The following is a 57671-nucleotide window of genomic DNA, read 5'->3' on the forward strand; positions in this document are numbered from 1 at the left end:
AGGGTAACTTCCACTTTAAGAGGATAAGGGGTGGAACTTAATTTGATAATTGAGTCGGGACTTAAATTTCCCTTATTGAGGCAAAGTTAAAGTTTTATTCTATTAGATATGCTATAATAGTAGTTATAAAATACTACCGGAAGGATGCTAATATGGTATTTGAAGATATTGTGGGACAAAATAATATCATAAAATATTTAAAAAATACAATAGCAAATAAGAGGGTTTTTCACGCATATCTGTTCTGCGGACCTGATGGGATAGGAAAGAGTATTGTGGCATCTGTATTTGCCAGGACTCTAAATTGCGCAAATAAGGGGCTGAACCCATGTGGAACGTGTCCTTCATGCATTAAAGCGAGGGATGGGAATCATCCCGATATTACAGATTTAAGGCCGGCATCTAAGTCGATATCGGTAAATGATATAAGAGAATTGCAGATAAATATGCAAAAAAAGCCGTATGAAGATGGCGTGAAAGTATATATAATACATGAAGCCGAAAAGATGACCGAGCAGGCTCAAAATGCGCTTCTTAAGATACTTGAGGAACCTCCTGAGCATGTTATTATAATACTTCTTACATTTAACCAGTATTTGCTCTTAAATACAATAAGATCAAGATGCCAGATATTAAAATTCAGCAGGGCACCTGAAAAAGCCATAGAGGATTATTTGATTTTCAGAAAACAAGTTCCCGAAAGGGAGGCAAGGTTTGCCTCAGCTTTTTCCGGAGGTATCTTTCAAAAGGCTGTTGAATTTATAGCCGATGACAAGCTTAAAGCGGATAGAAATGATGTAATCAAACTTTCACTAAATATTTATAAAAAGGACAAGATAGATGTCCTTTCGTATGTTGATTACTTTACTGAGAACAAGGATAATATTATGAGTATACTCGATATAATGGTATCCTTATTCAGGGATATTTTGATTTATAAGGAAAGCGGCAGCAAAAGATATATTATTAATTTGGATAAAAGCGAGCTTATAGAATCGGAATGTAAAAGATATACGTATGGGGTCCTGAATAAAATTATAACTTACATTAAAGAGGCATATAGAAATATAAGTTTAAATGTCAATTATCAGCTTTCCATTGAAAATATGCTTCTTAAAATACAGGAGGGATAGGATTGATAACGGTTGTAGGTGTAAGATTTAAAAAAGCTGGGAAAATATATTATTTTGACCCTGCTAATATAGCTGTAAAGGTCGGAGATCCTGTAATAGTCGAAACTGCAAGAGGTATAGAATACGGCGAGGCTGTTTTAGGTCCAAAGCAGATAGGTGAGGATGAAATAATTGCACCGCTCAAGAAAGTTTTAAGGGTGGCCGATGATAGAGATAAAGCAAAAAATGAAGAAAATAAAGTTAAGGAAAAGCAGGCCTTTGAAATATGTTTAAAAAAAATAGAAGAGCACGGGCTGTCAATGAAACTTATAGATGTTGAATATACATTTGATAATAATAAGGTAATATTTTATTTTACAGCCGATGGAAGAGTGGATTTCAGAGAATTGGTAAAAGATCTTGCCTCTGTATTCAAAACGAGGATCGAGCTCAGGCAGATAGGGGTGAGGGATGAAGCTAAAATGGTCGGCGGCCTCGGGCCATGTGGCAGGCCTCTATGCTGTCGAACATTTCTCGGAGAGTTTGAACCTGTATCTATAAAGATGGCAAAGGAGCAGAATTTGTCTTTGAATCCAACAAAAATATCGGGAATCTGCGGGAGATTGATGTGCTGCTTAAAATACGAACAAGAGACTTACGAATGCATAAGGAAGGTTTTGCCAAAGGTTGGGAGCATTGTAAATACTCCGGCCGGGAAGGGTGAAGTAATAGAAAACAGCGTCGTAAAGGAATGTGTAAAGGTCAAGGTAAAAATGAACAACGATGAGGAAGTAAAGACTTTTCCGATCTGCGCAATATCTATGGTGAAGGGTGAAACTGAAGGCGAAGTTTCCGATGAGAATATCAAAATTGAACAGGGCGATGAAGTAACTCCCGAAGAGATTAAAAATCTTTTTAAAGAATAATTTCATTTGAAAGATGTAAAAAATACTCTAATATTCTCAAAATATAAAAAATGTGTCTGATGCAAATTAATTATCTTTTAATATTGCATGGTTGGTGATAAAATAAAATGTGGACATGTTATGTTCTTGTGATTATTGGAGGTGAAATTATATGGCATATAAAATTACCGATGCTTGTGTAAGCTGTGGAACATGTGAATCGGAGTGCCCGGTAAATGCAATTTCTCAGGGTGATACGAAATATGTAATAGATCCGGATAAATGCATAAGCTGTGGCAATTGTGCTAATGTTTGCCCGGTTGGAGCACCTGAAGAGGAATAAAATAATATTAAAGAAGGCCTTTATTTCAAAGGCTTTTTTTAATATTATTTCAATTTCACTAGAGCATTATGAAAGTTTTGTTAAATCGTATGGAGGAATCATGGAGATTAAGATAAAAGAAAATGAAAGGATAGATGATCTGGAATGCAAGGGCCTTAAGATAATACAGGCTAAAGATGGGTTTTGCTTTGGCATAGATGCGGTACTTCTTGCAAATTTTGCAGTTGTGAAAAGGGGACAGAGAATAATCGACCTGGGCACAGGTACCGGTGTAATACCGATATTGCTCTCAGGTAAAACCGAAGCTTCAGAAATTGTGGGAATTGAGATACAGGAAGATATGGCAGAGATGGCGCAAAGAAGCGTAATGTTAAACGGATTAGCCGATAAAGTGAAAATAATAAACGAAGATCTTAAGAATGCCGTGAATATTTTTGGAAAGGAAAGCTTTAGTATCGTCATCACCAATCCGCCGTATAAACATTTCGGTTCGGGTATTATTAACCCCTTTGATAAGCTTGCGATTTCGAGGCATGAAATAAAGTGCACGCTGGAGGATGTAATATCCGTATCAGCTATGCTTCTTAAGAACAACGGGCACTTTTATATGGTGCATAGACCCGAAAGAATTGTAGATATAATATATTTAATGAGAAATAATAAAATAGAGCCTAAGTCCATAAGGTTCGTGCAGCCTTATGATGATAAAAAGCCCAACCTTATGCTTATAGATGGATTGAAAAATGGTAAGCCGTTTTTAAAATTTTTAGATCCGTTAATAATATATGATAAAAATAAAAATTATACCCGGGAAATAATCGACATATACGGGAGAGATAAATAATGACAGGAAAATTGTTCTTATGCGGTACACCGATTGGAAATCTGGAAGATATAACTGAGAGAGCAAAGCGTATATTAAGTGAAGTGGATTTAATAGCTGCAGAAGATACCAGGCAAACTCTGAAGCTGTTAAATCATTTCGATATAAAGAAGGAACTGGTGAGTTACCATGAACATAACAAGATTGAAAGGGGACCGAAGCTGATTGAAAGTTTAAAAGCAGGGCTTAATATTGCATTAGTTACCGACGCCGGCATGCCGGGAATATCGGATCCGGGAGAGGACATTGTAAGGCTTTGTATCGATGAGGGTATAGGGGTGGAAGTTATACCTGGTCCCACGGCATCCATAACCGCTCTTGTGATATCAGGATTCCCTACAAGAAGATTTATATTTGAAGGTTTTCTTCCTAAAGGCGGCAAGGAGAGAAGGAAAATAATCGAAGAACTTAAAAATGAAACGAGGACGGTTATAGTATATGAAGCACCTCACAGGATAAAGGCAACATTAAAAGAACTTTATGAATGCCTGGGTGATAGGGAAATTGCAATATGCCGCGAATTGACTAAAAAATTCGAAGAGGTAATAAGAACGGGCTTGAAGGATGCATCAAGAATATATGACGACAGGGAGCCAAAGGGGGAGTTTGTTATAGTAATAAAGGGAAAAAGCGTCGAGGATATAGAAAAACAGAACCAAAAAGTATGGGAAAATATATCCGTTGACGATCATATAAATATGTATATTAAAAGGGGTATGAACAAAAAAGATGCCATGAAAAAAGTCGCAAAAGATAGGGGAGTTTCAAAACGCGATATATATAAACAACAATTGACAAGCCGTGACAATTAAAAAAATGGGTCAACCCGATTTATGGATTAACCCATTTTTGATTATCACTCTTCAATTTTTTTCGTCTTTATATCTTCCAGACATTTTCTGCAGATATTCTTGCCCTTATATTGAAGAACATCTCTAGCCTGTCCACAAAATATGCATGCTGGTTCGTATTTCTTTAAAATTATCTGTTCGCCATCTACATATATTTCCAAGGCATCCTTTTCAGCAATGTCCAGAGTTCTCCTTAATTCGATAGGGATAACGACTCTTCCAAGCTCGTCTACCCTTCTTACAATACCTGTTGATTTCATTCTATCTCCTCCTTTTCAGCATATATCGACATCACTACATAAAAATAGTAACAGAACTGCCAATAAAAGTCAATATGTTTTGAAGAAATTTTACATTATTGTATATATTTTTTGTAGTTTAGCAAAAGATGACTGAAAAATAAGAATTTATGGTATGTGATGCATCCAAAGGTACTTCAATTCGCAATTTGAAATCAGGCCTTAGAACTTACAAAACTTGAATCTGGCGAATGAGTGTTCAAAATAACATAAGTTCATATTACGAATCGAAGATCCAAAGGTAAATTGTGTAAGCCTGGATAAAATATATATGATATACTATAATTATATGGGAAACAGTTTTAATTTCAAGCTTAAAGATTATAGAGCATTTTTAATAAGTATTGGAGGATAAAAGATGGATAGGTATCATGAACAATTAACTTCTGCCTATAAAAGTGGGCTTCACGGTTTTTACAGCATTCTTTCTATTTTTCTTGCTTTTTTGTGTTTAGTTACAATATTTAATGTTCCGGTAGCAGGTATAATATTTGGCGGATTGGCGGTACTTTGTTATTTTCTGAAACGCCGTGAGTTTGTAGAATTTGAATATTCTTTTACAAGCGGCGAAATAGATATCGATAAAATAATAGAAGCCAAAAGGAGAAAAAAGGTTATCAATTTTGATATAAATGAAATCATTATGATGGCACCTGTTGGGAGCACTTTTCTGGATGGCACGCCAAAGGGAAAGAAGATTATAGCATATCCTAAAAATACAAAAGAAAGGATATTTGAAATTGTTTTAAACAAAAACGGAGAGGTCAAGGATATTTATTTCATTCCTGATGATGAGTTTGTCACGCTGTGCTTCAGGAGCAATCCTAGAAGTGTTAAGAAAAAGGATTTTGTATAAAAGGGCTTGCGTTTAATATATACCAGTATATACCCGGAACAGCAAAATATTATGTTGGCTGATCGATATTAGCATTTTTACTATGGCAGCATATTATATTACTGTTAATAAATTTCTGGAGGTATATATGTATCCATTTGAATATTACTGCCCATACTTGTGCGGAGAGTGCATGTATGCTGATGACGGCATGTACAGAACTGATGATGACGTATCGGAAAATGCCGAACAAAATGTGAAGGCTGATGCGGAAAATGCTGAAGAGAATAAAGACAGGCAATTTCCGGGAGCTTCACCGCAGGGGGCACCTGGCAAAACGGATGATGCTGCCAGGATATTGAGAATGATCGAAAAAAATAATCCTGCCTTGATAAGGACAATGATGGCATACAATATTCCATATTGGGATGTCAGGAGAATTATAGGCAGAATAATAAGTTTGACATTGAAATATCGTCATGAATAACTTATATGCCGGATGATATCCGGCATATACATATTTGCCGGCTAAAATGAGTTTTACCTAACTTAAAATTCAGCCGGCATATTTTGATAAAAGCGGTATAATTTTTTTAAGATGGCTTGAAGTACATTAATTAAAGTCCATAATAGGAAGGCGGAATATATGAAGATATGCATATTGACGACGGGGCACAGCGCTATGGACGACAGGATATTCTATAAAGAAGCATTGTCCCTTAAAAAAGTATACGATGATGTAACAATAATAGCGCCGGATGAAAGGGATAGCTACATTAAAGATGGAATTAACATAATAGGCGTCAAGAAGCCCAACTCACTCTATGAAAGATTTCGTCTGGTGGATACTGTGGTAAATGAGGCTATAAAAAATAGGGCGGACATATATCATTTCCACGATTTCGAAATCATCTATAAGGTATTAAAAATAAAGAAGTATTTGCCGGATTCAAAAATAATTTATGATGTACATGAATATTTTCCCGACATGGTGAGAATGTCAAAGAAAATACCGAAACTGATAAAGCCATTCATGACTTTTTTTGTTGATAAGACGGAATTAATAAAGGCAAGAAAGTTTGATTATATAATTACGGCTGATGATGCGGTTAAGGAAAGATTTTGCCATGTAAATAAGAAAGTCGATGTTATATATAATTTTTCCGAATTCAAGACACTGAAGGAAGATAAATTTAAAAAAAAGTATGATGTGATTTATCAGGGTGGAATAACTATGGAAAGAGGAGTATTCAATGCAGTTAGGGCAATTGAGATTGTAAAAAAGAAAAAGCCGGATATTAAAATGATATTCGTAGGGCCTTTTGACGATAAGGAAGACAGGAAAAAAGTATATGATTACATAGAAGAAAAATGTCTATCAAAAAATATTATATTTATCGGAAAGGTGCCGCATACCGATGTGGAAAGTTATATAAGAAGTTCTAAAATCGGAATTGTAACACTGCTTCCGTTTCCGAAATACTTTAAAAATATACCTATCAAACAGTTTGAATATATGAGCTGCGGCATACCGGTAGTGGGGAGCGATCTGCCGCCGATCAAGAAATTTGTTAAAAGCTATAACAGCGGAATAATTGTTGATCCGACGAAGCCCCAGGAAATTGCCGATGCTATAGATAAGCTGCTCGATGACCGGGAGTTATGCAAGAAACTTGGGGAAAATGGAATAAAAGCAGTATCTGAATCTTATAACTGGAACAATATGGAGATTAAACTCCTCAATATATACAAAAGCTTACAGTCAGATATGAAGTGCTGATTATTGGGACGAATATAAAAAGCCGATATAAAAGTTTGAGCTTGGAGAGTGGTATATATGGCGGAAAATATCGATGTTTCCATTATAATAGTAAACTGGAATGCTAAAAACCTCTTAAAAAAATGCATAGATTCGATAATTATGAAAGAAAATAGAATGAAATATGAGATTATTGTTATTGACAATAATTCAAATGATGGAAGTCGGGATCTTTGCGAACATAATTACGCAAACTCTGTCAGACTAATAAAAAACAGGCAGAACAGAGGTTTCGCAGCAGCAAATAATCAAGGAATTAAAGAGTCTAAGGGTAAATTCATACTCCTTTTAAACAGTGACACGGAAGTTCTGGATAATGCCCTGGATAAATGTTTTGAATATATATCATCCCATAAAGATATAGGCTTGATTGGCTGCAGGCTTTTAAACAGCGATGGCACGCTGCAGTACTCATGTTATAATTTTAATTCCATATTAAGGTCAATTATATTTAAGATTGGCGCTGCAAAGATTATCAGGTCTGATAAAAGGTATAAATATGAGGGATTGATCACTAGTGCCGACTATGATTCCCTGATGGACGTCGACTATGTATGCGGGGCGTTTATGATGTTCAGAAGAGAAATAATAGATAAAATAGGTCTTCTCGATGAAAGGTTCTTTATGTATGCTGAGGAAGCAGATTATTGTGCAAGGATAAAGAATGCCGGCTACAGGATTGCTTATTTTCCCGAAGCATCGGTTATACATCATGGCGGAGGGAGCAGCAAATCCATAAGCGTGCTTTCGGAGAACAGGAGAATTATCAGCCGCCTTCTTTTCATAAAAAAACATAAGGGAAATTTATACTTCAATGTATATAGATTTTTTTCGATTTTAGTTGCCGCAGCCAATATTATATCGGGAGATGAAGATAGAAGATCGAGAGGCAGGTCGAAGTTAAAGGCCATACTGAAATTAAAATATGAATAAGGTCACAGTACATACAGCAATTGGAATAATACTCTTCCTTTGATTCGTAATCTGAAATCAGGCATAAATAGGCTTATGTTATTTTGAGCGACGAATGAGTGTTCAAAATAACATAAGCTAGCTCATATTACGAATCGAAGATATTCTTCAAATACAATTGATTTTTGTAATTCTATTTGTTAGAATGTATCTAATAGATGAATATCGGGTCAATGAAAAGGAGCAGTAAGATCGGATGCCGGAAAGAGAGCTGCTGGTTGGTGGAAAGCAGTGCGGTGGAAGGTCCGAACTCGCCTTGGAGGTGCTGGGGTGAATTTATTAGCCGCAGCCGGAGTTATTTCCGTTAGCAAATTTAAAGTGGCAGTTATAATGCTGCAAGTAGAGTGGTACCGCGAAAGCCTTTCGTCTCTTTAGAGATGAAGGGCATTTTTAATTTAAGGAGGAGTTTTTCTTGAACGAAAATGATTATGATCCTAAGAAGATTGAGAAAAAGTGGCAGGATATATGGGATAAGGAGGAAGCATTCAAGGCTAAGGATGACAGATCAAAGCCTAAATATTATGCTCTTGTAGAGTTCCCGTATCCATCAGGTAAGGGATTGCATGTTGGACATCCGAGACCATATACCGCCCTTGATATCATAGCAAGGAAAAGAAGGATGGAAGGGTATAATGTACTTTTTCCGATGGGATGGGATGCGTTTGGGCTTCCTACGGAAAATTATGCCATTAAAAATAAGATACATCCTAAAATAGTAACTGAAAATAATGTGAGAAGATTTAAGAAACAGTTAAAATCACTAGGATACTCGTTTGATTGGTCAAGGGAGATAAACACAACGGATCCTTCATATTATAAATGGACCCAGTGGATATTCTTAAAACTTTTTGAGCATGGTCTTGCCTATAAAGCCGAAATGCCTATAAACTGGTGCACGCAATGTAAGGTTGGGCTTGCAAATGAGGAGGTTGTAAACGGTGTCTGTGAGCGTTGCGGCGGAGAGGTAGTAAGAAAGGTCAAAAAGCAGTGGATGCTCAAAATCACGGATTACGCGCAGAAACTTTTAGATGACCTTGATAAAGTCGATTATATCGATAAAGTAAAGGCACAGCAGAGAAACTGGATAGGACGATCAGAGGGAGCAGAGGTAGATTTCAAAATAGCCGGGAAGGACGATGCTTTAACAGTATTTACAACCCGTCCCGATACGCTGTTTGGAGCGACATATATGGTTTTATCCCCTGAACATCCAATCATCGATAAGTATAAAAAAGAGATTAAAAATTGGGAAGATATACAAAGTTACAGGGAGAATGCAAACAGAAAGTCGGATTTTGAAAGGACACAGATTGTGAAAGACAAAACAGGTGTTCCGTTAATGGGTATAAACGCAATAAACCCCGTTACTCAAAAGGAGATACCGATATGGATATCCGATTATGTGCTTATGACCTATGGGACAGGTGCAATCATGGCGGTGCCTGCCCATGATGAGAGGGATTTTGAATTTGCGAAAAAATTCGGATTGCCTATCATAGAGGTAGTAAAAGGCGGAAATATCAGCGACGCAGCTTATACGGACACAGAATCAGGCGTCCTGGTTAATTCCGGGTTTTTAAATGGCCTTGAGGTCAATGATGCAAAGAAAAAGATGATTTCATACCTTGAAAAAAATGGAATAGGGAAAAGGAAAGTAAATTATAAATTGAGAGATTGGGTATTTTCACGCCAGAGGTACTGGGGAGAGCCTATTCCATTGATACACTGTGAAAAATGCGGATGGGTTCCTGTGCCGGAGGAAGAACTCCCCGTGACTCTTCCTGAAGTAAAAAACTATATGCCCACGGACAACGGGGAGTCGCCGCTTTCAACCATCAGAGATTGGGTGGAGACAAAATGCCCTAAATGCGGGGGTTATGCTGAAAGAGAGACGGATACGATGCCTCAATGGGCAGGCTCGTCATGGTATTACTTAAGATATACCGACCCGCATAATGATAAGGCTTTTGCATCAAAGGAAAATATGGACTATTGGCTTCCTGTCGACTGGTATAACGGAGGAATGGAGCATACGACTCTTCACCTTCTCTATTCAAGATTCTGGCATAAATTCCTATATGATATAGGATATGTTCCAACACCCGAACCATATATAAAGAGAACATCTCATGGGATGATACTTGGCGAGAACAATGAAAAGATGTCAAAGTCGAGAGGCAATGTGATCAATCCGGATGATATCGTAAATGAATTCGGTGCGGATACCCTGAGAACCTATGAGATGTTCATAGGTGCATTTGACCAGAGCGTTCCATGGTCCAACCAGGGTGTAAAAGGATGCCGGAGATTTTTAGACAGGGTATGGAAGTTAAAATATATGTTGGTCGAAGGAGATTCTTATTCAAAAAAGCTTGAAACAAAGGTCAATAGAACTATTAAGAAAGTAAGCTTGGATTTTGAACAGATGAAGTATAATACGGCTATTGCAGCGATGATGGCGCTTGTAAATGATTTTTATGCTGCAGGGAAAGTCACGAGAGGAGAAATGAAGACTCTTTTGATATTATTGAACCCGGTTGCTCCCCATATAACCGAAGAATTGTGGCAACAGCTTGATTTCGGAGGCAGGCTTTATTCCCAGAAGTGGGTTACATGGGACGAATCAAAAACAGTAGAGGATTCGGTGGAAATAGCCGTGCAGATTAACGGCAAGCTTAAAGGTAGAGTCGTTATTTCGCTTGGCGACAGCAACGATGATGTAAAGAAAAAAGTCTTTGCAGATGACGATATTAAAAAGTTTGTAGACGGGAAGAAAATTATAAAAGAGATTTACGTCCCAGGCAGAATTTATAATATTGTTGCAAAATAAAATACATTGGATTATATGTTATGTATTCTGATGAGGGAGGCTGCACAATGAGCTATAACATCTTAAAATGGCGGTAAAAATGAAAACAAATAGCTGATGCAGTCAGATAGTCTCTGCCCTATAGAATTATGAATCCTTGATTAAAGTCATTATTGCAATAAAAAGCAGGTAGCATAATATTTTTGCTTATGCCCTGCTTTTTTATGTGGAAATATTTTGGGTTACCTGTTAGAATTAAATATATGCTGTATAAATTCCCAAAATATTATTAAAAAATATAAATATAAAGGGTTATGTTTGATATAATAGGTACAGACAGCTTCCTTAAGTATTTACTGTTTCTGTACAAGAAGGGATGTTATTATATGAACAACAGTAAAATAAAAAGCTCGATAAAAATATTGCTGTGGGCCGTATTTGCCTTGTACTTATATAATCTTATAAATATTCAACTTATGCGAGGATATACTGTTTCGGAAGTTTTTGAGACTCTGAGGAGCCTTAATTTAACAAATTTTGAAGTGTATGCAAAACATTCCATAAGCATAATTCCCTTAAAGACAATTTATGAATATGTAACAAACAGTTCGAAGAATGGTTACTGGTATGTATTGAACAATATAGGTGGGAAAATATTAATTTTTATGCCTCTTACTTTTATCCTGCCGTTTCTTTTTAAAAAGTTAAGGGATTGCCGGAGGATATTGCTGCTTTCGTTCTGTATAAGTTTGTTCTTTCAGATAATGGCGCTTATTTTAAGGACAGGCCTGTTTGCTACAGATAATATAATATTGAATGTACTCGGTGGATTCTTTGGATATTTATGTTTTCATGCATTTTTGATGTATACGGAAAAAATACTATAATATATATACATCCATATGAATATATTGTTATGGAAGTTCTATATTAGCTGTCAAAGTAATAGCCGCGTGATGCGGCTATTACTGCAGGTTGCAGCCTCCGACTATTTCAACTGACGACGATGATGGGATATTTAAAGGGGGCAAAAATATCTGGCTCTCATGTGCAGGCAGCAATTGCATAAGAGTGCCTGTTATTTTAGCAGGGGATTTAAATGCTGAGGTTGATACTACCACGAACTCGATAGGCAGTCGTACTCCTCCGCCAGATGGTATAGGCAAATCTTCATGCGATATATTAACTACGCTATTAGTAATATTCATGTTAAGTGAAACCCTGTTTCCGTTTTCAAAAGTAGCAGTACAACCGCAGAAATCCGTAAATTGGATTAGAACATCCCCGGGTATAAAGATTCTATCAAGTATCTTTACGGAAGTGTCAGGCGAAGTACCGGTATTCGCAACAGTTATATGATGTATTATTTTATTGTTTTCAGTAACCTTAATTGAACTTTCCCCTTTTAACCTTACAACATTTACAGTATTTGTACAGGTATCTGACGATGAAATAGTGCCGCACGATACTGTGGTTATATTTGTAAAAATATATGCACCGGGCTGCATAAACGAGTCTATCGGAACATCATATTTAAAGTTTATTGATTGACCGGCAATAATGCTGTTTATTTTTCCAAAGATCATGACTGTATTTTTAGATACTGTTGTGATTTCAAACTTTAAATCTACGGGAAGCAATAAGGGGGCAAGAGCAACATTGGCTCCATCGTAGCTGAGTATATCCTGAAATTTAATGTCCTCTAAATTTGAACCTCCCTCGTTTTTTATGGAAACGTTATATTCAAGTACGGCCGAATTATTTTTTATTATCAAACTGGATTTTTTCTCCGCCGTCAATTTATCGGGAATAGGGCATCCAGGCACTTTATATCCGTTCTGACATGCAAATTTTAAAATGTCATGTCCTGCTTTTACTGTAATGGGCTGGGATAATGCCGGATAATCTCCTGCTATGCTTATCCTGTATTCTACATGTGCGCCTCTTTCATATCTTCCGTTGTTTTCTATTTTAAGATATTGAAAACCTGAAGGCGCTTGACCAAAAGTTATATCATCTGGCAGCAGCATAAATGGTATAATATTGAATTTGCCGTAATTTTCGATTTTTTCCTCCACTATTATATTTTCTTTTGAAATATCATGGCATACAGGTATTAATATACTCTCGACGGGGTTTGCATAACCTCCGGATGAGCAATCAGAGAACAGACTGTATGTCCATACAGATATACCGGTTATTATATTAAAGCAAGGGTTATTTACAATGCTTCCATCCATCAGCGACTGACAAGCCGGCTGCATTACTGATATTCCGTTCTGTGACGGGCCGCTGCATAGATTTTTGTAAGGCAGCGTGTATGGTACGCATCTGTCGGCCATAGAATCACTTCCTTTATAAACTTCTCTTTCATTTTATAATATGCAACATATCATATATTTTTTATATTAGTGGATATAAAGAGAGATTATTTTTAGGATACTTTCTTTCAATTAGCTGTGAAAATATTCATAAAAGGGTGTTGACTTAAATACTTTTCAAATAATTATGGATATATTCTAGGGAAAATGCGGGTTTGAAATGATTTTAATAATTTTTATAATAATATTATAAAAATTATTAAAATTATAAAAAATCGTTCAACAACAATGTGTAATTTGCGACATTATTCATCTAATAAATGGGAATATATGTATGCATATATATTCATATATTTAGTTAATTATGTTAAACTGCAAAAAAATAAATTATATTGTCGAATGCTGAACTTATTTTCTATTCTGATGATATCACAATATTACAAAATATATAGGCGAATGGTGATAGAATATGCATTGTAAATTAATGATATTTTATTTATAAAGTTTCAAATCAAATCATAAAAATCTATAAGAGGTGATGGGGATTGAAAGAGACTGAAGTTTTTGCTGTAAAAACATTCCTAAATAGTTATCCTAAAAATAGGTATGCTAATTTTAGGTACATGCTTTTAGAAGATGAAAAGGAAATGAAAAATGCTGATCAGGTAACAAAAGTGAAGTGCTTTGGGGCAGAGATAATCCGGGAGGACTTGGATGGTGATTGCATTTATGCAAGAGAGAGCAATAGGATAGAATGCATTACACCTTATAGATACAAAGCGGTGCAGTTGCTCAAAAAATTATTTGATGGATGCGTATCTCCGATACATTTAATAGATATAGCAGGTCCCATTGTGGATGAGTGGGTATCCGACTTTGATTTGGAACAGGCAAGTGTGCAAAATTATATTTAATACATAGAACAAATCATGGAATATTTCGTCTGTAAATATAGATACTATTTTACGAGGTGACATATTCCATGAAGAAATTCTTTCTTGTACTAAGTATAATCGTACTCATAATTTTACTCTATGTAGGCATTACTAACAAGGTTCAGAAAATAAAATCGGGAGAAGAGAAACGCACTGAAACAGTCGTAATATATATAACCCAAACTCTGGGTTATTTTTTTTGTCCGAAATAAAGTTGATTTGTCCTAAGGCTGTGAGGTTAGAACTTACAAAACTTGAATCTGGCGAATGAGTATTCAAAATAACATAAGCTCAAATTGCGAATTGCCCCTTGCACTTTACGAAGTATTGACTTAAAGTATTATAATATATATTGTAATAATTATTTTTATGGGTGGAATTTATGAAAATACTTGGTACCGGAATTGATATAGTTGAAATCGGCAGGATAGAGGATGCTTCTGAGAGAAACACGACATTTTTGACCAGAATATTTACCACGGTTGAAATAGAATATTTTAAAAGCAAGGGTTTTAACCCGTGCCACACAGCCGGAACATTTGCGGCAAAGGAAGCTGTGTTCAAGGCATTGGGCAAGGGTATCGGCAGCATTAAGTTTAAGGATGTCGAAATTGTGAGGGAGAATAGTGGAAAACCCGTCGTTAATCTATATGGGAATGCGTTAAAATATTCATATTCAGCCGGCGTAAAAAATATATACATTTCTATTTCCCACAGCAGGGATTATGCAGTAGCATATGCTGTATCCGAAGGGGATGATAATGCATGAAGGCGGCTCTGTCTTCCCAGATGAGAAAAATCGATAGCGATGCTGTGAGCATTTATGGCATACCTGGTGTTTTACTTATGGAAAATGCCGCAATAAAATTATGCTCCCATATTGTCGATGTTGAAAAATATAAAAATGAAAAAATATGCATAGTATGCGGGAAAGGGAACAACGGTGGAGATGGCTTCACAGCGGCAAGGCATCTTGCGCTTTCCGGACGCAGTGTGATAATTTATTTGATAGGTGCCGGTAAAGACTTAAAGGGTGATGCTCTCACTAATTATATTATCGATAAGAATATGGGTATAGAAATATACGAAGTTCGATCCATGGATGGCTTGAATTTGCTAAAAAAAGATATAAAAGGCTCGGGAATTGTTGTCGACGGGCTTTTAGGGACAGGTATAAAGGGTGAAGTTAAGGGCCTGTATAAAGATATAATAGATATAATAAATGAGAATGCAAGGTTCGTTGTTTCAATAGATATACCATCGGGCGTGGATGCCGATACCGGCAAAGTATCGGGAGCTGCTGTGCTTGCGGATAGGACCGTGACATTTGCACTTCCGAAAATCGGGCTTTATACATTCCCCGGTGCCGATCATGCCGGAAGAGTTTATATAGAGGACATCTCAATGCCGCATGAATTAATAGAAAGGCAGAATATAAATACCGGAATCCTGACAGAATCGGACATATCAAATGTATTTTTGCCGAGAAAAAGGGATTCGAATAAAGGCACATATGGAAGAGCCCTTATAATAGGGGGCTCGGAGAATATGATGGGTGCTCCGGTTATGAGCATACTATCGGCGCTAAGGTGCGGGGCAGGGCTGGTCGAAGCATGTGTTCCTTCAAGCATACAGCAAAGGGTGGCACCCCTTGCTGTGGAAGCCATTGTAAAAGGGGTAAAAGATGAGGACGGGATAATTTGCAGCAATGCGCTGGATGAAATTTTGGATTCATTAAAGCATGCCTCATCTTATGCAATAGGTCCCGGGCTTACGGCAAGCGAAAGGCTTTTGGATATTTTATCCAATGTCATTGAAGAGGCGGATGTACCGGGAGTAATAGATGCCGATGGGTTAAATGTGCTGTCTTTGGATAAGTCAATATTAAAAGAATCGAAAAGCCAGATTATAATAACGCCTCACCCGGGAGAAATGGCAAGGCTGCTCAAAAGTAGCATTAAGGATATACAGAGTGACAGGATAGGCTGCGCCCGCGAGTTTTCATCGGAGTTTGGAGCAATAACCGTTCTTAAAGGGGCAAATACTGTTATAGCATCACCGAATGGTGAAGTATTTATAAATACCACGGGAAATCCTGGGATGGCAAAGGGCGGTTCAGGCGACATACTCACAGGAATGATAGCTTCATTGCTTGCCCAGGGTATAGAACCTTATGAAGCCTGCAAGGCCGGGGTATTTGTTCATGGCAGGGCCGGGGACATAGCATTGCAGCACAAGGGTGAATATGGAATGAAAGCAAGGGATATTATAGATAGTATACCCGATGCTATTTTATCCATAAACTGCAAAAGCATAGATTAGGCTAATTAACCTTAGCAACTGTAATAATATACTTAAGATAAAAATTTGTACTCTTCAGCAGAGCGAAAGCTAAGATATTTAAATAAAAATCATATTGGATGGGACAACTGAATATATATTAATAGTCAGTTAAAACACCTGCAGGAGGGAATTTCTTTTTGAAAAAACTGATTATTATTTTTATATCGGTTGTGCTTGCTGCGTCGTTCCTATGCTCTTGCAAGAAATCAAAAGATGATGATCTTTCAAGGGTTTATAAGATGATTGCCGACATGAATACGTATTCTGTAAATGCTGAAATAATTGTAAAGGGCAACAGAACAACGGAAAATTATAATGTGAAGCAATATTTCAAGTATCCCGACAGATACAGAATAGAAGTATTGAGTCCTGCAGAGAGGAAGGGCAAGGTAACTGCTTATGACGGGCAGTACCTCTGGATTTACGAGCCTTGGATAAAGCAGATGCATGTAATCGAAAAATATAAAGAGACAGAAGAGAGCGGAATGTTTCCAGGGTATTTTGCAGGAAATTTATTCACATCCGAACAGGCTGATTATGAATATAAGAAATTTGCAAATATCGACTGCATAGCTATAAAGGTAAAAGTACCCGGAGGGAATGCCTACAGGAAATGGCAGATACTATATATAAGCAGAAAAGATATGATACCGTTAAAAATGGAAATACTGGATTCTAAAGGCAATATTGCAGTTACGGTTTATTACAAAAATTTTGTATATAATGATAAAATAGATGATAATATATTCAGCAGGGACAGCGTTGGAAAAGCTTAATATTTAATTTGGCAGATGTACATAGGAGGAGAAAAATGTTCAGGGATTACAGACCACTTTGGGTTGAAATTGATCTTGATAATTTAAAATATAATATCGATGAGATCAAAACGACGATAGGTAAAAATACGGAGTATATATCTGTAGTAAAGGCAAACGGATATGGACATGGGGCTGTGGAAACTGCAAAAATATGCAGGGAGTGCGGCATCAACTGGTTTGCAGTCGCCATGCTTGATGAGGCGATGGAGCTTAGAAATGCTGGTTTTGATTCAAATATACTGATACTTGGCTACACCCCTTCCTCATTGGCGCATGCGGTTGTCGAAAATGGCATAAGCCAGACGTGTTTTTCATATGAATTGGCGGAGAAGTTATCCGAGGCGGCAAGAGATACAGGAAAGACAGCAAAAATCCATATTGCTGTCGATACCGGTATGGGAAGGATAGGTTTTTTGCCTGATGAAAGAAGCGCAAAGATAATAAAAGAGATAAGCAGCCTGCCGAATTTAAAAATAGAAGGGATATTTACGCATTTTGCTTCGGCGGACGAAAGGGATAAGGAATATACATATACCCAATTCAAAAGATTTACCAAGTTTTTGGACATTTTAAAATCGCTTAAAGTAGACTATGGCATGAGGCATGCCGGAAATAGCGCCTGCTTAATGGACCTACCCGATTTTGATCTCGATGCGGTAAGGCCCGGGATAATACAGTATGGAATGTATCCGTCGGATGAAGTTATGAAAGGCAGAATAAAATTAAAGCCTGTTATGTCTGTAAAAGCAAATATTGTACATGTCAAGGAAGTTGAAGCGGGAACATCCATAAGCTATGGTAGGAAATTCAAAGCACAGAGAAGATGTAAAATAGCTACGATTCCCATAGGGTATGCCGACGGCTATACCAGGGTCCTTTTCAATAAGGCGCAGGTTATTGTAAACGGCAAGCTTGCTCCTGTAGTGGGAAATATATGCATGGATCAGTGCATGGTAGACGTTACGGATGCCGGAGATGTGAATATAGGTGATGAGGCTGTCATAATGGGAAAACAAGGGGATATAAATATATCTGCAGAGGATATTGCCTCGCAAATAGGTACGATCAATTATGAAGTTGTCTGCATGTTTAGCAAGAGGGTTCCACGGGTATACATAAGGGATGGGAAAGCAATAAAAGTTAAAAGTTATGTATCTTTAGAGCCTTCTAAATAATATTAAATGAAAAATTGGAAATACTGTTATTATATGCAAACTTGAAACTATATTTGACACTATTGGTGTACATACATTATAAATAAGAAAGAATACATAAGATATTAAATTAGGGGGTAGTTTCGTATGGCTGAATCAAAAAAAATTGAAGTGAACCTCCCGGAAAGCATATTAAGAGAATGCGATGAAATTTTGAATAAAGATAATAAAAATATAAGTGAATTTATTAAGGATGCTGTAATAGTATATATTGAGGAGAGGAAAAGATACAGAATAAGAGAAACAATGAAGAATGGGTACATTGAAATGTCAAAGGTCAATCAGGAGATTGCAGAATTTGGCTTTGCCATGGATCTAAGTGATCTGTGTGAATATGAAGCAAGGCTCGCGGAGTGTGATATTATAGATGACGATGGCGGTAAAAAGAGGAGATATATTCTATGCTGACTTGAGTCCGGTCATCGGATCTGAACAGGGGGGCGTAAGGCCGGTGCTTATCGTCCAAAATGATATAGGCAATAAATATAGCCCGACGGTTATAATAGCGGCGATCACATCACAGATTAATAAGGCAAAGTTGCCCACCCATATTGAAATTAGTTCTGCTGAATACGGACTAAACAAGGATTCAGTCATACTGTTAGAGCAAGTCAGGACAATAGATAAAAGACGGTTGAAAGAAAAAATAGGGCACATAAGCGATGAATTGATGGTTAAAGTGGATTCTGGATTAGGCATAAGCCTTGGTTTAAAAGAAATATAAGGAGAAAACCTCTTCATAAAGGGTTGCCTCAAAATAAATTTCGTATACAATGTATTTATTGTATAGTTTCTTTATTTTGAGACAGCCTTTTTAAAATTTAGTTGTAAATTATCAATCTATGTAATATAATAAACGTGAAAAAATTAATGTGCTAGGGGTGCCTGAAAGGCTGAGAGATGATTTTCATCAACCCTTTAAACCTGATCTGGATAATACCAGCGTAGGAAAGCTTTCGATGTATTTAAGCTGCAGTCCGCGATGGCTGCAGTTTTTTATTTAAAGAAGCCTGACCTATAATACAATTTATAAAAAATCTTTTATAAAAATCGTTCATAAACCTGACAGCACTTTGAGCACAAAAAATGGAGGTTATATTATTGAAAGGGTTTTCATTTATAAAAAACATCAGTGAAATTTTTAGCCATCCTGTATCATTGATAGCACTTATAGGAGTAATAATATTGATATTCGTTCTCCTGCATACCAGAAAGGTAAAGCTGGACACAAAGACTATTGCATATATAGGAGTGGCATTGGCATTATCTACAATACTAAGCCTGATAAAGTTATATCAATTTCCGCAAGGGGGAAGCGTAACGCTTGGAGCAATGGTGCCGATACTTCTTATGGCATTTTTGTATGGCCCTGAGGTTGGTTTTCTTACGGGATTTTTATATGGAATCATAACTCTGATTATCGAGCCATATATACTCCATCCTGTACAGGTGCTTTTTGACTATCCCCTTCCGTTCATGGCTTTAGGAATCGCAGGCTATTTTAAGGATAAAAAGTTGCTGGGAACAATCATTGCGATATTCTTAAGATTTGTATGCCATGTAATATCCGGTGTCGTGTTTTTTGCCCAGTATGCACCAAAAGGAATGTCGCCTCTTATATACTCTATCGGGTATAATGGTTCATACTTAGGCATCGATGCGATAATATGCATAGCGATCATATCCGTGCTGCCTCTTAAACGCATTTATTATATAATAAATAAAAAGAGTTGAGGCTTCGCTAATTAAAAGTTTTTAAAGGAGTTATATGTTTTATTTATTGTGGTTATAATTATAGACAGGCTTATAAGAGGGCTTAATTCTACATCTGCACATCTTACGATGTGCTTTTTTTTATATTATTATATGCGATGCAGTGGTATTATTATATATACAGACATAAAGCAGAGGGTGTATGTATATTATTTGAAGAATAATAAAATATATACTCTAAAACAAGTGAGAGGAAGTTTTGATATGTCCGGTATTCCTGTCGAAAAAAATAAAGATTATGAAATAGATATCGACAACTTAGGTTATGAGGGAGAAGGAGTTGGACAGTTTAATAATTTTAAAATATTTGTACCCGGAGCCTTAATAGGTGAAAGAGTGGAAATAAAAATTGTCAAAGTAAGCAAGAACTTTGCATTCGGTAAGCTTATAAGGGTTATTAAAGCATCGGCAGACAGGATTGAACCTTTATGCTCATTGAAAAGGTGCGGCGGGTGCCAGCTTTTACATCTTGCATATGATGCACAGTTAAGGTATAAGAAGCACAGGGTGCAGGAATGCATTGAGAGAATAGGAAGACTTGACCCATCGCTGGTGCATGACACTATCGGAATGAAAAACCCGTATAGATATCGAAATAAAGCCCAGTTTCCTGTGGAAATGAAAAATGGGAATATTGTTATAGGTTTTTTTGCCCCACGGTCCCATGAAGTCATCGATACGCCGTCATGCCTTATACAGGATGATATGAGCAATCAGGTCATAAAAGTGGTTAAAGACTGGGCACAGCATAACAGCATATCCGTATATGATGAAAGGGATAGAATCGGAATCTTAAGACATGTCATGGTAAGAAAAGCATTTAAAACTGGAGAAATGATGGTCGTCATAGTTACTAACGGCTGCGAAATGCCGTTTAAGGACGAACTTATTGAAAGACTGCGTACTAAAATTCCTGCCGTTAAAAGCATTATACAAAATATAAACAGAGAAGCTACAAATGTCGTTCTAGGCAGGGATAACAAGACTCTGTTCGGAAGCGACAGGATAGTCGACTATATCGGCAATTTAAAATTCCAAATATCTCCTTTATCTTTTTTCCAGGTTAATCCCTATCAGACAGAGGCGCTCTATAATAAAGTAATCGAATATGCTGATCTTAGAGGGAATGAGACAGTTATAGATGCATACTGCGGTACGGGAACAATATCCCTATTTGTCGCCCAAAAAGCTAAAAAGGTATATGGAGTGGAAGTGGTTGAGGCGGCTATAGCTGATGCAAAAAAAAATGCTGCGGAAAACGGCATATGCAATGCGCAGTTTATAGCGGGAAAATCCGAAACTGTCATACCGGAGCTATATAAACAAGGAATGAAGGCGGATGTAATCATCGTCGATCCCCCAAGGAAAGGCTGCGAATTGGGACTGCTAACTACGATTGCGTCTATGAAACCCGAAAAACTCATCTACGTATCCTGTGATCCGGGTACCCTTGCAAGGGATTTGAGGTATCTAAGCCAGAATGGCTTTGAAGTTAGGGACATCCAGCCATTTGACATGTTCGCTCAGACAGCACACGTTGAGACGGTAGTATTGATGTCACGGGTTGAGAAGTAAGTGTGCGAAAAGCCCAGGAATACTGGCGCTTCCGGGGTTTGCGGGCAAAAATCCAACGCGCCGAAATCGTCAAAATATCGCTTCGTGGGAACAAGTCCAGAGGGCGGATTTCGGGCGCGAGTGAACGATATTGATGTTGGCGGTTCGCGTGTGTACAGGATAGATGTTTCGGGGATTTAGGGGTTGGTGTGTGAACGGGATTGATGTTTTTTGAATTTGGCGGGGTTGTGTGAATGGGATAGATGTTAAGATAAAATAATCAAGGAATATGGAAAATATTATGGCAGATTTTTTGATTTCAGCGACCGTGAGAATGTTGAATCATAACATCCGCTTCCGACCTCGGCAGTGTTCCGGCTGACCTCGGACGTTTTCAGCCTGATATTTTACAACAACCCACAGGAAGCCGTGTTCAAGGCTCTGGGCGTGGAATAAGGAGGGAATGAAAATGAATTACGATATGAATTGGATAAGCGATAGTGGTATCTATAACACGCCCGTCAAAGATGGGCGTGTTTGGAGTTGCTCATTCATTATTCATCAAGGTAAACTTGTGTTGATTTCATGCCAACTGTCCATAAATGGAGAAAAAATAGGACCAGCTGGCAGCACTGTTACAAGCGAAATTGTTTCTTCGTTTCATAACTGTTGGGTTAGGTTATGCGGTTGCAACGCTCAATACTATGTGCTTTCGAGGCAAACCAATAACAATGAGTTTGAGATACAGTTTTTATATCGACACTATGGAGACTCCCAAAATGATGATATTACAAAAATAACGATTGACAAAGTTATGATAGCTTCGCCTACAATTAACCGGTTTTACATAGATAGCGCCAATCTTTCGGAGTTAAAGAAATCACCGTCGAAAGGCATAAATCATACTTATAAATTATTGAAAAAAAACTTCACATTGGATATGCCTATTGTCAATGGGATAAAGAAGATCAATTTCGATTTTGCTCTAAAGGCTGAGTCTTTGGAGAGCGGATTTTTGGTGGACGGCATTTCGAGTTCAATTGATGTAAAAGTCCTGTTTTGCTTTTACTGTAACAATAATGAGAATTTCTCTTTTGAAGAGATACAGCGTCTGACCATGATCGCTCATGATTTTCTATCTTTCATCTGTTTTGAAGAGGTTGATGCACTTACTGGAATTGAACTCTTAACCGTTGGTTGCAACGGTTTGTCAGAGTGCCACAGATTATATATTCCAGAAGCAAAATCGTTTCCCAACAGAGAACGTCCGATAATCAATTATTCGGATCTGAAACTTAACGGTATGAAAGCTGTAATACAGGAATTGCTCAATGGGAGCATTGATACGCGACTAATGTTTCCTATCTGCAAGGGAATGATTTACAATGTCGACATTTTAAGATATTGTGCAGCCATTGAGCATGAAGTGGGACAAAATAGCAAATACGAAAAAACTGCTAAAAAAATTCGTAAAGGAATAGGTCATGACAACATCAATGCACAACTAAGTGAACTTAAAAAATCTGTCAAGAGTGAATACCGCGATGATTTTAACTCTGCTGTGATGGTTTTCCAGAAGTTTGATGGAAGACTGGCAAGTAAACTTATGTTTGCTCATGAACAGATTCTCGCCCTCTATGATGAGAAAATACAAAAGGATAGCTGGCTTTATGTTACCAACGAAAGGGTCATTACCCGAATCAAGAATCTTCGGAATGGCTTGGCTCATGGGCTACGTGAAGAAAGATATCGGAGTTGGCAATCACGAGATGCCGATTTTCTGCAGGCTATGCTTTATATGTTGATTCTTTCGAGGCTCAAAGTTTCAAAGCCCGTCATCAGGAAAGTTTGCATAAAGGCCTTCGGCCTTTTAGAAGATCTAATGCACAAAAAAAGCCCTGATAGTGATCCGTAATATGTTCGAGCCAACAAAAAGTTCTTCGGAATGTCCCCGGTTATCAGCATTTATTGGTATAGAATTGAATGAGCAAGGCATTCTGCTTAACGCAGAGCGCCTTTTTCATCTTCAAGTTTATTCCTCCACATCCACCGTCACGCCGGACTTGAACTCCACGGTGAATTTATCCGCGGCAACTTGCTTGCCGCTGTAGACGGTGACTTTTTCAATAAGCCGGCGGACAAGGGACTCATCGTATTCCGTAATTTCTGTGGATTGTTCCCGCAGGAAAGCGCCCATGTCGGCGATACGTTTTTTGACTTCGTCGCGGTTGGCGCTTTCCATCAGGGCCTTCTGCTTTTCGTCGCGCAGGTGGTAAATCTCGTTGCCCACCTTCTCATAATCCGCGTTGGACGCAGCCAGCTTCAAAAGTTCCGCCTGCAGGTCCTTCAGACGCCGGTCGATGTCGGCGAGCGCCTGGTCGTTCCCGTGGCTGAGGACGGTTTCAATGTTTTTCTTCAAAACGTCGAGGAAATCGTCCTTGTCGCAGAGCGTTCGGTTGATGGCTTTGACCAGTACCTGCTCAAGCCGGCTCTCCGGCACGGTGCGGGCGTCGCAGTACAGGCCGGTGTTCTCCAGCCGGCTGATGCACCGCCAGACAATCGACTTCTTGCCCCGGTTGTACCAGTGAATTCTGCGGTAAAACTCCCCGCAGCCGCCGCAGCAGACGATGTTCGACAGGCAGTGACAGCTGCTGAACACCCGCTTTTTCCCGTTCGGGCTTTTATGAACCACCCGTCGGCGCACCAGCTCCTCCTGTGCCTGCATGAAAATCTCATGCGGAATAATGGATTCGTGGCTGTTTTCCACGTAATATTGCGGGACGATGCCTTGGTTTTTGACTCGTGTTTTCGTGAGGAAATCCGTGGTGTAGGTTTTCTGCAGAAGGGCGTCGCCGATGTACTTCTCGTTTCGCAGAATCTGGCTGATGTTGCTGGTGTGCCAATGCGCATTGCCCGCGCCGTTTAAGATTCCGTCCGCTTCCAGACTGCGGACGATTTTGAGCATGCTGGCGCCTTCGAGGTATTCGCGGTAAATGCGCCGAACGATTTTCGCCTCCTCCGGAACGACCACCAGATGCTTGTTTTCGTCCTTGGTATAGCCAAGGAAGCGGGTGCAGTTGACCTGAATTTGTCCCTGCTGGTAGCGGTACTGCAGGCCCAGCTTCACGTTCTGAGAAAGGCTTTGGCTTTCCTGCTGAGCGAGGGACGCCATAATCGTTAAGAGCACTTCGCCCTTGGAATCCATCGTGTTAATATTTTCCTTCTCGAAATATACGGGAATATTTTTTTCCTTCAGCTGACGGATGTATTTCAGGCAGTCCAGCGTGTTGCGGGCAAACCGGCTGATGGATTTGGTGACAATCATGTCGATGCTGCCCGCCATGCACGCATCAATCATGCGGTTAAACTCGTCGCGCTTCTTGGTATTGGTGCCGCTGATTCCGTCGTCCGCGAAAACGCCCGCCAGCGTCCAGTCCGGGTGGCCGTTAATGTAGGCGGTGTAATGGTCAATCTGCGTTTCATAGCTGGTGGCCTGCTCCTCCGTATCGGTGGAAACCCGGCAGTAAGCGGCAACCCGCAGCCTCGGCTTCTCCTCGCCAGGTTCGGCGCGCCTGTGCTTTCTCGCCGGGATGACCGTGATGTTTTTACTGACTTCCATCTGTTCTTACCTCCGTTTCTATCAGGCTGTAGGTGTATTCCGCCTGCTCAAACGGGTCGTCGAATTTCTCCGTTCCCTCGCGCATGCGAAAAAATGTGGGAAAGACCGCTTTTTCCGGTTCTTTTGGTTTCTGAATACGACCCAGCTTTTCCACCCGCCGGGCGCGCTCCGCTTCTGCGGACGCGAAAGTTTCCGCGTCAATGATGGCTGGATAAAACCCGTCGCCAAGGTAGCGGGCGTTTGTGAGCATTCTGCCGATTCCGGCGTGGAAACTTTTAATTCCTGCTTTGCCTGCGGCGGCATGCATGGAATCACCGGACAGATAGGCGTCAAACAGCGTCCGCACCCGGCCGGCGGCATCTTCGTCAATCACGGCCCGCCCGTTTTCAATCCGGTAGCCGTAGGGAATATGGCTCATTCAAATCACCAGCCTTTCTTTCAGCGTTACGCCGCATTTCATTTCAAAGCCGATTTTCTCGCGCTCATACACGTGAATCCGCTCCACAAAACGGGAGAACAGTTCTCCGTCAAACTCCCGCAACATTTTTGCCTTCGTACAGTACTGCAGAAGCTCGCTGACCTCCGTCAGATATTGACTGTCACAGTTCAAAAGACGGGAAATGGAATCCTTTTGATGCTGAATCCGCTCGGCTTCCCGAAGCAGCTCGTTATTGCTCTTCTTGTAGACGGCGGGTTCCAGATACCCTTTGCTCAACAGGCTGACCAGCATTTCCTGCTGACGCCGGTTTTCCTCCAGACTTTTTTCGAGCTTTCCGATACGCTCCATGCCGTCATCGGCGTTCACCCCGCGCAGACTGAACAGCAGGGGCTTGAGAACGGCCTGATTGGCGAAAATGAGCTTGTTCATCATCGTGACAAAGGCGCATTCGAGGGCAGACTGAGGGATGTATTTCACCGGGCATTTTTTAATGTCCTGGATATGGGTACCGCAGCACCATGCGATTTTGTGCCGCCCGTATGCGTGAGTACGGCGCTTAAACGTGCCGCCGCAGTGGCCACAGACAATTTTCCCCGAAAACGGGTACCGGTTCAGATACTTTGTCTGCTTCGGGTGTATGCCCTTTTCTCTGCGGTGCTGTGCAATAACGGCCTGCACGGCTTCAAAGTCCTCTCGGCTGACAATCGGTTCGTGATGGCCCCGAAGCAGATATTTCTCTTTTTCTCCGTCGTTGCGGCGGTGGTTGAAATTCGAGTCGGTATAGGTTTTCTGAAAAACAGCGTCGCCGATATATTTCTCGTTGACCACCATTCCGCGAATACTCGCGGCTTTCCAGAGCCCGCCCATTTTGGCGGGAATGCGCTGTCGGTTCAGTTCTTCGGCTATTTTGGGCATTCCCTTTCCGGTCAGCATTTCCGAAAAGATAAAGCGAACGACTTTCGCCTCCCGTTCGTTTATGACCAGCATTCCGTCGACGGCATCGTAGCCGTAGGGCGGGCAGGTGATTTTATAGGTGCCGTTTTGGAACCGGCGCTGAATCGACCATTTATTGTTCTGAGAGATGGAGGCCGACTCCTCCGCGGCAAGGCCGCTCAGGATGGACAGCATGAATTCGCTTTCCATGGTGCCGGTGTCCAAATTTTCCTTCTCAAAACAGATAAAAATGCCGCGTTTCTGCAGCTTGCGCACCAGTTCCAGACAGTCGGCGGTGTTTCTCGCAAACCGGCTGATGGACTTGGTGACAATATAATCAATCCGCCCTTCCTCGCAGTCGGCGATCATCCGGAGCAGTTCCGGACGCTTTTCCTTCTTGGTGCCGGTGATGCCTTCGTCGGAATACACGCCGGCAAACGTCCACGCGGGATTGGCCTTGATGTATGACTCATAGTGCCGAATCTGCGTTTCCAGGCTTTCCTTCTGCTCGTCGCTGTCGGTGGAAACCCGGCAGTAGGCCGCGACACGCAGTTTCGGCTTTTCATTTTCCCCAATCGGGTTGACAGCGCGGGAATCTATTTTCGTGACCTTTTTCACATCTTCACCCCCTCGGTCAGTGTGTCATGTTACCTCCGACGGACTGTGATAGCAACGAATTCATGGCATAATCTCCGCCAGCGCGGGAGAGAAAGATTCGCGGTTTAAGGCGGTGATCCTGTCGAATTCGGACAATGAAATCAGCCCTCGGCCGCGCATGGATTCGAGTATTTTCTGCGCCCTTGCATAATCTACTTCGCGTTGCAATTGTTCCTGTGAAACTGATTCCTTTTCATAATTGATTTCTGGTATCACGTCAGTAATAGCAGCCATATACTCTTGCCTCCCATCCGAGGAATTCCCTCAATGACCCATCTGGACAAAAAGACTGAGTTTGGCCGAGAACTTAGACAAAAACAGCCCCTCACCATCCGAAAGTGGACAGCGAGGGGCTGACTGGCGGAAATATTCACTTTTCTTCGCTAATTCCTGTAAACGCGGAATTTCTTGCCACAGTTTGCCGCAGTGCGGGAATTTAATAATAATAAACTACCTTTCGCTTCACCTTGTCAAGATGGCTGTTCCACCTGGCATTGCGGCATTTGTCACAGCAAAAGCGTTTTTTCTTCTGCTTTTCTATCAACTGAATAAGTCCACAGTTCTCACGATAGGGTGTCGCGTCTGTACATGCCGGGTCAGATTTGACAGAGAAATTGTTGCTGCGGCAGAAGACTTTGCCATTTCAATGTGACCTTTGCTCTGTGAGTTTTGTGTTATAAAATATCTTCTCAAGCGCTCAATCCTTTTCGTCAGCATAAAGCTGTCCGCACCCGGCGCCGATGTCAGAACCGAATTGCATTCTGGCAGCCACGCTGATACGGTAGGAATGCAAAATGTCACTGAAGTTTTTAATGGCTTCGTTATTTGAAGTGGTAAACTTTCGCGCCGTCTTATCTGTCGCGTTATATGGGATAAGATCAACATGATATAAATAGGACAGCGCTCCCCGGCTCAAAATAAGGTGCGCTAACGCTTTCGCATGCTCCGCCGAGTCATTTACTCCACCCAGCATAATATAAGCCAAAAACAATCGCCTTTTGGTATTGGCGACATGCGCATCCAACACATCCATTACTTTATGGAGCGGGTAAAATCGATTGATAGGCATCAACTCCGAACGTTGTTTTTCAAAAGGCGAGTGCAGCGAAAATGCTAAATTTACCTGCGGAAAATCGCGGGTCAGCCGTTTGATCCCAGGTATCATTCCAATCGTCGATATGGTAATGCGTCGCTGGCTTAATCCGAACAACGATGGGTTTGTCAAGATTTTTAATGCGTCAAATAAATGGGGATTAGCAAACGGCTCACCCATTCCCATAAAAGAAACACTATTGATTTTATGCCCTGCGAGATAAAAATACAGAATTTGATCTGTTATTTCGTCGGCGGTCATATTCCGTTTGTGTCCGATAGCTCCGGTTGCACAAAACTTGCAGCCAAACCCACAGCCGCATTGGGATGAGATGCAAAAAGATTCCCACCCTTTTTTGTAATGCAGGTTTACCGTTTCGACGCAGTTCCCATCCTTTAATTGAAACAGCACTTTGTCCGCCTGGCCCGATGCCTTGTGTGCAACTGGGACAAGGCCGCAGACAGAGGATCCAAAAGTTTCTGCCAAATTTGCTCTTAGTCTTTCCGGCAGCATGTACATAACATTAAAATCAGGAATACGCTGTGCAAAAATCATTGTTATCAATTGCTCATAGCGATAATCCGGAAAATTCATTTCCGATATATATCGCTTCATAACATCATATTTTGAATGAATCATGTAGGCTTTTCTCCTCTTGAATAATAAAATCATCAAGAAGCAAAGCCAGCATGAGCGGCGGTCAGTTTATACTACTCCATGCAAAGACCGCCAGCACAATCTGGCTTTGCATGGAGTTTGTCATGGGTGACGGCTATTTTACAGTTATTCATTGTTTTATCCGTCCTTTTATCTATAACTCAATGGTTTTTGTCGCGATGTTTTCACAGAAGGCGCTGTCGTGCTCCACGAACAGAATGGTTGGCTTGTATTCGAGCAGCAGGTTCTCTATCTGCATGCGGGAAAGGACGTCAACGTAGTTGAGCGGTTCATCCCAGATATACAGATGTGCCTGCTCACACAGGCTTTTGGCAAGCAGAACCTTCTTTTTCTGTCCTTCGCTGAATTCGTCCAGTCTCTTTTCAAACTGCTCCCGAGGAAAATCGAATTTCCGCAGGATGGCTTTGAAAAGGCTTTCGTCAAGAAGATTACGCTCGATATATTCGCTTAGCGGTCCGTTCAGCCCTGCCGTGCTTTGGGGAACGTAGGAAATTTTCAATCGCTCGCTTTTTCTTAGACTGCCTTGATAGGGAATATTTTCACCGCATATCAGCTTCAGAATGCTGGATTTCCCGGAACCGTTTTTCCCTTGCAAGGCGACCCGGTCTCCCTGCTCTATGGTGAAGCTGATATTTGAGCAGACGGGGTGGCTGCCATAGACAATAGAAACATCGGAAAGTTCAAGCAACCGGCTGGTGTGGTATGGAAGCGAAGAAAGCTTCAGGTTTTCAGCGGTTTCCAAGTTTTTGAGAAGCTTGGATTTCTCATGAACCAAATCCTGCTGACGGTTTTCGATGCTTTTAGAGCGCTTCATCATTTTCGCCGCTTTATGACCGACATAGCCTTTGTCCAGCTTGCTTCCCGAATTGGTTGAGCCGTTTTTGCTTTTTTCAACCCGGTCAGACCAGCCGGAAATCTTTTGTGCGGCTGCTGTTAAACGGCTGATTTCTTTTTTGTGTTTCTCGTTTTCCGCCAGTTCGAAGCTGTCCTGCATTTCTTTATTTTTCCACCATGAGGAGAAGTTTCCTTTCTGGATCTCGATGTTTGTTTTATTGATTACAAGAATGTGGTCTATGCAGTTGTCAAGAAATACCCGGTCATGGGAAACCAGAATAAATCCATGTTTTCGCTTCAGATAATCGCTCAAGGTTTTTCTGCCCAAAGTGTCAAGATGGTTCGTTGGCTCATCAATCAGCAAAAAACTGTTCTCTTTCAGAAACAAAGCGGCAAGCAGGGCTTTTGTCTGCTCGCCTTTCGAAAGGGTGGAATAGGAACGATAAAGAAGATCATCAGACACATTTAACAGGGACAGTTCACGCGCAATTTCCCAGTCCTGCGCATTTGGGCTGATTTCATGAATAACATCGATGACAAAAGAGTCAGCGTCCGGCACATTATAGGGAAAATACTCAAACGAAACATTGCTTGAAATGGTGCCGCGGTATTCATATTTTCCCATAAGAAGCTTTAAAAACGTGGTTTTTCCCCGGCCGTTTCGCCCGGTAAATCCAAGCTTCCAATCTGTATCAATCTGAAAACTTACGTTTTCAAAAATGTTGTGAAAACTTCCTTCATAGGAAAAGGTTAAATTCGAAATATTTATAAGTGACATCAGTCAAAACCTCCGCAATAAAAATATGGGATGCAAGAAAGTTACTTCCTGCATCCCATATCTATAGCGAAGTCAAAGCCGCATAAACGCGGCAAAACAAGGCTCATATGAGTGAATCGGCATTAAACTTTCTTGCAAACGCATAGCAAAAACATCGGCATAGAGTGTATACCCGAAGATTCATGCCATGCAAAAAATAATTAGCAAGAAAATTTAATCACCTTTCCACCTCAAATCCAAAATAATATTATATTTTATAATATACCAATATGGAGATAAAGTCAATAGTTTGCGTTGGATTTCCTTGTGGCAATCACGGCAGACCACCATCGTTTTGCGGTTTCAGGTTATCAGGTATTTCTCCCACGGAGCTTTTCCCTTCAAGTCTTTGACCTTTTTCACATGGTGGATTTCGTAATATGCCGCTTGGGTTGCGCCGCACAACTCGCAGACCTTCGCTTTTAACCCGTCCTCAAAGGGGTTGCGCCTGTGACTGTAAATCACCGCATCGTTACGAATGTTGTCACTAAACACGTTATGCCCTTTACATTCAGAGTATTTTGCAAAGTAGAGCCGTTTCTCACCATTTGCCGTTTGATACGGTACACACCATTTGCCGCGCCCATCTTGGCGCGAATGAATGATTTGGGCGATGGTGCTTTTCCGTTTCGCCGCAAGGGTTTTCAGGCAACTATACTCCATAAGGTAAGCGAAGTAATTCAGTTTGTTAAAATTGCTTGCCAAACGGTAATAGTTGCAGATTCCCCGCAGCTCCGCGTTGTAGCTTGAAACAATCTCATATTCCGTGATTTGCAGCAGGCTCGGACGATGGACAAAGCGATATTCACCGTTAATCTGTTTCACCACGCCTTTATCCAGCAGAAAACGCTCAATTTTGTCCTTGAACGGGACGGCGAGTTCCACCTTGTTGCTAAGTGTTCTTTTGGTGTAACCGTTCCCGCCCTGCTTGATTTGACCGTTGCGCCTTACACAAACGTCATAGCCCAGAAACCGTGCTTTATCCTGACTGTGGGTAATGAGCGTTTTTTCTTCGCTTAGTTCCATTTTCAGCGTATCACCGATAAAGGATTTCAGTTCCGATTTTATCCACTCACAGTCCGGCCTGCTTCTGATAACCCCGATGAGAAAATCGTCGGCGTAGCGCACATACTTGATTTTCTTATCCTCTTGGAGTTTGCTTGGGGTAGAAAGCTGTTGCTTTCTGGTTTCATGCAGTTCTGCAAGTAACGCCGCCTTTTGGGTTTCGTCAGCCGTTTCCAGCTTCCGTTTTAAGCGAACGGCTTTGCTCCGCAGTCGAGAATATTCCGGCGTTCTCTTGCCTCGCGGCAAGGGATGGTCAAATTTTTGCCTTAACTGTTCGACAAACATATCCAACTCGTGCAGGTAGATGTTGGCGAGTATAGGTGATACAATGCCGCCTTGCGGTGTGCCGCTGTAGGTGCTGTTGTACCGCCAGTTCTCCATATAGCCCGCGCTCAGGAATTTGCGGATGAGCTGGACGAAGCGTGCGTCCTTGATCTTCTTTCCTATCAGGTCTGCAAGGACATTGTGATTGATGTTGTCGAAACAGCCTTTGATATCGCCCTCAACAAACCATTTCACCCCGTTAAATCCTTTTGTTATCATGCCAAGTGCGGTATGGCAACTCCGTTTCGGTCTGAACCCGTGAGAAGTGTCACAGAATACTGGTTCATAGATGGCTTCCAGTATCATCCTGATTGCTTCTTGCACAAGTTTATCCGTGAATGTCGGCAGTCCCAGTGGACGCATTTTGCCATTCTGTTTTTTTATATACGCCCTGCGCACAGGCCTTGGGGTATAGGTTCCGTCGGTTAGACTTTTGATGATGAGCGACACTTTTTCCTCACTGAACCCGTCTGCCGTGTCGTTATCCACACCGCGCGTCGCCGCGCCATTGTTGGCATACAGGTTTTTATACGCAAGGAAGTAAAGGTCCGGTCTTTGCAGATAACGGTAAACCCGTGTAAAAATCTCGTCCTTGTTGCGGTTTGAGTTTTGGTTCATCCTCTCCAAAATCGCTACTGTTGGTTGCATGAGGTTTTCCTCCCTAATCAATGTTGATTTTGGCGCGTAACAACTGCTTCCCTTCGCCATGTAAGAGGCGTTACCCCTCTCTGACTACTATGGAAGCTCCGTACCCGTGCGGAATATTCAAGCCCTGCGGCTATAGCCGTTTCCGGCATTTCCGTTTAGGGTATCCCCAGTTAGCAATGCCAATAGGTGCGCGGATTGTCGGATATGCTTTCGTTTCTTTACCACTGGTTCTCCAGCAGGTCGCGTAAATTAACTGATAACCAATCGCGCGAAATTTGTACGCGATTGTATTCACGCCGGGGGTTACAGGCAAATTTCTCCCGCCCCAGTCCTTAATGGGAACTCGAAACTCACATTCAACAATTCAGTTCTATCCTCATATCCGCTTGTCATTGCGGTTCAGTCGCACTCGATTGCCTTTAGGCGACTTGCCGCTTTCCTGCCGTGCTCTGTTCCCGTATCAGCTTTCGCCTTTCGGTTAGGCAGGTTGACTATGGCGTTATCTTGCCATGCAGTACCTTACGCTGCTGTTGACATTGACCTATCTGGGCGCACAATCTCAAAACTGATGTGCGTATCGTTGCCGGAGCCTTGAGAACCGCTGCCGCAGTGCCAGCCGTGCATATTCCACGGCAGGGTCTGGTAGGTGGCGATCGTGCCGTCCGCCAGTTTGCCGATGAAGGCGTGAACACAGACCTGTCTCCCGCCCGGCTTGTCGGTGTTCCAGTGGTTGTTGTATTGGTTCTTGCCCAGCAGACCGTCGTCCGGACCCACATAGCGCTTGAGATTGGGATTGTTTGCCCCGGTGGAATGCACCATGATGCCCCGGGGCGTGATGGTTTTGCCCGCCTTGCAGCAGGCGTTGTTGGTCAGAAGCAGTTTGTGCAGATTCATATTATTTGTCCTGCTTGTCAAACTGGCTGGTGACCAGCGTCATTTCAGAGCCGAGTACCTTGAAACTTTGGTTGATGTCCGAGAGTGCCTTTTTGAACTCCTTTTCGCCCTCCACACCGATTTTCAGTCCGAAATCGTCTGCCATACATGCTCACCTCCTCAAAAATGGCATGAAAAAGGAGCAGCCCGAAGGTTGCTCTTGAAAAGAATATTGATTTAAAATGGTTTTAATGGCGAACTAAACTTTCTTGTTATAATAAAGTTTAAGCACAATTTTTACTATAACAGTAAAAAGCGTAACCGCAAGTAAGGTAAAAAACACAGTCTGATTGAAATAGTTGAAAACTAACATTGCCAAAGCAAAAAACAGAATAGATATATTTATGCCCGTGCCACCAATTTGGGCATTAATATGTTTTCGCCTCTCGTCATTTTCTTCAATGTATAGTTTTTTAAGTTTATCTTCGCTTTTTAATGCACCGTTATATTTACCCATGAAAAAAATCACAACAGCCTCTATACCTACCCCAAAACCGAGAGTGAATGCTGTGGCCGAATCATCTAAACCGATAATCATTGCAACAGCGATCAGTATCAAGACTATAGCGCAATAGATTCCTGCAAAGATAAGGCGTTTGTGTACTTTTTGTTTAAAGTTTTCCATCATAGTTCCTCCACATCTGAAAAATCGAATATTTCCTCAATTGTTGTATCAAAATACTTCGCAATCTTGTAGGCTAAAACAAGCGATGCAGTGTATTTTCCAACCTCAATTGATGTGATTGTTTGTCTTGTAACACTTACAGCTGTCGCAAGCTCTTCTTGGGATATCTTTCTTTTCTTTCTCAACTCTGCAATTTTTGTTTTCAAACTGACACCTCCGTATTGCAAAGTTAACTTTGCAAAACTAGTATAGCTCGCTTTGCGCCAAATGTCAGGCATGCTTTGCAAAAAATATATGAAAACCTTTAAATACCAAGCGGGATGATATCATCAATTGTCCGGGTTTTCTTCGGTTTCTCAATACCGATAAACTGCTTGTGACAGGCCCATAAATCCAGGAACAGGTCGATGGGCATCAGCCAGAATTCCTCCGCGCCCATGCCCATTTGCACTGTTCCGTAGTAGAAAAGCCGGGTAAACAGTTCCTCCGTGTTCACCCGACTTCCGCGTTTTTTGAGGAGATTTCCTCCTCACTCTCCACATTCCGCGCCGTACCCTTGAACATCGCTTCGGTGATGGCGTTCTTGTATGCCGCCAGATCCAGCGGCGAGGTCAACAGTTCCACGTCTTCCTCGGTCAGCAGATCCTGCGGCGCGTCCTTGTTTTTGAGGTTGTGGATCAAAATGGACTGATTCGCCAGCAGGGTAATCAGCCAGATGATCTCATCCAGCGCCATCTCGAAATTCTCGGACTTCATCAGCTTTTCGCCGAGGTTCTCCAGCCCGCCGCAGCGGCGCGCGATTTCCTTGGTGGCGCGGGTGGTGAGAATCAGATCATAGTCTTTTCCACCAATTTTAATCACAGCACTTCGTTCGTTTCCCATGCGTCAGCCCCCCTCATTCGCCGGACGTCGCTTCTGTGTAGGTGGGTTCATACACCTGCCCGAACCAGCCGGAGATGGTTTCAGTTGTCACACCGGAAGCGCCCTCGGAAACCTCCGCCTTCCACGGATGCGTTCCCTTGGTGTCCGGCTTGTTGCGGCGCATGACCGTGCCCTCGATGCTGGGTGTTTGAAAGGTGATGGAATCGCCTTTGGTCTGCAGGTTGGCGGACGGGATGCCGAAAATGACGCGGTACAACCAGAAATAGCGGTACTTGCCGTTTGCACGCAGGGCGCGGAAGCCGACGGCCACCGGCAGGGCGATGTTCTCGCCGGCGGAAATCAGAACCCCGTTGTCGTCCGACAAAGCGCCGGTGAGATTCTGCGCGGCCGTGATGCCGATATCGTCCACGCCCAGCGTCAGCTTGCCGGACTTGAAGTCCTTCACCACCTCCGACGCGCCGTCATCCGCGTACAGCGTCGCTTCGGCAAGCTCCACGGACAATTCCGCCGAGATGGCCTTTGCGAGAATTTCCGGGGTGCCGTAGGTTTCCTCGCCGTCCTCGGCTTCGGTGATTTTTGCGTAATAGAGCTTATCCAGCCCGATGGTTGCCATAAATTATTCCTCCGTTTCATAAGACTGCGCCGCATCAATGGCGTAGTGGTGGTAGCCGGTATCGTCCTCGTGCCCGACATAGGTGCGTCCGGTGACGGTGAAGCCGGCGTTCAAAAGCGCCTGCGTAATCAGCCGCTTGCGCTGCAGGTAGTTGCCCTTGGAAAAGAGCGAAATCCGCACTTCGGACACATCCATCAGCGGCGCGTTGTCGCCAAAGAGGGCGAAATCGTCCGTCAGCGGCGTCAGCACCAGATATTCGTCGGGCGGGACGCCTGAAAAAACGCCCGTCTCCACCGGGAGAATGGGCGTAAGAATCGTATTGAGTTCCGAAAGCACGCTCATATCCGCCGCACCTCCTCATCCAGCTTTGCCTCCATGGTTTCAATGCAGGCCTTGCGGCTCTGGGTTTTCGCCGGCTTGAGAAAGGGCTTGGGTGGCTGTCCGGATTTTCCGTACTCCAGAATATTGGCGATTTTCGCATTGGAATCCCCGCCACCCGGGCTTCGGGCGTCGGAGCGCGGCTCGGCAAAGCCGACCTTGATGTCCCAGCCGGAGCCGTCCCGCTTAGGCTTAGCGGGCGAAAGCCCCAGCGCGCTTTCCAGTTCGCCGGTGGAGCGGCTGGGGACTTTCGTGCCTTTCCCGACGACGGCGGAGAGGTTGGATTTTACCCGCTCCAGCACCACCTGCCCGCCGGCCTCCAGCACACGTGGCAGAATTTCGTCCGTCTTTTCATTCAGCCGGGAAACTTTCAAAAGAAAGTCCTCCGGCATTCTGATTTCTGCTTTTGCCACTTCGTCCTCACAAACTCCTTTCCGCTACATCCGCCTGTCGTCGGATATCCGCTCCAATCCGTTGCTCGTCCTCTCCCCACAAAGTCTGCGACTTTGCGGGGTCCCCCTTATTCGCTCCCTTCCACCAGTTCGCACAGGCATTCGACATACATTCCGCGCCCGCGCACATTCTCCGCGCTGGTGATGCGGTAGCGCTTTTCCTCGCATACGATGAAATGAGACGAACTGACCTCGACGCCGGGGATTTTGCGGAATCGAAACAGCACGGACGCTTCGGAAAAGACCGCCATATTCGCCCAGCGCTCCGAGCCGTTGCGGTCCTCCTTGTAGGCGCGCACCGAGGCAAGAACCGTGTCGCCCTGCGTGACAAATCCGTCCGCGTCCTTGACCGGCGCGTTGGAGATGATGTCGATGAAGCGGTTCATTTTTCCAAAAGACAATACAAGCCCTCCTTATCTGCGATGTTTTATGCGGTTTTGCGAAGCAAAATTTCGGCAAGCGTTTACGCCGAAAAGCATAAAACTCGCCCGCCTTGCGAGCAAGGCGCTTTACACCTTCCAATCCCGGTCAAGCCGCAGCAGCAAATTGACCGTTTCCCAGACCTGCCTGCCCGCGCTGACGGTGTCCGCGAAAAAGCCTCCCGTGGAACCGTCGCGGCTCTCATAAAAATGGCTTGCCAGCATGATGACCGCCTGTTCGGTGGTCGATGTCATCTCGTTTTCCCCATAATAGCCCGCCGAAACGTGCTGATAGCTTTCGGCATAACGGACGGCGGCGGTGATGTACAGCTGCAGAAGCTCGTCGTCTTCCGTATGCGAAAGAATCAGATTGGCTTTGACTTTTTCAAGCAGAGTGTCCAGTGCCATGACCGCCGCCCCCTTCCTTGATTAAGAGCCTGCCTTCATCTGCAGAAGCTGGATGCCTTCTGTCAGAATGACCTTGCCGTCCACACGTTCCGTAGCCACATAACCGATCTGACCGTTGGTGGCATACAACTCATTCAGTCTCTGCACGGTTCTGCCCGCGCGGTCGCCGATCCAGTAATTCTTGAAATCACCGAACGCCACGGTATAGGCATCCGCTGCCATCGCCGGCACATAAGGAGAAGTGTACAGGTCGTATCCGAGCAGTTTATCAGGTTCACCCGCCTGCAGGGAGGGCTGCCACAGATATACACCGTTGGAGTCCTTCAGCTTGCGGATGGCGGAAATGGTCGCATCATTCATAAGGAACCTTGCGTTCCTGCGGTACGGGGATTTCAGCGCATATACAAGGCTGATCAGTTCGTCCGCCGTGATGGCGTTTTGTGCCGCCGCGGTCACACCGACCGTGCCGCCGTTCGCGGTGAAAATACCCGTAGGCTGGTTTGTTCCGGTTCCCACGCAGAAGGCTTCCTCCTCGGCGATGCCGAAGGCTCTGGCAAATTCATTCATGAGGTAATCTTCAATATCGAATGCGGAATCCTGCAGAAGCTCCACGCTGACGCGGCAGAGGTCGGTCAGCTTGAAGGCGTCGATCTGCTTCTGCCCGAAGGTCGGATTGCTCTCGGTGTATGCGGCGTTCTCCGCCGTCCACTGCGCGGTGGAGTGGCCTGTGGCAATGGGAATTTTGCGTTCGTGCTGTGTGGTGATGACCTTGGCGAGGGAGCGGATCACATTCTCTGCTTCAAGGGCGGTCACAATCTGGGTTTCAAATTCCTCCGGCACCAGATAGCCGCCGTCCGCATCCACACCTTCGGACAGGACATTATGCAGCGGCACCTTGCCGCGCAGGTGGCGGTCAAAGTCCTCCTTGTAAGCGTCGGAGGCTCTGCCGGCTTTCTCCGGCTTGAGGGACGCGGCACGTTCGGGCGCTTCGGTAATCGGCTGATTGACAGGCTTGTTCAGTTCCGCTTCAATGGCGTCCCGGCGCTCCATGCGCTTAATTTCATTGGTGAGGCTGTCAAGGTCACGCTCCATTTTGGCATAGGCGGCGTCATCCTCCGCGGAAAGCACGCCCATTTCGTTCCTGTGGGTATCGAGGAAGCCCTCCATCGTATTCCACAGCTTGGCTCTTTTGTTTCTCATTTCGGTAATCGTCATGATAAAAATCCTCCTTGCTTTACAGCAGTTTTTTGTAAAGGGACGCTTTCAGTTCATCGACCGGGCGCCCTTTCGGTTGTTTTTCCGGCTTGCGGAAGGCTTTGCCGAAAAGCTTATTCATGAGAGCGCGTTCCACCGCTGAAGCGGAGAACGCATATCCCTCGGTGTCCGCTGTGGATCCGCGTTTTTCATCCGCCAGGATATCATCCGCAAATCCGAGTTCGATGGCTTTTTTGGCGTTCATCCAGGTGGTGTCGTCCATCATGTGCGATAGCTGTGCGTGGGAAAGCCCCGTCTTGATTTCATAGGCGTTGATGATGCTTTCCTTGACTTCGGAGAGCATATCAATTGCCTTTGCCATGTCTGAGTGGTCACCGAACGCTATCGTCGCCGGGTTGTGGATCATCATGAGCGCAGTGGGCGCCATCAGCACTTTGGTTCCCGCCATCGCCACGACCGATGCCGCGGACGCCGCGATGCCGTCCACCTTTACGGTGACATTGTCTTTGTAATCCATCAGCATGGTATAAATCTGGCTGGCGGCGATGCAGTCTCCGCCGGGCGAATTGATCCAGATGGTGACGGGGCCGCTTCCCGCGAAAAGTTCCTCGCGGAACGCAGCCGGTGTGATGTCATCGTCAAACCAGCTTTCCTCGGCAATCGTGCCGTACAGTTCAAGGACCCGCTCTGCGGACGGCTCTTCGCCTGTCTGATTCTTCCACTTCCAAAAGCGGCGAGCCGCCGCTGGCATTTCGCGCCCGCTTTCTGATGCGGGCTTCAGACTCTGTACCCGCATCTGGCGCTGATTCTGGTTCTGTAGATTGGTATTCATCGGGATTGTTCCTCCTCTCTGTTGTTGTCTGTACCTGCGAAAGCGCCGGCGTCGGCAAGCTTGGTCATGGCACCGTTAATGAGATACAGGTCGCCGCCTTGTTCCGCGGGGATGCGGTCGAGGTTCTCCAGTTCCCGGATATCGTTTGCCGACATCCAGCCATTCTGCCTTGCCGTCGCGTAGCCGTTCATGCGGCTGGCATAATCCCCGCGGAGCAGGCCTTCCACATTGAATTTCACAAAATAGGACTTTTTTTCGTCAGGAGTCAGGAGCCGCCGCTGAATGGACTGTTCCCAGCGGATCACCCATGGGTCCAGCGTATACTTCACAAACTCCAGGCTCTGCTGTTCAATATTGGAGAAGCTGGACTTTTCCAGATCTCCGACCATGTGCGGCGGCACACGGAAGATCCGCGCGATTTCATTGATCTGGAACTTGCGTGTTTCCAAAAACTGTGCCTGCTCCGGTGAAATGGAGATCGGCGTATATTTCATGCCTTCCTCCAGCACGGCGATCTTATTGCTGTTCGACGAGCCGCCGAAGGTCTGCTGCCAGCTTTCACGCACCTTGCTGGGATCCTTGATGGTGCCGGGATGCTCCAGGACACCGCTCGGCGCCGCACCGTTGGCGAAGAACTTGCTGCCGTATTCCTCTGTGGCAATCGCAAGTCCGATGGCGTTCTTAGCCATTGCGATGGGCGAGTAGCCCACCAGCCCGTCAAAGCCAAGCCCCGGAATATGCAGCACATCGGAAGGCTGAAGAATCACCATACTGCCTTTCATGGTGTGCACCTCATCGGAGGACCGCTGGTACTGGTAATACAGCTGTCCGTTCGTGTCCCGGTTGACCGTCATTTTGTTCGGCATCAGCGGATACAGGGCAATGACCTGGCCTTTGCCGTTGCGGATGATCTGGGCGTAGGCGTTTCCCCATAACAAAAGATGAGTCATCAGCGTTTCACGAAACACGAATGAACTCATCTCCGGATTCGGCTCGTCATGGAGCAGAAGGTATAACGGATGGCCGATGGCTTTTTCCTTGCCGCCGCCTTTCTTGTAGCGATAGAGGTGGAGGGGCAGCTCAGCAATCGCCTCCGACAGGATACGCACACAGGCATACACCGCCGTCATCTGCATCGCGGAGCGCTCGGTCACCAGCTTGCCGGAGGAAGAACCGCCGAGATAAAAGGCATAGCTGCTGCCCGGCGTCCTGTTCTCAGGTTTGTCCCTCGCTTTGAACAGTCCCGAAAATATACTCATTTCTTATCACGCTCCTTCCTAAAACACCAGAAGTCCTCTGGTGTCGTATACGCTTTCACCCGTGTCGTTCCCGCAGCGAATGGCACGGTCAAGCCCCATAATGGTGGCAATCGCACCGTCAATTTTCTCTGTGGATTTCTCCTTGTCCGCCTTGATGTTGCCGGCGGGGTCGGTGCGGATGTAGATGTTGTCCATCATCCACCGCAGCACCGGATGCCCGCCGTGGGCGATTTTCTCTTCCAGCACCAGCTTCATCAACTCCTTGGTGGGCGGGGACATATCCTTAAATCCCTGCCCGAACGGAATAACCGTAAAGCCCATGCCCTCAAGGTTCTGTACCATCTGCACGGCTCCCCAGCGGTCGAACGCAATCTCCCGGATATTGAAGCGCTCTCCGAGCCGCTCAATAAATTTCTCAATGTAGCCGTAATGCACCACATTGCCCTCCGTGGTCATGATCAGTCCCTGCCGCTCCCACAAGTCATAGGGAACATGGTCACGGCGGACACGCAGAGCGACCGTTTCTTCCGGAATCCAGAAGTACGGAAGGACGCTGTATTTTTCAGCTTCATCCTGCGGCGGGAACACCAGAACAAAAGCCGTAATGTCCGTTGTGCTGGAGAGGTCAAGGCCGCCGTAGCAGACGCGGCCTTCAAGGCTTTCCTCGTCGACTGGGAATGCGCAGGTGTCCCACTTATCCATCGGCATCCAGCGCACCGACTGTTTCACCCACTGATTAAGACGCAGTTGACGGAACGCATTCTCCTCGCCGGGATTCTGCTTTGCGGAATCACAGGCAGCTTTCACCTTGTCGATACCGACCGTGATGCCCAGGGAGGGATTGGCTTTCTTCCAGACCTCCGGATCCGTCCAGTCCTCATCCTCCGCCGTGCCGTAAATGACGGAATAGAAGGTGGGGTCGACCTTCCGTCCCGCCTGGATGTCCAGGGCTTTCTGATGCACCTCATAGCAGATGGAATTTGTATCATTGCCCGCCGTTGTAATCAGAAAGTACAGCGGCTGCATCCTTGCGTCACCGGAGCCCTGCAGCATGACGTCAAACAGCTTTCTGTTGGGCTGGGTGTGCAGCTCATCGAATATCACGCCGTGGGTGTTCGCCACGTCCGCCGAAAGCACCTGGTAGAAGCTGTTGGTCGGCTTATACACAAGTTTCTTCTGCGATTCCAGTATCTTCACGCGCTTGGCAAGCGCCGGACAAAAACGCACCATGTCCATGGCAACATCGAATACGATCTTCGCCTGGTTCCGGTCGGAGGCACAGCCGTACACCTCGGCGCGCTCCTCGCCGTCGCCGCAGGTGAGGAGCAGTGCGATCGCGGCCGCCAGTTCCGACTTGCCCTGTTTCTTTGGTATCTCGATATATGCCGTGTTGAACTGCCGATAACCGTTCTTTTTCAAAATGCCGAAGATGTCCCTTACAATCTGCTCCTGCCAGTCGATCAGCTCGAAGGGCTTGCCCGCCCAAGTGCCTTTGGTGTGGCAGAGGGATTCAATGAACATGGCGGCGTAATCCGCGGCTTTTTCATCGTAGCGTGAGGTTTTCGTCATGAACCTGGTAGGCTTGTATTTCTTCAGCTTTCGCACGGCGCATTGCCTCCTTTCCAGGAAAAATAAAGGACCGCCATCGGCAGTCCTGTAATAATTATCTGTACGAGACATAGCCCCGCAAAGGGGGCGTCTCGGATTTTTCGTGGTTAATTGTACTTTTCGAGGATGGTGGCGTACACCGACTTGATCTCGTATTCGTCGGGACAATGCACATCCCAGCCCCTGTCGTAGTTCACGACATCGCGGCTGTCGTTCAGTCTGCGGATGGTCAGCTTGGAAACGCGGCCGCCGTCAATGCCGAATCCGGAACCTTCCTCGTAGTGCTTGACCCAGTATTGGTATGAAACGTCCGTTTCCGGGTCGGTGAGAATGCCTTCGCTCCACATGGCGGTTTCCTCCTTACGGTTTCTCGGTCAGCTTCCTGTCGACCAGAATGCAGCGGCGCTCCCGGCCGGTTTCGTCCGCCGCGATAATGCGCAGCTCGCCGCTTTCAAAGGCGTTGTATGCCTTGATAAAGCGCCAGCCCTCGCCAAGCTGTTCCTTAATCATCTGCCTGTAATCCATCGTGGGTTCCTCCCTGAAAAAGTGTTGTGCGCCTTTCGGCATGTACATATATCACTCTGAACGCCCGGAACAGCAAGTCATTTCGCCGATATATCGTACACAAAGAATCCGGGGAAAAAGGGCGGGCAACTGTGTGCTTTATTCCTCGCCCGTGAGGATGAACCGGGAATAGGCTTGGCGCTCGGTTTCAAGAAAGTCTGCCAGCTCATAAAAGCCCATTTCCAGCGCGATGCTTTTGACGGCGTTTGTGTCAAACATATTCGCCCGCCCAGTGTCACGCACGACCAGAATCTGCTTCTTGACTGTATCGCATAAACCCGGCAGCCTGCGGACAATGTCCTCACCATAAACCACATTCAGACTGCTGCCATTGTCCCATCGCATGATAAGGGAGCCGGTGTCATCTACTCCCACAACCGTGCCCTTTGTGCCGGCGGGCGGGGCCTGCACATCATCCATCCGCACCAGTTCCACACGGGTGCCCTCCGGGTACTGCCGGCGGAGCCGCTCCACCGTTTCTCTGTTTGGAAAATTCATTCTGCTCACCGCCTTACCGTACTCTGGATTTGTAGGAGCCGTCGCCCTTGAGGTTCGCCAGCAGGATTTTCCGCGCCCGCTTGTATTCATCCCCGATGAAGCCCAGCGAAAGAAGCCAGCACCGCATAGCGTATTTGGGATTGTCCACCTCGCGCTCCCGGGCGGTGACGCGCTTTTTCTCCTTGGCCGCTTCGCAGAGCTTGGCAATCAGGGCGGTGTAGGCGGCGACGGTGTCGGCGTCGTCCGTAAACGGGAACCAGGGGAAGCACAGCCTGCCGCCGTCCCCGTCCGTCTGCCGAATGGGCAGTTCGTCCGTGCCCAGCGCCGCCTTCAGGAGCACGGCCTTGGCGTCCACCATTTTGAAAAGGTTGTCGAGCTTTTCGGGAGAAAAGCCGTCCGTCGGCATCTCAATGGTCAGAATGTCCGGTGCGGCGCTCTCGTTTTCCGATTCCGCTTCGTCGTAAGCGCGAACCTCGGCGGTAAAGCCGCGTTCCTTCAAGGCGGCCTCGAGCTCCCGGCTGTCCGGATCGGCGACCAGCCCGGTTTTGCCGACGCGGTAGGCGCCGACCTCATATTCAAACGAGGGCGCGCCGAGGTAATGGGCCGGCTGATTCAGAATTTCGCCGGCGGCGCCGGCCAGCGACTTGCGTTTCTCTCCGACAAGGTTGTAGTTGAGTTTCATTATGGAATCCTCCGTTTTGCTTTGATTCCGAAGGCTTTTTGTCCTCCGGTGACTACATATATCACTCTGAAGCGTGAGAATAGCAAGTCATTTCTGCGCCGTAATGTAGACAAAGATGCATACACGGATTTGTATAATTAAGCTTCTCTAGAAACGCTTTTCACGAGATCGGCGTAGGCATAAGTTCTGCCGTCCCTCTCGCAGGAGATGTCCGCGCCGCCGTTCTGTTTGAATTCGGCATAGCGGCGCAAAATCACACTTGCGTATTTTTCATCCAACTCCATCATGCGGCAAATGCGGTCGGTCTGCTCGCAGGCAATGAGCGTCGAACCGGAACCGCCGAAGGTGTCCAGCACGATGCCGTTTGCCTGGCTGGAGTTGCGGATGGGATAGGCCAGCAGGTCGAGGGGCTTTGACGTCGGGTGGTCGCTGTTCTTTACCGGCTTGGAGAAGTTCCAGACCGTGGCTTCCGAGCGGCCGGCGTACCACTTGTGCGTACCGGTTTTGAGCCAGCCGTAGAGAATTGGCTCGTGCTGCCACTGGTAGGGCGAACGTCCCATGACAAAGCTGTCCTTTACCCAAATGCAGGTTCCGGAGAGATGAAAGCCGGCTTCCCGGAACGCCCGGCGGAAGTTTTCGCCCTCGGTGTCCGCGTGGAAGATATAGGCGGAGCCGCCGCTTTCCAGACTGTCCGCCAGATTCCGGAACGCCGAAAGCAGAAAAGCATAGAACTGGTCTGATTTCTGGCTGTCGTTCCTGATTTTCAGCCCGCCGGAGCTTTTGAAATCCACGTTGTACGGCGGGTCGGTCAGAACAAGGTTTGCCTTCCGCCCGTCCATCAGCCTGCGGACGGTGTCGGCGTCGGTGGCGTCGCCGCAGATCAGACGGTGCCGCCCCAGCGTCCACACATCGCCGGGCAAAACAAAAGCCGCCTCTTCTAAAGCGGCCGTCAAATCGAAGTTATCGTCCTGAACCGTATTGCCGTCATCAGCAAAGAGCTTTTCAATTTCCTTCGGGTCAAACCCCGTCAATTCCAAATTAAAGCCAAAATCCTTCAGCTCGCCGAATTCAAGCGCCAGCAGTTCCTCGGCAACCATATCAAGGAAGGACGGTATATGGCGGCTGCTTTTGGTTTTTGATTTCTGCGCGTTTGAATTTTTTTCAAAACCTGTGTTTGATTTTTCACCCGCGGGAAATTTCAGCTTGGTCAGTTCCCGTTTTCCGGGGGTTGCCTTCGATGATCTTGTCCGCGAGCGGTTTCTTTGGACGGCCCGCGCTCGGCCTTGCTCTTCCTCTTGGCACGGGCATCGCCTCCTTTGCCGCGCTTTTTGAAAAAGCTTTTGATTTTGCAAAAATTCACGCGAGAGGCCGAGCGCGCTATTCGCTCACAAGGCCGCAGAGATTCAGACCGCCCCTCCCGCTGAATTCACAGCGTTTGGTTTATTTCAAAGTTGCGTCCTCATTGACTATCTAAAGAAATTCGTGTATAATATCTTTAGATTCATTCGAGGAGGTAAATGCTATGCCAAATATAAAATCCAGTACAGACCTGCGGAACAATTATAATGATATCTCCACCTTCTGCCATGAAAGCCGCGAACCTGTTTTTATCACAAAGAACGGACGGGGAGACTTGGCCGTCATGAGCATCGAAACCTACGAGGCGCTCAGCGGGAAACTGGAACTCTACCGCCTGCTTGACGAAGGCCGGGCCGCGGTGAAAGCCGGTAAAAAACGCCCGCTTGCGGAGGTCATGAAAGACATCAAACAAGGTATCGCCGATGGCTCAATATAGGGTGGACGTATCCGAGCCGGCCGAAAACGACCTAAAGGACATCGTCCGATATATCGCGTCACAGCTGTCCGCTCCCGTATCGGCGCTCCGTATGATGGAACTTCTCGAAGAAGCGATGGCGAGTCTGTCCGATATGCCGCAGCGCCGCTGTCTGCTTGTTGCAGACGAACGTCTATCCCAAATGGGATACAGGAAGTTACCCATGAAAAACTACATCGTGTTCTTTTCCATCGACGAGAAGAACAAGGTGTTTGACGTCGAAAGAATTCTTTACGGCAGACGCGACTGGCTCAGAATTTTGTAATCTATGCAATGACAGAGTGACTCTCTGAAAAGTAATCGCCCTGTTTTGCGTGCAAATGGCTGTGACATTCCTGACACAGCGCCTGCAGATTGCTCCAGTCGTTCGTGCCGCCGCCGGTCAGCCTGCGCTTGTGGTGGACCAGTTCGGCGGGGGTCAGCCTGCCTTCTTCCCGGCAGCACTCGCGCAGCGGGTGCGCGGACAGAAACGCTGCCTGGATCTTTGCCCACGACCTGCCGTAGCGCTTGTTGCTTTCCAGGTCGCGGCCGTACCGGTTGTAGCGACTGGCTTCCAGCTTTGCGTGCTCCTCGCAGTAGCGCCCGGCGGTCAGCTTGGGACAGCCCGGGTAGGCGCAGGGCTTTTTTGCCTTGTACGGCATGGACTGCCATCTCCTTGCCCGAAGTCGACGAATGGATCAGATCCGGCGGCGCATCAGACGAGAACAACACGGAAAATAATGAACAGGCTTAAAGGAGGGAAGTTCCGTTTGTGGAAAAACTTATAGACATTCAGAGCGGTCCGGTAGTTCCTCTTCTGGACTTGCTTCTTAAGGATAAATCAACAAAGAAAAACATCATCTGGGCAACCGATACCTATGAGGAACTTGGACATGGCTTCACAGATAAGGAACCGATAAGCCGAAGCTTTCTCTTGCAGCATGCGGACATCATCAAGCCTCGCATACAGAAATCTCAGGAGGCACAGCAGGAACGCACACGAAAAAAAGCCGAGGTTTTCACCCCAGCGTGGCTGTGTAACTTGATGAACAATGATTGCGATGAGGAATGGTTCGGCAGGAAAGACGTATTCAATGCAGAAAACGACGACCACACATGGACGGTTGCCGAAGAATCGATTGCGTTTCCAAAGAGAAAGACTTGGAAACATTATGTGGATTCACGGCGGCTTGAAATCACCTGTGGAGAGGCACCTTATCTTGTATCCCGCTATGATGTGTCAACAGGACAGCTTATCGTGCCGCCAAAGCGTCGGATTGGGCAGCTCGACCGGAAGCTCCGGATCGTGAATGAAAATGCAGCTGATTACGACGAGTGGGTCAAATGGGCAATCCGGGCGTTCGAGGCGTCCTACGGGTACGAGTATCAGGGCGACAATCTTCTGATAGCCCGAATCAATTTGCTCCTGACATTTATCGACTACTATCAGGAACGGTGGGGCAAGGAACCTGACGAGAAGCTGCTTCAGACAGTGGCAAATAAAATTGTATGGAACATCTGGCAGATGGACGGATTGAAAGACACTGTCCCGCTTGGAAAGCCGTACGAGGAATTCCGGCAGATGACGCTTTTCGATATGTCTTCTGAAATGACCGATGAAGAACTGGAAGCCATACCCTCTAAAATATATGACTGGAGAAGAGATAACTCCATTCGTTTTAATAAGCTAAAGGAGATGAAAGCCATGGGACATAAACTTTTTGATTTTGTGATTGGAAATCCGCCGTATAATGAGGCGGCTCCTGGAGATTCTACAAGTGATAAACCTGTTTATCATATTTTCTTTGATGAAGTCTCAAAGGTTTCCGATAAGGTTGAACTTGTAACACCAGGACGATTTTTATTTAATGCTGGAGCAACCCCAAAAGAATGGAATAAAAAAATGCTTTCAAGCAAGCATGTAAAAGTTCTTGAGTATGAAGAAAATGCCTCAAGATACTTTGGAAATACAGCTATTACAGGTGGGGTCGCTGTTACATATATCGACAACACAAGGGAATTTAAACCAATAGATATATTTGTGCCATATGATGAATTAAAAAATATCATTTTGAAAGCGAAAGCTTATAAGGGCTTTGAATCATTGAGCTCAATTATTTCCGGGAGAACGCCGTATTTATTCACTGATAAAATGCATGAGGACTTTCCAGAAGCTATATTAATGCTTAGTAAAGGTCATGCAAGCGATATATCCTCTAATGCGTTCACTGCTTTACCAAATATTTTTTTACAAGTATGCCCTTCCGATGAAAACAAATATTACAGGGTATTAGGAAGATTAAATAACAAAAGAGCATATTTCTGGATTAGAAGAGAATATGCTCGCGGACGTCTCGATGAATATATCGGAACGTGGAAAGTGTTCCTGCCTAAGGCAAATGGAGCTTCGGGTATGTTGGGAAAAGAAGCTGCGAGACTCATAAGCAAACCTGTTGTTGGAAGTCCGGAAGAAATTGCAACAGATACTTTCATCGTTGTTGGTCACTATGATAATCAGTATGAAGCTGAATCTGTTTTGAAGTATCTAAATAGCAAATTTTCAAGGGCTTTGTTAGGTGCATTAAAGGTAACACAAATCAACTCGAAAGAAACGTGGGAATATGTTCCTCTTCAAGACTTTACTTCTACTTCCGATATCGACTGGTCAAAATCCGTTCACGAAATTGATCTTCAACTCTATCGAAAGTACGGACTTGATGAAAAGGAGATTAACTTCATAGAATCGCATGTAAAGGAGATGGCGTGATGGCAGGCATAAAGATAAAAACAGCCTATAAGGTTGTCCCCCAATGCTATGCGTACACGACGCCGGGAGTGCCAGTACATGACGGCTGGACAAAGATCGGATTTACAGAGCGGGATGTTGAGACTCGCATCAATGAGCAGACGCATACGGTCGGAGTTGATCACAAAACTTGGTGGCACCTGCGCGCCGCATACATGACGGAACCATTCGGAACCTTTACCGATAAGGGCTTTCACGCTTATCTGAAAAAACTCGGCGTCAACCGTGAGAAAGGAACGGAGTGGTTCCGCATCGAGCCAAAAACCGCAAAGGGCGATTTTATCGATTTTGCCCAGAATCACGGCGTTGTTTCCGATGGCGACGCGGACGCAGTCATTCCGTATCAGCTCCGCGATGAGCAGAACAAAGCGGTTGAGATGGCGCTTGCCTATTTCAAATCTCACAGCAACGGCGAATTTCTATGGAATGCAAAGCCGCGTTTTGGAAAAACACTTTCGGCTTATGATCTGTGCAGAAGGCTTCATGCGACGAATATTCTGATTGTGACGAACCGCCCGGCGATTGCAAACTCGTGGTATTCGGATTATGAGACGTTTTTCGGCCCGCAGTCCGGCTATCTGTTTGTCAGCAATGTGGACGGCATCAAAGACAAAAAATATGTGATGAGCCGTCAGGAGTATCTTGACAGGCTGCTGGATGGAGATAGCCGCGTTAAAGGCTGTATCGAATTTGTGAGTCTGCAGGATCTTAAAGGTTCCATCTATTTTGGAGGGCAGTATGACAAGTTATCAGAAGTAAGCGCACAAAAAGGCTTAAACTGGGATATTATGATCGTAGATGAGGCGCATGAAGGCGTCGATACATACAAGACGGATACCGCTTTTAATCATATTAAGCGTAAATGGACATTGCATCTTTCCGGCACGCCGTTTAAGGCATTGGCAAATGACAAATTTGCGGATGATGCGATTTTCAACTGGACGTATGCGGACGAGCAGAAGAAAAAGCGTGATTGGGATGATTCCAGCGAAATCGAGAACCCGTATGAAACCCTTCCGCGGCTTAGTCTGTTTACATATCAGATGTCGGATATCATTTGCGACAAGGTAAAACATGGAATTGAGCTTGCAGACAATGATGTGGAAGAATATGCTTTCGATCTGAATGAGTTCTTCAAGACGAACGAATCCGGAAAGTTCATACATGACGCGGATGTGGACAAGTTTCTCGATGCACTAACACGTCAGGAGAAGTTTCCGTTCTCTACACCGGAGCTGCGAAACGAGCTGAAACATACGTTCTGGCTGCTAAATCGCGTAGCAGGTGCTAAGGCTTTGGCAAAGAAGCTGGAGCTTCACCCTGCGTTCAAGGATTATCACATTATCCTTGCAGCAGGCGATGGCAAGCTGGATGACGATGACGAAAATGAGAAGGCATTCGATCGCGTCACCAAGGCCATCAAAGAATACGATAAGACCATTACTCTGTCTGTCGGCCAGCTCACGACCGGCGTCACGATTCCGAAGTGGACGGCCGTGCTGATGCTTTCGAACATGGCAAGCCCGGCACTGTATATGCAGGCCGCTTTCCGCGCTCAAAATCCGTGCCTGTTTCATGATGCACAGGGCAATTCCTACCGGAAACAGAACGCTTATGTCTTTGATTTTGATCCGGCGCGTACACTAACGATCTTTGAGAAGTTCGCCAATGACCTGATTCCGGAGACATCAGGTGATAAGGGAGATTTTGATCAGCGCAAGCAGCATGTTCGCGAGCTTTTGAACTTCTTCCCTGTCTATGGTGAAGATGACCAGGGATCTATGATAGAACTGGATGCCGAGTCCGTTCTCACAATTCCGCGGCACATTCATGCCAAGGAAGTCGTAGAGCGCGGATTCATGTCCAACTTCCTTTTCACCAACATTTCCGGCATTTTCGGAGCACCGAAAGAGATCATCGACCTTATCAACGGTATGCAGGCAATTGAGGAACCCAAGACGCTGGCGCCTGTCGGGGTTGACGAAGGGACAGCTGATAAACTAAATCTTAATGAAAACGGTAACGTGGAAATCCCGAAGGAACAGGTTATCGGCACAGCAAGCGAGCTTTTCGGAGACAAGGTTTATGGGGATGTGGATCAAAAACTGGCGGATGCAGTTGAAGACATCACCAAGCATGTTGAGATGACAAAGGATCCAAAGAAAGATAAACTGAAGGAACTTCGTGAAAAATTTTCCAAGCCGATCGCCAATACGCTTATGGATTCAGCAAGAGCGCAGTACGGCCAAGACTTGAAAAAATCCACACAGAATCAACTGGAGCGGAAAATTCAGGAAACCACGGATACTGTAGTCAACCGGGAATACGGTGATTACACCATCTGCGATCACCAGATTGTCAAAGAACGTGACGACAAGATCTACGAGGCACAGAAGTCCGGTGCTTCCATGTCGGAAATCTCAAAACTTGATGATAAGTATACGCAGAAACGGCTTCAAGGCTACCGGAATATGGTGCAGAATATTCAGAAGAAACTTCATGATGATGAGACCGTCAAGAGGGCAGCGGAAACCATCGTCGAAACAGTAGAGACGGAAAAACTCAATAATCAGAAAGATTCGATTGAAGGCAGTGTGAGGGATCACCTACGTGGTTTTTCCCGTACCATACCCGCATTTCTTATGGCCTATGGTGATGAAAATACGACACTGGAAAATTTCGATTCACTCGTACCAGCAGATGTTTTTTGGGAAGTAACGGTTAATCCGCAGAGCGGAGAAGGCGTTACGCTGGAGCAGTTCCGCTTGCTGCGTGATGGTGGCGACTACTATCAAAAGAATGAGAATGGAAACGAAATTCGAGACGAGGAACACAAGAGGCATTTTGATGGCCACCTGTTTGATGAAGTCGTCTTCAATGATGCGGTTCAGGAATTTATGAAGAAACGCGCCGAACTGGCTGATTACTTTGATGAGACCGGCAAAGGCGACATTTTTGACTATATTCCGCCGCAGAAAACAAACCAGATCTTCACGCCAAAGCGCGTGGTCAAGGACATGCTTGATCGCTTGGAGCAGGAGAATCCCGGATGCTTCGATGATCCGAATAATACGTTTGCTGATCTTTACATGAAGTCAGGCATGTACATTACAGAGATTGTCACCCGCCTGTACCAGAGCAAGCGTATGAAAGCTTTGTATCCTGATAATGCGGAAAGATTGAATCATATCTTTGCAAAACAGGTATATGGTTGTGCACCGACGGAAATCATCTACCGGATTTGCCTAAGGTACATTCTTGGATTCAGTGATGAGATCCATATTGATAAGTACAACATTAAGCTGTGCGACACATTGGGATATGCAAAGAGCGGAACACTTGAAGAAGAGATGGAAAGACTGTTTGACCTGTAAGGGATGAACATTGATTGGAGGCGTAGTTGTACATGGGAAGCATGATTGGGAGAACCCTGCCGGAAGCAGGGTTGGACACCATCTTTAAAGAGGTCAAGCATCATGAGACGCTTGGCCTCCGAAATTCGGGGCAACTGCGCCTCTTTCACCTGCAAGTAAACAATAACAAGTTCATTTTCACCAGCCTTGAGGATTATCTGACCGGCATTATAAGCGAGTATGTGTTCTCCAGAGCGCAGATGGAGAAACTGACAGACCCAAAATCCGGTATCAACCCAAGGAGCATAGGGGTCAAAGCGCTCCGCGTCATGAAGAAAAATGGTGTTGCTGATCAGAAAGGAACAGGTAATGAACTCGGTGAAATCCTTCTGTATGCATTCCTTGAAGACATTCTCGGAGCACCAAAGTTGTTTAGCAAGGTTGAACTGAATGCTGACTCTACGCCATTCGGAAAGGAAAGTGACAGCATTCATCTTCTCTCACTTGGAGATGAGTCCGGAACAACAATATACCAGACAGTTTTCGGAACATCCGACATTGACGGTGAGATAGAAAACGCGATTGACAAGGCTTTTGATACTATAGAGCGTATTGAAAATGAAAATGGCGAAGGAATAAGTCTTGTGGCAAATCAGGCCTTTGAAGAATCATTCGATCCAGATGTGATTTTAAGGGTCAAAAATGCTATTGTGCCAGGACCTGGAACACCGATAGTGAGCGATAGAGCATATGGCGTGTTCCTCGGTTATTCTCTTGGACTTGATCCCAGTACAAGAAGCACCGTTGAATTTCTTCGGGATATGGATAGAAAAATGGAAGCTGATATAAGACAGCATGCGAATTATATCGCTGAAAAAATAAAAAACCTCAGATTGGAAACTCGATCGTTTTATTTCTATATAGTTCCTTTTAATAATGCAGAAGCAGACAAGAAACAGGTCATGGAAGACCTGCTAATGTGAGCGGGGCGGTATGAATGAGCGGAAACGGAATAAAGCTCGGTGATGCCATCTTTGCCGACATTCTGCGCTTCGCTGATATCCTCTCCAAATCCAACGATCCGAAGAAAGCTGACTCACATAAGGTCTGGGCACAGGAAATTGCTATTCTCATGAACGACCTCTATCCAGGTGATTCTCTTGTTAAAATTTATGCTGGAAATGTGTTCTCAAGCGTTGAAAATCACAAGGGCATCGAGTAGATTGACAGTGGATACCAGGAGCCTAACGCACTCGAGGAAATATTTGCAGAATTCCGCATTGACTATTTAACCATCCCGGCTGAACCTGGCGAGAAATTCTTCAGCGAGCAAAAGATTGCATATGATCACCTGAGAGATGATTGTTTCAGCTATTCCGCACCAACATCAATGGGAAAATCTTTTATCATGCGGATGTTCATAAAAGATGAGATCATGCATGGAGAGAAAAAGAACTACGCATTGATCGTACCGACGAAAGCTTTGATAAATGAAGTGCGTGCCAAGGTAATCGACGATCTTGGAGGAGAAAAGAATTCTGAAAAAATCAACTACCTTGCTCGATACGACTACAGCGTTGTGACGGCGGCTAGCGATATTGCACTGGAAGAAACTCACAATTTTGTTTTCGTAATGACTCCAGAAAGACTTCTTTATCTGCTCATTTCCAAACCCAGCCTTAACCTGGACTACCTGTTCATCGACGAGGCACATAAACTGTCAGGCAAAAATAACCGTGCCCCATTTTACTATAAGGTAGTTGATATGTTGCTGCAAAGGACAAAGAAACCACATTTCATTTTTGCCTCACCGAACATACCGAATCCAAGAGTGTATCTAAGAATGATGACGGAGGCGGAAACTGGTGATGAGAATGCCCTCACTATTACATATTCGCCTGTCGTGCAGATTAAGTTCATTGTTGATCTACAGCATGGGAAAATAGAGATCTATAACGGACATAAAACTGAGCATAAAAATGTAACAATTCTGCTTGCAGGCATTGATAGAGTAAGCGCAGAATTGAACAATTTTTTGCTGGCTTTTGAATCACAAAACCAGAAGCGCCCAAAGGAAAAGAAGAAACAGAGTATTGTTTATTACAATAGTCGTGATAAAGCCATTAATGCAGCGCACAGATTTTCAGAAAGTGTAGGGCCTAGGGGGCTGAAAAACGATCCGATGCTTGAAGACTTGGCAAAGGATATACGTGAGGGAGTTCATGAGCAGTATTATCTTGCCGACATGGTTAGGCAGGGAATAGCCTACCATATAGGATATCTGCCCGCATCAATTCGTGCCAGGATAGAAGAGATGTTTCAATCAGGACATGTTACGGTTATGTTCTGTACGAGCACACTGCTTGAAGGAGTTAATCTTCCAGCGGACAATCTCTTTATTATGGATAACAAGATTGCATTAAGCGAGATGAATCCAGTTGACTTCAGAAATCTCATAGGCCGGGTCGGTCGTATTAGCTTTAACTTGTATGGAAACGTGTTCTTTGTGTCTGAAAAAGGGAACAAAGTAACTGCAGATGATTATGTACGAATGCTGCAACAGGAGGTGCCAGAGCAGGCTCTTTCAATAGCAACTAATCCACATGTTTTGAAAAAGGTGGAAAAGCAATACATCGCGAACATTCTTAAAAGTGGTCAATCCGAAATACCTAAGCGCATCAATGAGAATGGTGACCCTCTGCAAACTGAGGAATCATATGTGATGATGCGTAAATTCGGATTGATTCTTCAACGGGACATCGTTAACAATCGTGACAGCCTCGTACGTAGAGAATTCAAAGATTTTCTGACTTCTGCAGACGAGGAGTACATTAGAGAAATATTCACGAAATCGGAGGTCAAGCCAGACGATGACATCAATACATCTGTCGATCAGACAGGGAGATTGATCGCCGCAATTAGCCGAAAAAACAATCCACTGCAATATCCTAAATTGGTCAATGGTAAATTCCACTATGCAGATGTGCTTCATTTTCTCGATGAGTTAAGCGATGTGTTCAGATGGGACATCTACGAATCAGGAACACTTGGCAAAATTTCATTGAGGAGCTGGTATGCTGTAATACTTTGCCAATGGATGGAAGGCGGCGGCCTGAAGTACATTATGGATAGAGCTTTGGATTATCACAAGGACCATCCGGATAATTTCTGGCTTAATAGGTACACGAAGACGTGTTATGATTATCGCTCTATTGAGCATCATAATATTGTCTTTTCAGATACGCTTGAAGTCATAGAAAACATCATACTTTTCAGTATATCGAATTATTTTCTGCGTTTTTCAAACGAGTACCGAAGACTCAAAGGTGACGAAGCACTTGATGAGAATAACTGGTATGAATACGTGGAATATGGAACTACAAATCCGTTGACGATTTTATTACAGAGGAATGGATTTTCCCGAGAATCGGCGAGATATGTCAAAGAACATCGAGAGTATGTAATAACAGACGGAAGTACCGGAAAATTGAAACTGAAAGCGTCGCTCGCTGAATGTGGCAATACAGATGTTCGAAACGAGGTCATATACGTCAGGCAGAATTCGCCTGAAATTTTCATTGAAGAAGAACAGAGAGGTTAAAGTCACATGAAGACTAACGACAGACAGCTTACAGACCTTATGAAAGCTGTAGACAGCGGAGCGGCACAACTTCCTGATTTTCAAAGAGGATGGGTCTGGGATGATGGACGTATCAAGGCACTAATACTGAGTGTCATTCATAATTTTCCTGTAGTCACTGCGATGTTCCTCGAATACGGAAATGAAAATATACACTTCAAGCATAAACTGATCGAGGGTTCTCCCGCAGATCCAGCCACAGAACCGGATGAGCTTATCCTTGACGGTCAGCAGCGTCTAACCTCCCTTTACAATGCCCTTTACAGCAAGAATCCTGTTCACACAAAGACGGATAAGGGAAAAGAGATAGATCGTTACTACTACCTGGACATAAGTAAGGCTCTTGATCCACAAACGGACGATGAAGATGTTGTAGTTTCAGTGCCGGCAAATAAGCAGATCACCTCGGATTTCGGAAGAAATATTGTCATTGATCTTTCGACGCAGGATCAGGAATTTAATTTTAAGATGTTCCCGCTGAACATTATTCTCAACATTGCTGAAGAGCAGAATTGGCAGAACAAGTATTTTGCCCATTATGGATATGACGCTGAGGTAATAAAACAGTTCACAGAATTGCTCTCAAAAGTTATCATGCCGACACAGCAATACCAGATGCCAGTAATATTGCTGGACAAAAACACGCCGAAAGAGGCGGTCTGCCAGGTTTTCGAAAATGTAAATACCGGCGGGGTTTCATTGACCGTTTTTGAGCTTGTTACAGCTATTTTTGCAATGGATGACTTCCCGCTGAGAAAAGACTGGGAAGATAGACAATCAAGATGGTTCTCGGATGACCTGCTGTTAAATGTGACAGCCACGGATTTTCTTACTGCTCTTACATTGCTTGCATCGTTTAAAGCTAATAGGACCGTCAGTTGCAAGAAAAAAGATGTACTCAGCCTCTCGCTTGCCGAGTACAAAAAATATGCCGATAGCCTGTGCAGCGGTTTTTCAATTGCAGAAAAGCTTCTGAAGGAGGAAAGAATCTTTGCAAGCCGTGACCTTCCTTACAGTACACAGCTAATTCCGCTTTCTGCAATATGCACTGTTCTGATGGACAACAATAGAATTCATACGACGACTGTAAAGAACATGGTCAAGCAATGGTATTGGTGCGGTGTGTTTGGAGAGCTATATGGTTCGGCGAATGAGACAAGGTATGCAAATGACATTGTCCAGGCCGTGAAATGGATTAATGATAATGGCGACCTGCCAAAAACAGTAACAGATTTTTACTTTAATCCAATGCGTCTGCTTGGCCTTCAATCACGGCAATCAGCAGCCTATAAAGGCATGATGGCTTTGATACTTAAAAATCATGCCCGTGATTTCATTTCCGGCAATGAAGTGCAACAGGCGTTCGGCGCAGAGTTGAAATAAAATATTCAAGGTTGCCTTTAAACCTGATACTCACTTCCTGTACTCGTTGCATTTTATGCCGGAAATGAAATCAATCTCGTTCACTCGACCTCTGACCATGGACTTATTCCCATGTATACACAGAATGTAAAAAACAGTAATGACTTATTTCCTTTGCCTAAAATATGGTAAAATACATATAAGACATTAACCCCATGGGCTCGTTGCACGTTGAGTTCGTGGTATTGATGTCACGCAAATAGCAGACAAAATCTAAAGGAAAACCACAATATGCTTTGGTTTACGGAATATAGTCTATTTATAATAGACACTAAATATGATTAGACTAAAAGCACACGAGACTGGAGGTGCTGCAATATGGAATTAGCAAAGAATGTGCAGTTTATTCCCGCAAGACCTAAGCGGGAAGTTACTC

60 protein-coding genes, 1 pseudogene, 1 riboswitch and 1 other annotated feature (1 of these 63 running past the window's edge) are annotated in these 57671 nt (G+C 44.5%); of the genes and pseudogenes, 31 read left to right on the forward strand and 30 right to left on the reverse strand.

Translation table 11 applies throughout. The annotated features are described in order from the left end of the window. The first annotated feature begins 152 nt into the window (after positions 1-152). The 5 genes from holB to rsmI all read left to right on the forward strand — a co-directional run bounded on the left by holB (position 153) and on the right by rsmI (position 4055). Positions 153-1133, forward strand: a complete 981-nt coding sequence (gene holB, locus QME45_04750) for a DNA polymerase III subunit delta' (protein ID MDI6617971.1) — start codon at positions 153-155, stop codon at positions 1131-1133. Positions 1134-1135: 2 nt separating this feature from the next. Beyond that, complete coding sequence (locus QME45_04755) at positions 1136-2038, forward strand: stage 0 sporulation family protein (GenBank protein MDI6617972.1); 903 nt, start codon at positions 1136-1138, stop codon at positions 2036-2038. 151 nt (positions 2039-2189) lie between these two features. Further along, on the forward strand, positions 2190-2360 hold the full coding sequence (locus QME45_04760) for a 4Fe-4S binding protein (GenBank protein ID MDI6617973.1): 171 nt from the start codon (positions 2190-2192) through the stop codon (positions 2358-2360). A 100-nt stretch (positions 2361-2460) separates the two neighbouring features. After that, a complete protein-coding gene (locus QME45_04765) occupies positions 2461-3204 on the forward strand; it encodes a tRNA1(Val) (adenine(37)-N6)-methyltransferase (GenBank protein MDI6617974.1) in 744 nt (247 codons plus the stop codon). Continuing rightward, positions 3204-4055, forward strand: a complete 852-nt coding sequence (rsmI, locus tag QME45_04770; GenBank protein MDI6617975.1) for a 16S rRNA (cytidine(1402)-2'-O)-methyltransferase — start codon at positions 3204-3206, stop codon at positions 4053-4055. The genes QME45_04765 and rsmI overlap by 1 nt, the downstream gene beginning before the upstream one ends. Before the next feature lie 44 nt (positions 4056-4099). Here the strand turns inward: rsmI and QME45_04775 are convergent, their stop codons facing one another. After that, a complete protein-coding gene (locus QME45_04775) occupies positions 4100-4354 on the reverse strand; it encodes an AbrB/MazE/SpoVT family DNA-binding domain-containing protein (protein MDI6617976.1) in 255 nt (84 codons plus the stop codon). 397 nt (positions 4355-4751) lie between these two features. Between QME45_04775 and QME45_04780 the strand changes: the two genes are divergently transcribed. The 6 genes from QME45_04780 (at position 4752) to QME45_04805 (ending at position 11715) form a co-directional block, all read left to right on the forward strand. Further along, entirely contained in the window at positions 4752-5249 is a 498-nt protein-coding gene (locus tag QME45_04780; GenBank protein ID MDI6617977.1) for a DUF6106 family protein, read from the forward strand. 127 nt (positions 5250-5376) lie between these two features. Then, positions 5377-5715 (forward strand): hypothetical protein, encoded by a 339-nt coding sequence (locus tag QME45_04785; protein MDI6617978.1) that lies wholly within the window; start codon positions 5377-5379, stop codon positions 5713-5715. Positions 5716-5874: 159 nt separating this feature from the next. Continuing rightward, a complete protein-coding gene (locus QME45_04790) occupies positions 5875-7008 on the forward strand; it encodes a glycosyltransferase family 4 protein (protein MDI6617979.1) in 1134 nt (377 codons plus the stop codon). 57 nt (positions 7009-7065) lie between these two features. After that, positions 7066-7980, forward strand: coding sequence for a glycosyltransferase family 2 protein (locus QME45_04795; GenBank protein MDI6617980.1), 915 nt, complete (start codon positions 7066-7068; stop codon positions 7978-7980). 203 nt (positions 7981-8183) lie between these two features. Continuing rightward, positions 8184-8393 (forward strand) — a binding site (T-box leader). Positions 8394-8431: 38 nt separating this feature from the next. Continuing rightward, positions 8432-10849, forward strand: a complete 2418-nt coding sequence (gene leuS / locus QME45_04800) for a leucine--tRNA ligase (GenBank protein MDI6617981.1) — start codon at positions 8432-8434, stop codon at positions 10847-10849. A 365-nt stretch (positions 10850-11214) separates the two neighbouring features. Next, positions 11215-11715, forward strand: a complete 501-nt coding sequence (locus QME45_04805; protein ID MDI6617982.1) for a VanZ family protein — start codon at positions 11215-11217, stop codon at positions 11713-11715. 78 nt (positions 11716-11793) lie between these two features. Here QME45_04805 and QME45_04810 read toward each other — a convergent pair whose 3' ends face one another. Further along, positions 11794-13170 (reverse strand): hypothetical protein, encoded by a 1377-nt coding sequence (locus tag QME45_04810; protein MDI6617983.1) that lies wholly within the window; start codon positions 13168-13170, stop codon positions 11794-11796. A 524-nt stretch (positions 13171-13694) separates the two neighbouring features. Here QME45_04810 and QME45_04815 point away from each other — a divergent pair. The 10 genes from QME45_04815 (at position 13695) to QME45_04860 (ending at position 23701) form a co-directional block, all read left to right on the forward strand. Beyond that, entirely contained in the window at positions 13695-14063 is a 369-nt protein-coding gene (locus tag QME45_04815) for a DUF6514 family protein (GenBank protein MDI6617984.1), read from the forward strand. Between the two features lie 403 nt (positions 14064-14466). Continuing rightward, entirely contained in the window at positions 14467-14853 is a 387-nt protein-coding gene (acpS, locus tag QME45_04820) for a holo-ACP synthase (protein ID MDI6617985.1), read from the forward strand. Further along, positions 14850-16406 (forward strand): NAD(P)H-hydrate dehydratase, encoded by a 1557-nt coding sequence (locus tag QME45_04825; protein MDI6617986.1) that lies wholly within the window; start codon positions 14850-14852, stop codon positions 16404-16406. The genes acpS and QME45_04825 overlap by 4 nt, the downstream gene beginning before the upstream one ends. 158 nt (positions 16407-16564) lie before the next feature. Continuing rightward, positions 16565-17203, forward strand: a complete 639-nt coding sequence (locus QME45_04830) for an outer-membrane lipoprotein carrier protein LolA (protein MDI6617987.1) — start codon at positions 16565-16567, stop codon at positions 17201-17203. A 35-nt stretch (positions 17204-17238) separates the two neighbouring features. Next, entirely contained in the window at positions 17239-18420 is a 1182-nt protein-coding gene (gene alr, locus QME45_04835; GenBank protein ID MDI6617988.1) for an alanine racemase, read from the forward strand. Positions 18421-18546: 126 nt separating this feature from the next. Then, positions 18547-18867: a CopG family transcriptional regulator gene (locus QME45_04840; protein MDI6617989.1), complete on the forward strand. Its 321-nt coding sequence runs from the start codon at positions 18547-18549 to the stop codon at positions 18865-18867. Then, positions 18827-19183: a type II toxin-antitoxin system PemK/MazF family toxin gene (locus QME45_04845; protein ID MDI6617990.1), complete on the forward strand. Its 357-nt coding sequence runs from the start codon at positions 18827-18829 to the stop codon at positions 19181-19183. Before QME45_04840 ends, QME45_04845 begins: the two co-directional genes overlap by 41 nt. 143 nt (positions 19184-19326) lie before the next feature. After that, positions 19327-19427: riboswitch (TPP riboswitch) on the forward strand. A gap of 118 nt (positions 19428-19545) precedes the next feature. Beyond that, positions 19546-20193, forward strand: a complete 648-nt coding sequence (gene thiT / locus QME45_04850; protein MDI6617991.1) for an energy-coupled thiamine transporter ThiT — start codon at positions 19546-19548, stop codon at positions 20191-20193. Between the two features lie 243 nt (positions 20194-20436). Beyond that, a complete protein-coding gene (gene rlmD / locus QME45_04855) occupies positions 20437-21807 on the forward strand; it encodes a 23S rRNA (uracil(1939)-C(5))-methyltransferase RlmD (GenBank protein ID MDI6617992.1) in 1371 nt (456 codons plus the stop codon). A gap of 448 nt (positions 21808-22255) precedes the next feature. Further along, positions 22256-23701: a hypothetical protein gene (locus tag QME45_04860; protein MDI6617993.1), complete on the forward strand. Its 1446-nt coding sequence runs from the start codon at positions 22256-22258 to the stop codon at positions 23699-23701. 117 nt (positions 23702-23818) lie between these two features. On the opposite strand, the gene QME45_04865 is transcribed toward QME45_04860, so the two are convergent. Genes QME45_04865 through QME45_04880 form a run of 4 tightly spaced genes read right to left on the reverse strand, consistent with a single transcriptional unit; the run spans position 23819 to position 27668 of the window. Continuing rightward, complete coding sequence (locus QME45_04865) at positions 23819-25405, reverse strand: recombinase family protein (GenBank protein ID MDI6617994.1); 1587 nt, start codon at positions 25403-25405, stop codon at positions 23819-23821. Continuing rightward, the gene (locus tag QME45_04870) at positions 25392-25823 is read right to left on the reverse strand and encodes a recombinase (protein ID MDI6617995.1); all 432 of its coding nucleotides are present in this window, start codon (positions 25821-25823) and stop codon (positions 25392-25394) included. The genes QME45_04865 and QME45_04870 overlap by 14 nt, the downstream gene beginning before the upstream one ends. Next, positions 25824-27395 (reverse strand): recombinase family protein, encoded by a 1572-nt coding sequence (locus tag QME45_04875; protein ID MDI6617996.1) that lies wholly within the window; start codon positions 27393-27395, stop codon positions 25824-25826. A gap of 60 nt (positions 27396-27455) precedes the next feature. Then, positions 27456-27668 carry a hypothetical protein gene (locus QME45_04880; protein ID MDI6617997.1) on the reverse strand — a complete coding sequence of 71 codons (213 nt, stop codon included), beginning with the start codon at positions 27666-27668 and terminating at the stop codon, positions 27456-27458. Between the two features lie 61 nt (positions 27669-27729). Between QME45_04880 and QME45_04885 the strand changes: the two genes are divergently transcribed. After that, positions 27730-28086, forward strand: a complete 357-nt coding sequence (locus tag QME45_04885; protein MDI6617998.1) for a hypothetical protein — start codon at positions 27730-27732, stop codon at positions 28084-28086. 45 nt (positions 28087-28131) lie between these two features. Here the strand turns inward: QME45_04885 and cfr are convergent, their stop codons facing one another. The 23 genes and pseudogenes from cfr to QME45_05000 all read right to left on the reverse strand — a co-directional run bounded on the left by cfr (position 28132) and on the right by QME45_05000 (position 45613). Continuing rightward, entirely contained in the window at positions 28132-29166 is a 1035-nt protein-coding gene (gene cfr / locus QME45_04890; protein ID MDI6617999.1) for a 23S rRNA (adenine(2503)-C(8))-methyltransferase Cfr, read from the reverse strand. Between the two features lie 172 nt (positions 29167-29338). Next, a complete protein-coding gene (locus QME45_04895) occupies positions 29339-30817 on the reverse strand; it encodes an Lsa family ABC-F type ribosomal protection protein (protein ID MDI6618000.1) in 1479 nt (492 codons plus the stop codon). Positions 30818-31159: 342 nt separating this feature from the next. Further along, a complete protein-coding gene (locus tag QME45_04900) occupies positions 31160-32893 on the reverse strand; it encodes a reverse transcriptase domain-containing protein (GenBank protein ID MDI6618001.1) in 1734 nt (577 codons plus the stop codon). Positions 32894-33448: 555 nt separating this feature from the next. Beyond that, positions 33449-33787 (reverse strand): annotated as a pseudogene (locus QME45_04905) (peptidoglycan recognition family protein). 1 nt (position 33788) lies between these two features. Further along, entirely contained in the window at positions 33789-33932 is a 144-nt protein-coding gene (locus QME45_04910) for a hypothetical protein (protein MDI6618002.1), read from the reverse strand. Between the two features lie 93 nt (positions 33933-34025). Continuing rightward, on the reverse strand, positions 34026-34454 hold the full coding sequence (locus tag QME45_04915) for a hypothetical protein (protein ID MDI6618003.1): 429 nt from the start codon (positions 34452-34454) through the stop codon (positions 34026-34028). Next, a complete protein-coding gene (locus tag QME45_04920; protein ID MDI6618004.1) occupies positions 34451-34657 on the reverse strand; it encodes a helix-turn-helix transcriptional regulator in 207 nt (68 codons plus the stop codon). Before QME45_04920 ends, QME45_04915 begins: the two co-directional genes overlap by 4 nt. Positions 34658-34755: 98 nt before the next feature. Then, entirely contained in the window at positions 34756-34947 is a 192-nt protein-coding gene (locus QME45_04925; GenBank protein MDI6618005.1) for a hypothetical protein, read from the reverse strand. Further along, on the reverse strand, positions 34944-35333 hold the full coding sequence (locus QME45_04930) for a hypothetical protein (protein MDI6618006.1): 390 nt from the start codon (positions 35331-35333) through the stop codon (positions 34944-34946). The genes QME45_04925 and QME45_04930 overlap by 4 nt, the downstream gene beginning before the upstream one ends. Before the next feature lie 13 nt (positions 35334-35346). Further along, the gene (locus QME45_04935) at positions 35347-35946 is read right to left on the reverse strand and encodes a phage tail protein (protein MDI6618007.1); all 600 of its coding nucleotides are present in this window, start codon (positions 35944-35946) and stop codon (positions 35347-35349) included. Between the two features lie 3 nt (positions 35947-35949). Further along, on the reverse strand, positions 35950-36288 hold the full coding sequence (locus QME45_04940) for a hypothetical protein (GenBank protein ID MDI6618008.1): 339 nt from the start codon (positions 36286-36288) through the stop codon (positions 35950-35952). Beyond that, a complete protein-coding gene (locus QME45_04945; protein ID MDI6618009.1) occupies positions 36285-36737 on the reverse strand; it encodes an HK97 gp10 family phage protein in 453 nt (150 codons plus the stop codon). The genes QME45_04940 and QME45_04945 overlap by 4 nt, the downstream gene beginning before the upstream one ends. Positions 36738-36844: 107 nt before the next feature. Further along, positions 36845-37177 (reverse strand): head-tail adaptor protein, encoded by a 333-nt coding sequence (locus tag QME45_04950; protein MDI6618010.1) that lies wholly within the window; start codon positions 37175-37177, stop codon positions 36845-36847. A 108-nt stretch (positions 37178-37285) separates the two neighbouring features. Next, the gene (locus tag QME45_04955) at positions 37286-37603 is read right to left on the reverse strand and encodes a head-tail connector protein (GenBank protein ID MDI6618011.1); all 318 of its coding nucleotides are present in this window, start codon (positions 37601-37603) and stop codon (positions 37286-37288) included. A gap of 21 nt (positions 37604-37624) precedes the next feature. Beyond that, positions 37625-38818, reverse strand: a complete 1194-nt coding sequence (locus tag QME45_04960) for a phage major capsid protein (protein ID MDI6618012.1) — start codon at positions 38816-38818, stop codon at positions 37625-37627. Positions 38819-38837: 19 nt separating this feature from the next. Next, on the reverse strand, positions 38838-39569 hold the full coding sequence (locus QME45_04965; GenBank protein MDI6618013.1) for a Clp protease ClpP: 732 nt from the start codon (positions 39567-39569) through the stop codon (positions 38838-38840). 77 nt (positions 39570-39646) lie between these two features. Continuing rightward, the gene (locus QME45_04970; protein MDI6618014.1) at positions 39647-40909 is read right to left on the reverse strand and encodes a phage portal protein; all 1263 of its coding nucleotides are present in this window, start codon (positions 40907-40909) and stop codon (positions 39647-39649) included. Positions 40910-40927: 18 nt separating this feature from the next. Further along, positions 40928-42514 (reverse strand): terminase large subunit, encoded by a 1587-nt coding sequence (locus tag QME45_04975; GenBank protein MDI6618015.1) that lies wholly within the window; start codon positions 42512-42514, stop codon positions 40928-40930. A gap of 110 nt (positions 42515-42624) precedes the next feature. After that, entirely contained in the window at positions 42625-42864 is a 240-nt protein-coding gene (locus QME45_04980; GenBank protein ID MDI6618016.1) for a hypothetical protein, read from the reverse strand. A gap of 13 nt (positions 42865-42877) precedes the next feature. After that, positions 42878-43042 (reverse strand): hypothetical protein, encoded by a 165-nt coding sequence (locus QME45_04985; protein ID MDI6618017.1) that lies wholly within the window; start codon positions 43040-43042, stop codon positions 42878-42880. A 138-nt stretch (positions 43043-43180) separates the two neighbouring features. After that, entirely contained in the window at positions 43181-43579 is a 399-nt protein-coding gene (locus QME45_04990) for a DUF4314 domain-containing protein (GenBank protein MDI6618018.1), read from the reverse strand. Positions 43580-43592: 13 nt separating this feature from the next. Further along, positions 43593-44261, reverse strand: a complete 669-nt coding sequence (locus tag QME45_04995; GenBank protein ID MDI6618019.1) for a virulence protein — start codon at positions 44259-44261, stop codon at positions 43593-43595. 137 nt (positions 44262-44398) lie between these two features. Then, complete coding sequence (locus QME45_05000; protein ID MDI6618020.1) at positions 44399-45613, reverse strand: site-specific DNA-methyltransferase; 1215 nt, start codon at positions 45611-45613, stop codon at positions 44399-44401. A 170-nt stretch (positions 45614-45783) separates the two neighbouring features. Between QME45_05000 and QME45_05005 the strand changes: the two genes are divergently transcribed. Then, positions 45784-46056 carry a type II toxin-antitoxin system Phd/YefM family antitoxin gene (locus QME45_05005; protein ID MDI6618021.1) on the forward strand — a complete coding sequence of 91 codons (273 nt, stop codon included), beginning with the start codon at positions 45784-45786 and terminating at the stop codon, positions 46054-46056. After that, positions 46043-46360, forward strand: a complete 318-nt coding sequence (locus QME45_05010; GenBank protein ID MDI6618022.1) for a type II toxin-antitoxin system RelE/ParE family toxin — start codon at positions 46043-46045, stop codon at positions 46358-46360. Before QME45_05005 ends, QME45_05010 begins: the two co-directional genes overlap by 14 nt. Before the next feature lies 1 nt (position 46361). On the opposite strand, the gene QME45_05015 is transcribed toward QME45_05010, so the two are convergent. After that, positions 46362-46736: an HNH endonuclease signature motif containing protein gene (locus QME45_05015; GenBank protein MDI6618023.1), complete on the reverse strand. Its 375-nt coding sequence runs from the start codon at positions 46734-46736 to the stop codon at positions 46362-46364. Between the two features lie 110 nt (positions 46737-46846). Between QME45_05015 and QME45_05020 the strand changes: the two genes are divergently transcribed. The 7 genes from QME45_05020 to QME45_05050 all read left to right on the forward strand — a co-directional run. Then, positions 46847-48841: an Eco57I restriction-modification methylase domain-containing protein gene (locus tag QME45_05020; protein ID MDI6618024.1), complete on the forward strand. Its 1995-nt coding sequence runs from the start codon at positions 46847-46849 to the stop codon at positions 48839-48841. Continuing rightward, positions 48841-52254, forward strand: coding sequence for a DEAD/DEAH box helicase family protein (locus QME45_05025; protein ID MDI6618025.1), 3414 nt, complete (start codon positions 48841-48843; stop codon positions 52252-52254). The genes QME45_05020 and QME45_05025 overlap by 1 nt, the downstream gene beginning before the upstream one ends. A gap of 32 nt (positions 52255-52286) precedes the next feature. Further along, a complete protein-coding gene (locus QME45_05030) occupies positions 52287-53216 on the forward strand; it encodes a DUF1837 domain-containing protein (protein MDI6618026.1) in 930 nt (309 codons plus the stop codon). 14 nt (positions 53217-53230) lie between these two features. After that, positions 53231-53455 carry a hypothetical protein gene (locus QME45_05035; GenBank protein MDI6618027.1) on the forward strand — a complete coding sequence of 75 codons (225 nt, stop codon included), beginning with the start codon at positions 53231-53233 and terminating at the stop codon, positions 53453-53455. Positions 53456-53584: 129 nt separating this feature from the next. Beyond that, the gene (locus QME45_05040) at positions 53585-55834 is read left to right on the forward strand and encodes a DEAD/DEAH box helicase (protein ID MDI6618028.1); all 2250 of its coding nucleotides are present in this window, start codon (positions 53585-53587) and stop codon (positions 55832-55834) included. 6 nt (positions 55835-55840) lie between these two features. Then, positions 55841-57256 (forward strand): DUF262 domain-containing protein, encoded by a 1416-nt coding sequence (locus QME45_05045; protein ID MDI6618029.1) that lies wholly within the window; start codon positions 55841-55843, stop codon positions 57254-57256. Positions 57257-57613: 357 nt separating this feature from the next. After that, positions 57614-57671, forward strand: partial view of a recombinase family protein gene (locus QME45_05050; protein ID MDI6618030.1) — the start only. The gene runs 218 nt beyond the window's last position; 58 of the gene's 276 nt are visible here — the first part of the coding sequence; the start codon lies at positions 57614-57616; its stop codon lies off the right edge, out of view.

The organism is Clostridiales bacterium, from assembly GCA_030016385.1.
GTDB lineage: Bacteria > Bacillota > Clostridia > Clostridiales > Oxobacteraceae > JASEJN01.

Bases quoted from the DNA above. Each gene is read 5' to 3' on its own strand.
- QME45_04930 (MDI6618006.1), bottom strand. From the start codon at position 35,333: ATGGGAAACGAACGAAGTGCTGTGATTAAAATTGGTGGAAAAGACTAT.
- QME45_04795 (MDI6617980.1), top strand. From the start codon at position 7,066: ATGGCGGAAAATATCGATGTTTCCATTATAATAGTAAACTGGAATGCT.
- QME45_04915 (MDI6618003.1), bottom strand. From the start codon at position 34,454: ATGATGGAAAACTTTAAACAAAAAGTACACAAACGCCTTATCTTTGCA.
- acpS (MDI6617985.1), top strand. From the start codon at position 14,467: ATGAAAATACTTGGTACCGGAATTGATATAGTTGAAATCGGCAGGATA.
- QME45_04990 (MDI6618018.1), bottom strand. From the start codon at position 43,579: ATGAATTTTCCAAACAGAGAAACGGTGGAGCGGCTCCGCCGGCAGTAC.
- QME45_04965 (MDI6618013.1), bottom strand. From the start codon at position 39,569: ATGCCAGCGGCGGCTCGCCGCTTTTGGAAGTGGAAGAATCAGACAGGC.
- cfr (MDI6617999.1), bottom strand. From the start codon at position 29,166: ATGATTCATTCAAAATATGATGTTATGAAGCGATATATATCGGAAATG.
- QME45_04840 (MDI6617989.1), top strand. From the start codon at position 18,547: ATGGCTGAATCAAAAAAAATTGAAGTGAACCTCCCGGAAAGCATATTA.
- alr (MDI6617988.1), top strand. From the start codon at position 17,239: ATGTTCAGGGATTACAGACCACTTTGGGTTGAAATTGATCTTGATAAT.
- rsmI (MDI6617975.1), top strand. From the start codon at position 3,204: ATGACAGGAAAATTGTTCTTATGCGGTACACCGATTGGAAATCTGGAA.
- QME45_04845 (MDI6617990.1), top strand. From the start codon at position 18,827: ATGACGATGGCGGTAAAAAGAGGAGATATATTCTATGCTGACTTGAGT.
- QME45_04805 (MDI6617982.1), top strand. From the start codon at position 11,215: ATGAACAACAGTAAAATAAAAAGCTCGATAAAAATATTGCTGTGGGCC.
- QME45_05035 (MDI6618027.1), top strand. From the start codon at position 53,231: ATGAGCGGAAACGGAATAAAGCTCGGTGATGCCATCTTTGCCGACATT.
- QME45_04810 (MDI6617983.1), bottom strand. From the start codon at position 13,170: ATGGCCGACAGATGCGTACCATACACGCTGCCTTACAAAAATCTATGC.
- QME45_04970 (MDI6618014.1), bottom strand. From the start codon at position 40,909: ATGAGTATATTTTCGGGACTGTTCAAAGCGAGGGACAAACCTGAGAAC.
- QME45_05005 (MDI6618021.1), top strand. From the start codon at position 45,784: ATGCCAAATATAAAATCCAGTACAGACCTGCGGAACAATTATAATGAT.
- QME45_05045 (MDI6618029.1), top strand. From the start codon at position 55,841: ATGAAGACTAACGACAGACAGCTTACAGACCTTATGAAAGCTGTAGAC.
- QME45_04910 (MDI6618002.1), bottom strand. From the start codon at position 33,932: ATGGCAGACGATTTCGGACTGAAAATCGGTGTGGAGGGCGAAAAGGAG.
- QME45_05010 (MDI6618022.1), top strand. From the start codon at position 46,043: ATGGCTCAATATAGGGTGGACGTATCCGAGCCGGCCGAAAACGACCTA.
- QME45_04940 (MDI6618008.1), bottom strand. From the start codon at position 36,288: ATGAGCGTGCTTTCGGAACTCAATACGATTCTTACGCCCATTCTCCCG.
- QME45_04895 (MDI6618000.1), bottom strand. From the start codon at position 30,817: ATGTCACTTATAAATATTTCGAATTTAACCTTTTCCTATGAAGGAAGT.
- QME45_04935 (MDI6618007.1), bottom strand. From the start codon at position 35,946: ATGGCAACCATCGGGCTGGATAAGCTCTATTACGCAAAAATCACCGAA.
- QME45_04860 (MDI6617993.1), top strand. From the start codon at position 22,256: ATGAATTACGATATGAATTGGATAAGCGATAGTGGTATCTATAACACG.
- QME45_04880 (MDI6617997.1), bottom strand. From the start codon at position 27,668: ATGGCTGCTATTACTGACGTGATACCAGAAATCAATTATGAAAAGGAA.
- QME45_04780 (MDI6617977.1), top strand. From the start codon at position 4,752: ATGGATAGGTATCATGAACAATTAACTTCTGCCTATAAAAGTGGGCTT.
- holB (MDI6617971.1), top strand. From the start codon at position 153: ATGGTATTTGAAGATATTGTGGGACAAAATAATATCATAAAATATTTA.
- QME45_04900 (MDI6618001.1), bottom strand. From the start codon at position 32,893: ATGCAACCAACAGTAGCGATTTTGGAGAGGATGAACCAAAACTCAAAC.
- QME45_04985 (MDI6618017.1), bottom strand. From the start codon at position 43,042: ATGGATTACAGGCAGATGATTAAGGAACAGCTTGGCGAGGGCTGGCGC.
- QME45_04785 (MDI6617978.1), top strand. From the start codon at position 5,377: ATGTATCCATTTGAATATTACTGCCCATACTTGTGCGGAGAGTGCATG.
- QME45_04995 (MDI6618019.1), bottom strand. From the start codon at position 44,261: ATGAAACTCAACTACAACCTTGTCGGAGAGAAACGCAAGTCGCTGGCC.
- rlmD (MDI6617992.1), top strand. From the start codon at position 20,437: ATGTCCGGTATTCCTGTCGAAAAAAATAAAGATTATGAAATAGATATC.
- QME45_04870 (MDI6617995.1), bottom strand. From the start codon at position 25,823: ATGAGCCATATTCCCTACGGCTACCGGATTGAAAACGGGCGGGCCGTG.
- QME45_05030 (MDI6618026.1), top strand. From the start codon at position 52,287: ATGGGAAGCATGATTGGGAGAACCCTGCCGGAAGCAGGGTTGGACACC.
- QME45_04760 (MDI6617973.1), top strand. From the start codon at position 2,190: ATGGCATATAAAATTACCGATGCTTGTGTAAGCTGTGGAACATGTGAA.
- QME45_04955 (MDI6618011.1), bottom strand. From the start codon at position 37,603: ATGGCACTGGACACTCTGCTTGAAAAAGTCAAAGCCAATCTGATTCTT.
- QME45_04765 (MDI6617974.1), top strand. From the start codon at position 2,461: ATGGAGATTAAGATAAAAGAAAATGAAAGGATAGATGATCTGGAATGC.
- QME45_05025 (MDI6618025.1), top strand. From the start codon at position 48,841: ATGGCAGGCATAAAGATAAAAACAGCCTATAAGGTTGTCCCCCAATGC.
- QME45_04775 (MDI6617976.1), bottom strand. From the start codon at position 4,354: ATGAAATCAACAGGTATTGTAAGAAGGGTAGACGAGCTTGGAAGAGTC.
- QME45_04960 (MDI6618012.1), bottom strand. From the start codon at position 38,818: ATGACGATTACCGAAATGAGAAACAAAAGAGCCAAGCTGTGGAATACG.
- QME45_04980 (MDI6618016.1), bottom strand. From the start codon at position 42,864: ATGTGGAGCGAAGGCATTCTCACCGACCCGGAAACGGACGTTTCATAC.
- QME45_04825 (MDI6617986.1), top strand. From the start codon at position 14,850: ATGAAGGCGGCTCTGTCTTCCCAGATGAGAAAAATCGATAGCGATGCT.
- QME45_04790 (MDI6617979.1), top strand. From the start codon at position 5,875: ATGAAGATATGCATATTGACGACGGGGCACAGCGCTATGGACGACAGG.
- QME45_04865 (MDI6617994.1), bottom strand. From the start codon at position 25,405: ATGGAAGTCAGTAAAAACATCACGGTCATCCCGGCGAGAAAGCACAGG.
- thiT (MDI6617991.1), top strand. From the start codon at position 19,546: ATGGAGGTTATATTATTGAAAGGGTTTTCATTTATAAAAAACATCAGT.
- QME45_05015 (MDI6618023.1), bottom strand. From the start codon at position 46,736: ATGCCGTACAAGGCAAAAAAGCCCTGCGCCTACCCGGGCTGTCCCAAG.